This window comes from Allobosea sp. P4_C6 (genome assembly GCF_056402015.1).
Window position 1 is genome coordinate 109,722 of record NZ_JBFUIF010000010.1, and the last position, 46,256, is coordinate 155,977.

Below are 46,256 nucleotides of genomic sequence, written 5' to 3' on the forward strand. Positions count from 1 at the left end.
ATCGAGGCAGGGATCATCATGCGATGCAACAACATTACGATTGTGGCTTTACAGTAGCGAGCGTCGCGAGGCCGCGAGCTCACGCGTCGCGCCATAGTCGATCTTGCCGTTGCCGAGCACGGGGATGGCCTGCGTGACCAGGATCGCACGCGGCACCCATAGCTCCGGGAAGCCCTGCTCCTTCGCGGCTTCCTGCAGCGTCGCACGGTCCGCGTCGGGCTTCTCGGTGACGAGGATCAGCTGCTCGCCCTTGCGTGGGTCGGGCAGGCCGACGACGACATGGTTCTGGTCCGGCCAGAGCTTGGAGACCATGGTCTCGACAGCCGCCAGCGAGACCATCTCGCCGCCCAGCTTGGCGAAGCGCTTGGCCCGGCCCCGGATCGCGACGAAGCCGTCGTCGAGCACGACGATATCGCCGGTATCGTGCCAGCCCCCTTCGGGCGGGATGACGCGGCCGGGCTGTTCGGGGTCGAGATAACCGGCCATGATGTTCGGTCCGCGCACGGTGAGCCGCCCGCCTTCGTGGATGCCCTCCACCGGCTCCAGATTCGCTTCGATGCCGGGCAGCAGCTTGCCGACCGTGCCGTCGCGGATGGCGGCCGGCGTGTTGACGGCAATGACGGGCGAGCATTCGGTGCAGCCATAGCCTTCGAGGATGGTCGTGCCGTAGGGCTCCCACATCCGCCGCGTCTCGGCCTTGACCCGTTCGGCCCCGGCGACGACGTAACGCACGCTGCCGAGATCGTTCCGCTCTGCAGCGCGGGCATATCCTTGCAGGAACGTGTCGGTCGCGAGCAGGAAGGTCGCCTTCGTCTCGCCGATCAGCTTCGGCACCTGCTTGTAGTGCAGCGGGCTCGGATAGAGCACGACCTTCATGCCGTGCAGCAGCGGCACCATCAGTCCCGCCGTCAGCCCGAAGGAATGGAAGGCCGGCAGCGGGTTCATGAAGACGTCCCGCTCCGAGATCGCCCCGCTGGCATGGGCGAAGACCTGCCGCGCATTCGAGACGATATTGGCATGGCTCAGCACCACGCCTTTCGGCGTGCCCTCGGTGCCCGAGGTGAAGAGGATCACCGCCGCCTCGTCGGCTTGCGCTTCGTAGGAGCGATGGGCGAGCCCCGGCACCAGGCTCTGCAGCGCGCCGAGCGCCTTGTCGAAGCTGGTGATCTGCTTGCGGACATCTTCGAGATAGATGACGCGGCGCCCCTCGCCCAGCACCGCGATCTCGTCGTCGAGCTTGCCCTGGTCGACGAAGCGGCGCGAGGTGACGATGATCTTGAGCTGCGCCAGTTCCGCCGCCGCGCGCAGGTTGCGGACACCGGCGGTGAAGTTGAGCAGCGCCGGCACACGACCATAGGCGATGAGCGAGAACAGCGTCACCGCCATGCCCTGCATGTTCGGCAGCAGCACGCCGACATGTTCGCGCGGCGACGTGAACGCCGCCAGCTTGCGCCCCAGCACCAGCGCGCCGAGCACGAGCCGGCCATAGGTGATCGGCTGGCGTTCGGGGTCCTCCAGCGCGATGCGGCTCTTGCCGTGCCGGGCCGTGGCCTCGAGCAACGCGCGAAAGATCGTGATCCGCGCGGCCGCGGCGTCGAAGCTGGTGGCGGCCATGTCTGGCTCGTCTCCCGGTCGGCGTTTCCCCTGCCGGTCAAACTAATGAGATCGGCTCGGGTTTCAATGTCCGGGACAGGCATCATGCTCGGGCTTGACCCGAGCATCTCCAAAACCAGAGCTCTCTCGTCACGCCGGTGCTACCCGAACGCGCCGATCTCATGCTGGATCGCGCCGGAAATCTCGCGGATCAGCTCGAACTGCGCCAGCATCGGTGCGAAGACGTCGCGATGCAGCGCCTCGTAGGTGCCGCCCTCGCGCGGGCCCGGCGGCTCGCCGAAATCGAGCCCGATGGTCGGGTCTGGATCGCGTGGGAAGATGGCGGCCATCTGCGCGAGGCAGGCCGGCACGTCGAGGCGCAGCAACCTTTCGACGAAGTCATCCCGCGTCAGCCCCGCATGCGGGCGGAAATCCGGAATATGGGCGAAGGAGAGCCAGATGCGGTGGATCGCCGCCAGCCTGAGCGCATGCAGCGCGATGAGTCGCGCCGGCATCTGGGGGACATCGTCCGCCGCGGCGCGGAGCTTCAGCGCATCGGCCGAAAGCCGCCAGAACAGGCGGCGCAGGGCCGGCGCCAGTTCCAGCCGCGACAGCGCATCGGCAACCGCCAGCAATTCGTCACGCCGCCCTTCCTTCACCGTCCGGCGTGCCCGGTCGAACCAGCTGCCGGGGTCGAGCGAGTCGAGATAGGCGCGCAGCACGTCGAGGTCGCTATGCGCCATCGCATGGGCCGCGAGGCGGTAAGCCCGGTCGAAGCGGTCGGAGCGTTCGCGCATCGCGCGGAACAGGTCAGGCGAGCGCGAGGCGGCATGGCCGACGCCGTGCATGCTGTTGGCCATCCAGCCGAGCTGCTGGAGGATGGCGTTGTTGGGGATGGCGCGCAGCTCGCGCGGATGGCGGATTCGAGTCGGCCCGCCAGCATCGCTCTGCCGCGCGGCCGGGCGCGAACCGGTCTTGTCGAGGAGCGAGGGTCCGAAGGTGCCGATCAGTGCGGCATAGCCGGGGTCGTCGACCAGCGCGTTCATCTCCTCGCGCACGGTCTGGAAGAACTCGCTGGCGAAATCCGGCTCGTCATAGATCGGATCGTCGATGCTTTCGACAGGCGCGAAGACCGCCTCGGCGATACGCCCGACCGTTGCGCCCGCGAGCTGCGGCGTGCCGAACAGGAGATATCCGTCGCTGCCCTGGAAGCTCGTCTCGCGCACCGTCCTGATGCCGGCCTGCGCGAAGGCCTGCCGGGCGAAAGCGGGGTCGAGATAGGCCAGCCGGTCGGCCAGGCTGTCGGGATGGGCGCCCCGGCCGACCGACTCGCCATGCGTGTCGAAGATCACCAGTTCGACATCGTCGAGCTTGTAGCGGGCGAGCAGCTCGCAGATGCGGATGCGCAGCCTTTCGACCCAAAAGGTCGAGGCGACCTGCCCGATATAGCGCCCGGAATCGGAATAGCCGAACTGGATGCACAGCCGGCCATGGCGCTTGAGATAGTCCCGGAAATGCGGGCTGCGCAGCGCCTCGTCGATGATGCGCGGCCCCTGCTCCAGCGCGTCCGACGTCTCGAATAGCGGCGAGATCTCGACGAGATCGGCAATGCCGAAGCGGCTGGCGAGCCAGAGCGCGCAAAGCAGCGTGTAGCCGGTCTCGGTTTCCGCGATCAGGAAGCGCACCGGCTTCGAGCCATCGAGATGCTTCACGATCTGCGCGATCGTCATCATCATGCGCGCCGCCGAGGCGCGCTCGGCGGCGAGCGCGCCGAAATCGACCGCGACCGGCTCGACCTTGCCGAGCGCGGTATTGGCGGCGGCGAGAAAGGCCCGCCTCTGCGCCGGCTCGCCCGGCTCCTCCTCCAGCGGGATCACGGAGCGCAGCGCGTTGTGGAGCTGCGAGGCGTTGAGCCGGAAATGCGGCAGCGCGATCGAGACGCCATGGGCAAGGCACCCGGCCCGGATCAGCGCCAGAGCGAGCCTGGTCTCTTCGTCGGACGCCTCGGCCAGCGCAGCGTCGAGCGCTGCGATCAGGCCTGAGGCCTCCGGCAAAGCGGTCTCGCGCTCATGCACGAGCGCAAGCGCGAAGGCCTGCAAGTCCTGGAGCGAGGGCTGCGTCCCGATCGGCGGCGCCAGCGCGAGCTGCCTCTCGACGGCCGCGAGCGCTTCGCTGACCAGCCTGCGTACGGCTTCCGTGGCCGGAGCCTGCGGCAGTTTTTCGAGAATGCGCGCGAACTGCCCGCTCTTCGATTCCAATCGGTAGCGCAGCGTGTCCCACCAGCCGATATCGGTGCGCCCATCCGTGTCGCAGCCGACCCAGGAGGCCAGCGTCACCGGCTTCGGCGCGAGCTTCGTCCAGTCCTCGGGCCAGCGTGCACGCGCCACCGCGAAGAACGCGGCGTTCATGCGGTCGATCGCGTCGCGGGCCTGGCGCACCGCAAAACGCGCCTGCTCGAACTCGTCCTGCAGGGTGATGCGGCCATCGGGGCGGAAGCTGAGGCCGGGCTCGTCGACAACGGCGTCGCCCTGCGTCCCGCCGGAAGCGAGGTCGGCCAGCGCATGGCAGAGCCGGCGCGTCATGCCGAAGGTCGGATGCGCCGTGAACACCGCGGCGAAACGGGCCCGCTCCAGCTGCTGCCGGAAGTCCGCGAAGCTGGCGGCCTTGTCAGCCAGGCTCTCGGCCAATTCGGCGAAGATGGCCGCCTCGTCCTTGTCGAGCCCGACATAGCGCGAGACCCGCCCGGCGCGTTGCCGCAGCGCCTGCCGCCCGAGATGGCGCACCAGTTCGCCCGCCTCATCGACGCTCAACTCGCCCCGGTCCATCAGCCGGGTCAGCCAGAGCGTCACCCGCAGCACCGGATTGCCGAAGGGATCGTCGCGGGAATCGCTGCGTGCCTGCTCGATGCGGGTCAGCAGCTCCGCGGCAAGCGTCTCGATGCTGGAATCCGGCCGATTATCCGTCGCGATCGTCACGGCTATTTCCCCTCCCGCGCGTCCCGTGCTTGCAACCACGAATTCGCATGCGCGGCCATCTCGTGTTGCATTGCATCATCGGACGACGATCACCGCAAGCGGGAACAGAAGCCACCCTTCGGATATTTTTACCCGGATCATATTGCGCGATGAAAAAGACCCGGGTAATAGGGTGGCCGAGCAAGGAGCCCTCATGTCCAACAATCCCGCCAGTGCCTGCACCGCCTTTCGCGGCTCCAGCCGCCTCGCCAGCGGTTCGCTGCTCGATGTCGCGCTCGCCGTGAAGGCGGCGCTGGCAGCCGATCCCACCGCATCCATCCTCACCTTCGACGACACGACCGGAAAGGTCGTCGATCTCGACCTGCGCGGCAGCGATACCGAAATCGCTGCGCGCCTCGGTGGAAAGCTGCCGGAAGCCAGCTCTGAGACGCCGCGAGGCCGCGGCAGGCCCAAGCTCGGCGTCGTCGCCCGCGAAGTCACCTTGCTGCCGCGCCATTGGGACTGGCTCAGCCAGCAGCCAGGCGGTGCCTCGCAGGTCTTGCGACGCCTCGTCGATGATGCCCGCCGCAACGATGGTGGACGCAGCCAGGCGCGGGCAGCGCAGGCCGCGGCCTACGCCTTCATGTCGGCCATGGCGGGCGATCGCGAAGGTTTCGAGGAAGCCTCGCGCGCCCTCTTCGCCGGCGACGGCCAGCGCTTCGCCGAGCACAGCCGGACATGGCCGGAAGATATCCGCACCCATGCGGAAAAGCTGATGACAGGCGCGACCGGCCAGCCATTGGATTGAATGGATGAGGGCGCACGCCGGGGCGGGCTGCGCGCAGCGCCATTGCCGTGACCTGCGCCGAAAGGCATAGCGGCGCCACCGCGCTCGCCGCGCCCTCGCCTCTCAAGTCACGACAAGGCCTCCACGACATGACCTCCCGCGCGCAATGGCTCGGCATCCTCTGCGGATTGCTGACCTCAGTGATCTGGGGCGTCCAGGCGGTCGTATCGCGGCACGCCATGCTGATCGACCTGACGCCGGCCGACGTCACGATCCTGCGCTTCGCCTCGGCTGCCGCCGTGCTGCTGCCATGGGCGCTCCGCAACATGCGCCCCTTCCCGGTCGGCTCGCTCGGCTGGCCGCGGGCCTGGGTCATGGCGCTGCTGATCGGCCCTCTCTACAGCCTGATCCTCGTCGGCGGCGCCTATTTCGCGCCGGCCCTGCACTCGTCGATCATCTCGCCCGGCCTGATCCCGGTCTTCACCGCGCTTCTGGTCTTCCTCGTCACCGGCGAACGCGCCGGGCGGATGCGGATGGTCGGCCTGGGCATCATCGTACTGGGCATCGGCATCTTCTCGCGGGATGCGCTGGCAGTGACGCCTGCACGGCCCGATGCCTGGATCGGCGACCTGCTCTTCGTGCTGATCGCCCTCCTGTGGGCGATCTTCGGGCTTCTCGCCAGGCGCTGGGGCGTGAGCTCGCTCGAGGTCACCGCCGCCTCCTGCCTGCTTTCAGTGCCATTGCTCGTGATCGTCGCCCTTGTGCTGCCCGTCCACATGATGCGGGCACCCTTCGCCGAGCTGCTGCTGCAGGCGGTTTATCAGGGCGTACTGGTCGGCGTGGTCGCGCTTTATCTCTACGCCCGCACAGTGGCGATGCTCGGCGCGGCGAAGGCGACACTGTTCCTGCCGCTTGTCCCGATCGCGACCGCCACCTCCAGCGCGTTCCTCCTGGCGGAAAGCCCCTCGCCGACCGAGCTTGTCGGCATGGCGGTGGTGGTCACCGGGATGCTGGTCGCCTTCCGCTCGCCCTCGGTCGGTTGAGCCGCGGAAGCGCAGAAAGCGCCGTCAGTCGGCCGCCGCAGTAAAGCGGCCGGGAAGCTCAGCCCTGATGCCCCTTGGCGATGGGCTCGACATAGGTGAGAGCCATGTCCCAGGGGAAATAGATCCAGGTGTCCTGGCTGACCTCCGTGACGAAGGTGTCGACCGTCGGCACGCCGGCGGGCTTGGCATAGACCGTGGCGAAATGCGCGTTCGGCAGCATCTCGCGCACGACGCGCGCCGTCTTGCCGGTATCGGTCAGGTCGTCCACGACCAGCACGCCCTTGCCCTTGCCGTCGCCGATCGCCTTGATGTTCGGTGCGATGTCCTTGAGCACCTTGAGCTCGGTCTGGTTGCGATAGTCGTGATAGCTCGCGACGCAGACCGTCTCGATCATCCTGAGACCCAGCTCGCGGCAGATGATCGCCGCCGGCACCAGCCCGCCACGGGTGATGCAGACCATCGCTTCGAAGGGGCCCTTGTCGGCGAGGCGCCAGGCCAGCGCGCGGGCATCGCGATGGAACTGGTCCCAGGAAACCGGGAAAGCCTTGTTCGAGGACGGTTCGGCCATGGCATGCGCTCCGGGCTGATCGCGGCGCGAAGAACGCCGGTTTCCGACCGAAAAGCCTATCGGCGCGCGCCTGACAAGAGGCGCGCGCCGAACATCCCCAGGCGAAGCCCTTTATTGCGGCTCAGAATTCAGCCCAGCCATCCGCTCCGCCGCCGGAAGCCACTCTCCGGCCACGCGGGGGCGATCCGGCAGAAGGCACCGCGCGCAGCATCGGAGCTGCGGCATGAACAAGCTGTGCCACAGGCCTCGAATACTCGCCTCCGAGCCGGAAGGAGCCGGCCATCGTGCTCAGAGCCTCGGTCTCCTGCTGGAGGTCGCGGGCGACGCGGGCGCTCTGCTCGGCCAGCAGCGAGTTCTGCTGGGTGATCTCGTCCATATGCGCGACGGTTCGGGCCATCTCGTCGATGCCGTTGGCCTGCTCGGTCGTCGCCTGCGAGATCTCGCTGACGGTCGAGGCCACCTTCGACGCGGCGGTGACGATCTCGCGCAGCGTCGTGCCGGCATCCTTGACGAGCCCGACGCCAGCTTGAATCTGCTGCGTAGAATTCGCGATCAAGGCCTTGACACCATTGGCGGATTCACTGCAGCGCGCGGCCAGCGCCCGCACCTCCGTCGCGACCACTGCGAAGCCCCGCCCGGCATCGCCAGCCCGCGCCGCCTCGACCGCGGCGTTGAGCGCCAGCAGGTTGGTCTGGAAGGCGATCTCGTCGATCATCGAGATGAAATACTATATAAAAGCAATGATCCGTGTGACGATTAGGACATACCGTACAGCACCGGAGCCAAAAATAAGAAAAACTGCAACTTACTGAAATAATATTGGTATTCGTTATGATTCGGATTTGGATTTTTCAATCGCAATCATAGATTTCACGTCGGCTATCGCCGCTTCGAGTTTGTCTGCTTCGCGGGAGCGGACGACGATATTCGTGTCGGGCCCGGTATCCGACCAGAAGGGGTAGGAGCCGATCGAAACCGCTGGATGGGCCTTGGCGATCGCCGCCAGCGGACCGCCGATATCGCCCTCGCGCAGGCCGGCCTGAACCGTATCCGACAGGACCTTCGTCCCCGTCCGCAATGTCGGGGCGACGACATCCAGCATCGCCTGCATGATCGCCGGAACGCCGGCCATCACATAGACATTCCCGATATTGAAGCCGGGAGCCTTGGAGATCGCATTGGCGATCAGTTCGGCCCCGGCCGGAATGCGCGCCATCCGCATGCGCGCCTCGTTGAGATCGGCCGGCGAGAAACGCTCCGACAGCATCGCGACCGCGCGCGGGTCGTAATCGATGGAGACGCCGAAGGCGGCCGCGACCGCATCGGCCGTGATATCGTCATGGGTCGGCCCGATGCCGCCCGTCGTGAAGACATAGGTGAATCGGGCGCGCAGGGCATTCAGCGCCGCGACGATCTCATCGGTAACGTCCGGGACGACCCGAACCTCGCGCAGCTCGATGCCGATATTGGTGAGATACTCGGCGATATAGCCGATGTTCTTGTCCTTCGTTCGCCCCGACAGGATCTCGTCGCCTATCACCAGGATCGCAGCCGTGACGATGGCGGCTGACGGGCTGGCTTCACTGGTGGTCATCGCGGCGCTCCTGGCTCTCGATACAAGAGCTAGAGCATCGGCCCAAAAAGTGGAACGCGGTTTTCGGCGAAATGCCGATACGAAAACAAAGAGGTAAGACGTCGTCGCGCGGCGCCCGGGCAGCGCGGCGAACGCCCCGATGCGACGCGGTCGCGCTGCGTCAGGCGCGCTTGCGTTCGAAGACCAGATTGAGCCGCGTCTGGGCGACAAGCTTGTAGCCGCTGCGCGTCAAGAGCCCCGCGAGGTCGCTCTGCCAGCGCTGGCGGGAATCCTCGATGATGACGAAACCGGGCCAGAGCGACTCCGGCGCATCGCGCAGGAACGGTTCGAGAATGATGTCCTCGGCCCCTTCGACATCGAGCTTGATCGCATCGATGCGCTCGTAACCCTCGCCCTGGACCAGCGCCAGCAGCGTCATGGCCGGCACCCGCACCGCTATCCCCGCGCTCGAATTGAGGATGCGCACGCTCGACTCGCCGCGATTGGTCTGGTCGATGAACAGGGTCAGCTCGCCGGGCTTGTCCGCCAACGCGCAGGCCACCGCCTTGACCGTCCCGAACGGATTCTGGGCGATGTTGAAGGCGAGCCGAGCGAAGATCTCCGGCTGCGGCTCGACTGCGAGAATCCGCGCGCCGCGCCCCGCACGGGCGGCAACGAACAGGGAATAGGCGCCGATATTCGCGCCGACATCGATGAAGGTGAAACCGTCGCGCAGCCGCGCGGCCAGCATTTCGCGCTCGACCGCGTCGAAATATTGCGGCGTGAACAGCACGCGCTTCTCGCAGACATTGCCGTCCGGATAGAGGCGCATCTTGGCGCCGAGCGCCTCGATATCGACCGGCGCGCCGTTCAGCGAGCGCAGGCCGAGGCGGCGCAACGCATAGGCGATCTTGCGCCCGAAGAAAGAATCGGAGGCCGCACGCGTCCGCGCGATGATGCGGGCGAGATAGGCTTTCGGAGCGAAGGCGCCGTAGGGTCGCTCTTCCGCCTGGGATTGTTCGATGATCATGGCCATTGCGCCAGCCTGATACACCTCACAGCGCCGCTGCGCCAGCCATCTCCCCGCTTGCGGCCCAAAGCTATGCAGCGTCCGCGAACTGCCCGAAGATCGTTTCGAAGACGGGCGCGATCTCCCGGAAGACATCGATCAGCTCCGGATCGAACTGCCTGCCACGCTCGCCAAGGATGACCGCGACGGCCTCCTCGTGAGACATCGCCGCCTTGTAGACGCGTTCCGTGACCAGCGCGTCATAGACGTCCGCGATCGCCATCAACCGCCCCGTCAAGGGAATGGCTTTGCCGGCGAGCCCCCGCGGATAGTCGTCCCCGTCCCAACGCTCGTGATGCGTGAAGGCGATATCCTTGGCCACCTGCAGGAACGAGCTCGATGTGCCGAGATGCCGCTCGGCATTGACGATGGCCTGCCGCCCGAGTTCCGCGTGCGTCTGCATGACGGCCCGCTCGGCCTCGTCGAGCCGCCCCGGCTTGAGCAGGATGCGATCGGGAATGCCTACCTTCCCGATGTCGTGAAGCGGCGCGGATTTGAAGAGCAGATCGATGATCCCATCGTCCAGCTGATCCGCGTACAGCCCGCGCTCGCAGGCCGCCCTCGCCAGGGCCAGCAGGTAGTGCTGCGTACGCCGGACATGGTTCGCGGTCTCGTTGTCGCGCGTTTCCGCCAGCGAGGCCATGGCCAGGATGATGGCGTCCTTCGCCCGTTCCGCCTCCTCCAGCGCGACGGACAGCGAGTTCACCAGCGCGATGTTGGTCATGGCGACGGCGGCGCTGTTGGCGATCCGCCTCAGAGTCCGGATCACCTCCGGCGCCGGGCGATGACAATGCGCCCAATACGCGCCGATCGCAGCCACGGGATCCTCGTGCCGCACCGGCACCATCACGAGGCTGCGCACGAAGGTTGGCCGATAGGCAGCATGCGGAATGCGATCATCCGCGTAGATGTCCTCGATGACGACGACCTCACCGCGCTGCATGGCCCAGCCGGAGATGCAGGTCTCCATCGGAAAGCGCTGGCCTTTCCAGAGCGGCGTGATGGCGTCCTCGTCGGCGTAGTAGCAACGGCCGCTTTCACGCAGGACGAAGCTGATGCCGTCTGCTCCGGTCAGTCCGCGCGCGTTGCGGCGAACGACGCTCATGACCTCCGCGATGCCGCGCGCCATGGCGAGATCGAGAACCAGGGCATCGAGCGCGCTCGGCGCATCATCCCCGTAATAAGCGAACGACGATGTTCTGGCCGGCGCGTGCATGGTTCAAGAGGCAGTCGAGCGGATCGAAAACGACGAAAGCAGTACCATGGCAACGTAATGAAATTCTGAACGCAAGGGCATGTTTGGAGCGCACCTACGTCAGCTGCAGGTGACCTCGACACTGGCGCGGCAGCTCGGCCTCCTCCGATGACGCAAGCGGCTTGCACGCTCCGCCAAACGCAATAGATATGTCGGCAAGGAGTTTCCTGGGCGCGATGACATTCGAAGACACCATCGGCCGGTCGCGCTCACGCGAACCTGCCATCAAGATTCACGGCCCCGAGGCTTTCGCGGCCATGCACAAGGCCGGCCGGCTCACGGCCGAGGGCCTCGACATGCTCGGCTCCTACGTCAAGCCCGGCGTAACCACCCAGCGCCTCGACGATCTCGCCTTCCAGTTCGCCATGGACAACGGCGCCTACCCGGCGACGCTGTTCTATCGCGGCTATACCAAGTCGATCTGCACCTCGATCAACCATGTCGTCTGTCATGGCATCCCCGACGACAAGCCGCTGCGCGAGGGCGATGTCCTCAACATCGACTACACGCTGATCGTCGATGGCTGGCACGGCGATTCGAGCCGGATGTACGCCGTCGGCGAGATTTCGCGGAAGTCCGAGCGGCTGATCGAGATCACCTATGAAAGCCTGCTGCGCGGCATCAAGGCTGTTCGAGCCGGCGCGACCACCGGCGACATCGGCTTCGCCATCCAGCGCTATGCGGAAGGCGAGCGCTGCTCGGTGGTGCGCGATTTCTGCGGCCACGGCATCGGCCGTCTCTTCCACGATGCGCCGAACATCCTGCACTACGGCAGCCCCGGCGAGGGCATCGAGCTGAAGCCGGGCATGGTCTTCACCATCGAGCCGATGATCAACCTCGGCAAGCCCGGCGTGAAGGTGCTCTCCGACGGGTGGACAGCCGTGACGCGCGACCGTTCGCTCTCCGCCCAGTTCGAGCATCAGATCGGCGTCACGGAGACCGGCTGCGAGATCTTCACGCTCTCGCCTGGCGGCCTCGACAATCCGCTCACCGCGCGATGAGTGTCGGCACCGGCAAGGGGCCGCGCAAGGTGCCCTCGCCTGCCGCCTTTGCCGAAGCCGCCGATGCAAAAGCCGCGACGCCGCATTATCACGGCCATCGCGACCGCTTGCGCGCCCGTTTCCAGGAGACCGGCGCGGAAGCCCTGCCCGAGCTGCTCGAGCTGCTGCTCTTCCGCTCGATCCCGCAGCGGGACGTCAAGCCGCTCGCCAAGGAGCTGATCCAGCGCTTTGGTTCCTTCGCCGAGGTGCTGGGCGCCCCGATCACCCGCCTGACCGAGGTCAAGGGTGTCGGCGAGGGCGTGGCGCTCGATCTCAAGGTCGTCGCGGCCGCGTTGCAGCGCATGGCGAAGGGCGCCGTCTCGAAGCGGCCGGTCCTGTCCTCATGGTCGTCGGTGCTCGACTATTGCCGCATGGCGATGGCCTTCGCGGAGCGCGAGCAGTTCCGCATCCTGTTCCTCGACAAGAAGAACGCTCTCATCGCCGACGAGGTGCAGCAGACCGGCACGGTCGACCACACGCCGGTCTATCCGCGCGAGGTCATGCGCCGGGCGCTGGAACTCTCGGCCTCCGCCATCATCCTCGTCCATAATCACCCATCCGGCGACCCGACGCCCTCGGGTGCCGATATGCGGATGACCCGCGAGCTCGTCGACATCGCCAAGCCGCTCGGCATCGCCATTCACGACCACATCATCGTCGGGCGCGACGGCCATGCGAGCTTCCGCAGCCTCGGGCTGATCTGAGCCCTGTCGCCCGTCTCGTCGGAGGCCAGAGCATGTCGCAGCTCATCGTGAAGCGTGTTTACGACCCGCCCCTGCCGAGCGACGGCATGCGAATCCTGGTCGATCGCCTCTGGCCGCGCGGAATCGCGAAGGACAGGATCGAGATGTGGCTGAAGGATATCGCGCCCAGCGATGTTCTCCGGCATGAGTTCCACGGCCATCCCGACCGCTGGGACGAGTTTCGCGCCGCCTATGCCGCCGAACTCGGCAGCGCATCGGCGCAGGCAGCCCTCGCCACGCTGGAGGAGAAACTGGCGCAAGGGCCGGTGACGCTGCTCTATGCCGCCAAGGACGAGACCCGGAACAATGCCGAAGCCTTGCGGCTTTGGCTGGAAGAACGTCCCAGCGCAGCCAAAAACCGCTAGAAGGCGCCATTTCCCGAAAGCTCGAAGGCGGCAGCGCCTGGTATCGCTGACCGGGTCCTCTTTGCCGGTCCTGCCGAATACGCCGGAGCCCCACTCAATACTGCCTAGGAAAAAGGCAGACCCGACCAATTGGGCATCTTCCTCCCCCCTTCCCGAACGCCAGCGAATGCGCATAGGCTGGCCGAAAAGGGGAAGAGGGCCGCATGGTCGCATTCGATGAAATGACCGGCTCGGGCACGGAACTGAGACCGGCCTATGAAGCTCTCGACCGCTGGCTCAAGGAAGCGCCGCCGGAGACGCTGGCCCTGAGGCGCAGCCAGGCGGAGCTGTTCTTCCGCCGCATCGGCATCACCTTCGCGGTCTACGGCGACGAGGAATCGACGGAGCGGCTGATCCCTTTCGACATCATCCCGCGGGTCCTGACCAAGCCGGAATGGACCAAGCTCGAAGCGGGCCTGCGCCAGCGCGTGACCGCGCTCAACATGTTCCTGGCCGATGTCTACGGGCCGAAGGAATGCCTGAAGGCCGGCATCATCCCGCCCGATCTGGTCTATCGCAACGCCTGCTACCAGCTCGAAATGGTCGACTTCAAGGTGCCGCACGGCATCTACTGCCACATCGCCGGCATCGATGTGGTGCGCGTCGACGCCGACACCTTCTACGTGCTGGAGGACAATGCCCGCACCCCGTCCGGCGTCTCCTACATGATGGAGAACCGGGAGGTGATGCTCAGGCTCTTCCCCGAGCTCTTCTCCACGCATCGCGTCGCGCCGGTCGACAACTATCCCGACCAGCTGCTGGCGACGCTGCGCTCGGTTGCGCCACGCAGCGCGCCGTCCGACCCGACGATCTGCCTGCTCACGCCGGGCCAGTACAATTCGGCCTTCTACGAGCACTCTTTCCTGGCCGACAAGCTGGGCATCGAGCTTGTCGAAGGCTCGGACCTGCTGGTCAAGGACGACGTGGTCTATATGCGGACCACCCAGGGGCCGAAGCGCGTTGATGTGATCTACCGTCGCATCGACGACGACTTCATCGACCCGCTCGTCTTCCGCGGCGATTCCGTGCTCGGCGTCCCCGGCATCATCGGCGCCTACAAGGCAGGCAACGTCACGCTGGCCAATGCGGTGGGCACCGGCGTCGCCGACGACAAGGCGGTCTACAGCTACATGCCCGAGATCGTGAAGTTCTTCACCGGCGAGGAGCCGATCCTGAAGAACGTCCCGACCTTCCGCTGTCGCGAGCCCGAAGCGAACGCCTATGTGCTCGACAATCTCGAGAAGCTCGTCGTCAAGGAGGTCAACGGTTCCGGCGGCTACGGCATGCTGGTCGGCCCGCACGCCAACAAGGCGCAGATCGAGACCTTCCGCCGCAAGCTCAAGGCGAGCCCTGAGGGCTTCATCGCCCAGCCGACGCTGGCGCTCTCGACCTGCCCGACCTTCGTCGCCTCAGGCGTGGCGCCGCGCCATGTCGACCTGCGCCCCTATGTGCTGTCGGGCGCCAACGGCATTTCCTGCGTGCCGGGCGGGCTGACGCGCGTTGCGCTCAAGGAAGGCTCACTCGTCGTCAATTCGAGCCAGGGCGGCGGCACCAAGGACACCTGGGTTCTCGACGCATGACCGACGCTGCCAGCCAGACCATCATGACCCCGCAATCGCCTGCCACGCTGCGGAAAGGCACTCGCTGATCATGCTTTCGCGTACCGCCGACAGCCTCTACTGGGTTTCCCGCTATGTCGAGCGGGCCGAGTATCTCGCCCGCATCCTCGACGCCACGACGCGCCTGACCAACCTGCCCTCGACCTATGGCGGCGCTGGCACGGAATGGCACAGCGCGGTGTCCACCGCCGGCTGCGAGGACACCTTCGCCCAGGCTTATGGCGAGGCGAACGAGCGCAATGTCTGCGATTTCCTGACCTTCAACCCCGACAACCCCTCCTCCATCCGCAACTGCCTCGCCCAGGCGCGCTCAAATGCGCGCGCGGTCCGCACCGCCCTGACCTCGGAGATGTGGGACGCGCTGAACAGCGCCTGGCTGGAGCTGCAGCGTTTCGAGAAGAAGCGCATGGACCGCGAGGAGTTCGCCCGCTTTCTCGACTGGGTGAAGAACGTCTCGCTCGTCTTCGACGGCTCGGCCTACCGCACCATGCTGCGCGACGACGGCTACTGGTTCTCACGGCTCGGCGTCTATCTGGAGCGCGCCGACAACACCGCCCGCATCCTCGACGTGAAATACCATGTGCTGCTGCCGGCCAACGAGCAGGTCGGCGGTTCGCTCGACTACTTCCAATGGACCACGGTGCTGCGCGAGGTCTCGGCCCTGACCGCCTATCACTGGGTCTACCGCGAAGCGGTGAAGCCGATCCTGATCGCCGATCTGCTCATCCTCAACCGCCGCATGCCGCGCTCGCTCGCCGCCTGCTACGAGAACATCTCGCGCTATCTCGACCATCTCGGCGATGCCTATGGCCGGCAGGGCCAGGCCCAGCGCCAGGCGCGCAAGACGCTGGGCAGCCTCAGCAATACCCGCATCGACGATGTTTTCACGCACGGGCTGCATCAGTTCATCGAGGAGTTCATCACGGAGAACAATCGCCTCGGCAACACCATCTTCGAGCAGTATCTGCAATGAATCGCTTGCCTGCTCGCAGGCCGGCGGCCAAAGAGCGGTTGCCGTAACTCCGTCCGGACCAAACCATGCGGATCAGGATTTCCCACGCGATCAGCTACGACTATGCCGAGCCGGCGCGTCACATCACGCAGATCCTGCGGCTGACCCCGCGCGACCATGACGGCCAGCACGTCATGTCCTGGCGCATCGAGCCGAACGTCGACGGCCGTCTGCGCACCACGCAGGACGCGCACGGCAACATCGTTCACAGCTTCTACGCCGAAGGGCCGATCTCGTCCCTCGGCATCCGCATCGACGGGTTGATCGAAACCATCGATCTCGCCGGCGTCGTCCGTGGCGGCCACGAGCGGGTTCCCTGCGACGTCTACCTGCGCGACACGCTGCTGACCGGACAGGACGAAGCGCTCCGCAACTTCGCCGACGAGGCCGTGCAGGGCGCCGCCACGCCGCTTTCGCGCATGCACGCGCTGATGGCGGCGGTCGAGGAGCGAATAGCCTGCGTCGACGCCAGCGGCCGCACCGGCGTCGGTGCGATCGCCGCCTTCGCAGCCAAGGAGGCGATCGCGCAGGATATCGCCCATGTCTTCATGGCCTGCGCCCGGCATCTCGGCGTGCCCGCCCGCTACGTCTCGGGCTATGTGGCGCAATCCGACGACCTGCCGCATGGCAACGGTGCCCATGCCTGGGCCGAGGCTTACCTTGAAGACTACGGCTGGATCGGCTTCGACTGCGCCAACGGGCTGTGCCCGATCGACACCCATGTCCGCGTTGCCGTGGGGCTCGACTTCACAGACGCCGCGCCGGTCCGCGGCTCGCGCCAGGGCGGCGAAGGCGAAAACCTCAACGTGCTCGTCAGCGCCCAGGAAGCCGAAGGCCGCTTCGCCAACCAGTGATCGTGCCCTCCACGGGAGTGCCGAAGATGCAAGGACAAGTCCCGTGACCTATTGCGCCGGAATCCTCGTGCAGGATGGCCTCGTCATGATCGCCGACACCCGCACCAATGCCGGGCTCGACGACATCTCGACCTTCCGCAAGCTCCACGTCTTCTCCTGGCCGGGCGAGCGGAGTTTCGGCCTGATGACCGCCGGCAACCTCTCGATCACCCAGTCCGTGGTGAGCTTCCTCAATGAGGGCCTGCCCAATTCCGAGACCGGCGAGATCGACACCCTGCAGAACGCCAGCTCGATGTTCCGCGCCGCGCAGCTCGTCGGGCGCTGCATCCGCCATGTACGCGATATCGACGGCCCCGCGCTCGAGGAGGCGAGGGTCAAGTTCGACATATCCATGCTGTTTGGCGGCCAGATCAAGGGCCAGCCGATGCGGCTCTTCATGGTCTATGGCGCCGGCAACTTCATCGAATGCGGCGCGGACGCGCCCTTCCTCCAGATCGGCGAGCATAAATACGGCAAGCCGATCCTCGACCGCGCGGTGACCTTCAAGACGCATCTCTACGATGCCCTCAAGGTCGGCTTGATCTCGATGGATTCGACGATGCGCTCCAATCTCGGCGTCGGTCTGCCGATCGATCTCATGGTCATGCGGCGCGACGCGGACGATCTGGAGCTCAACCGCCGCATCGAAGCCGGAGAGCCTTATTTCCACGATCTGCGGGAGCGCTGGTCGGCCGCCCTGCGCGCGGCCCATATGGCGATCCCGCGCCCGCCCTACGCCCCTCCCGAGCCTTGACGCGCTCGAACGGCAACCGGATGTCAATAATTGCGGCGCTAAGTTGTCGGGCAAGACCCGCCTTGGATAACGCATGTTCCAACCGTTTGCCGCGAAGATGACGAACGCGGGCTCCTCCGCTCGTATGTTCGCGAGCACGGTGGTGACTCTCGGCTGTGCTTTCCTGCTCCTGATGGCCGCCGGCATCGGCGTCGTCATCGCGATCACGCGCGAGGCGAACCGGCTGGAGGCACAGCGCCAGGCGGAGCGGGTAGAGACCGCCTTCAACGCCCAGATTCGCCTCAATGAACTGAGGCTGGAAGGGCTGGTCACCACCGGCGAACTGCCGGAAGCGTTGGAACAGACCGACCCGAAACCGGCGCTGCAAGCCGCTTTCAGGCGCTTGCGCGGCCAGCTTGCCGATTTCGACGGCGCCTATATCGCCTCGGCGAATGGCGTCGTGCTCGCAGGTATCGATACCAACGCGCCGTCCGGCCGCTCGGGATCGGGCGGCCTGCGCCATCTCGATGCGTTTCTACGCGGCACGAAGGGGCAGCCGGTCGCCGCCATCGGCGAGACGCTTCTTCCGCAGTTCGGAGCGACGCGCTCGACGGTCATCAGGGATGGGGACGAAACCCTGATGCTGACGATCGTCGATCTCGCGCGCGTCGTGCCGTTCAGCGCCACGAGCGCGCGGGAATCGCTTTCGCTCATCGCCTATCGCCACATATCGGAAGGCCTGCTACCGGAGCTGGCCGAGCGCTATCGCGTTGCCGATATCCACCTGGCGACCGCGCAGCCGAGCGACAGGCTGACGGGACTGGCCTTGCGCGCCCCGGACGGCACCGTCAGCGGCTGGCTGACCTGGACGCCGGCCCGCCCCGGCGACGTCATGCTCCACCGGTTCCTCTGGGCTTTGATCGCGGTCGCCCTGCTGTTCTCGGCGATCTTCGTTTTCGTCGTCCAGCGCCTGCGCGCCGCCGCCGGGGAGATCGAATTGCGGGAGCGCCAGATTCAGCGCCTTGCAGGACAGGATGAGTTGTCACTCCTGCCGAACCGGCGCAGCTTCGACCTGACGCTCGATCAGACCCTCGCCGATCTCCAGCAGAACGGCACGGGGCTCGCGATGATGCTGATCGACCTCGATCGCTTCAAGGCCGTCAACGACACCTATGGCCACACCGCGGGCGACGAATTGATCCGGCAGGTTGCGACGCGGCTCTCGGGCGCGACGCAGGCCACGGACACGGTCGCGCGCATCGGCGGCGACGAGTTCGGCATCATCCAGACGAAAGGCGCCACGCCTGCCAGTTGCACCGCGCTCGCGGAGCGCATTCTGGCGCGGCTCACCGAACCCTTCGTCGTCATGGGAATCGAGGTCACGATCGGTTGCTCGATCGGCATCGCCATCGCCCCGCGTGACGGCGCCGATCGCGAAGCGTTGCTGAGACTGGCGGATATGGCACTCTACGAGGCCAAGAACGGCGGCCGCAATCGCTTCTCCTTCTTCGAGACGCAGATGAACCGGTCGCTGCAGCTCAAGCGCATGGTCGAGGACGACCTGCGCCGCGCCATCGAGAATGACGAGCTGACGCTGCACTACCAGCCGCAGGTCTCGGTCGACGGCTCCACGATCGTTGGCATCGAGGCGCTGGTGCGTTGGCCCCACCCGGTGCACGGCATGATCCCGCCTTCGGACTTCATCGCCATCGCGGAGGAGCGCGGTCTCATCATGCCGCTGAGCGAGTGGGTGCTGCGGCGGGCCTGCACGGAGGCCCGGCGCTGGACCGGGATTCGGCTGGCCGTCAACGTTTCGCCCATCCAGTTCCGCCACAAGGACTTCGTCGCCAACGTCATCCGCATCATCGAGGAAACCGATTTCGATCCGGCGCAGCTCGAGCTCGAATTGACCGAAGGCGTGCTGATCGAGGATGCCGATGCGGCGGAAACCGCGATGATGGACATCCGCGCTCACGGCGTCGGCCTGGCGCTCGACGATTTCGGCACGGGCTATTCGAGCTTGATCTATCTGCGGCGCTTCGCCTTCGACAAGATCAAGATCGACCGCTCCTTCCTCGAATACATGGAAGCGACCGGGGAATCCGCCATCCTCGTCCATTCGATGGCACATCTCGGCCGGGCGCTCGGCCTGCGCGTCTGCGCCGAAGGCGTCGAGACCGCCGAGCAGCATCGCTTCCTGCAGGCGATCGGCTGTCACGAATTGCAGGGCTTCCTGTTCTCGAAGGCCGTGCCGGCCGAGGAGATCGATCGGCTGCTGGATCTCGACAACCCTTTTGCTGAAATCCTCGTCGCCGCCTGAAATCCGTCTTCAGAGCATTTTCGAGCGAAGCGGACACCGGTTCGCGTGAAGAAAATGCGATAAGATCAAAACCTAGAACAGCAGTTCGTGGATGCCGCTGAAGATCGCGTAGGCGAAGCCGGCGCTGAGCAGCAGCCCCGCCGCCCCGAAGATCGCGCCGATGATCATCAGCAGGCCGTCGCGCTCGACGAGGCCGAGCCCGACGAGGCAGACGGCAAGGCCGAGCGGGATCTGCCCGATGAACGGCGCCGCGACGATCAGCCCCAGCGCCAATACCAGGATGACCAGCCCCAGCACGGGAATGGCGTAGGGGCTGCCGAGCATCGTCAAGCGCGGCTTGGAGAAGCGTTCGAGCCGGATCAAGGCCGGAAGCGCCCGCTCGACGGCACGGTTGAGCTCCGGCTTGCCGATGCTGCGGGCGAGTAGGGCCTTCGGTAGCCATGGCATTCGCCGGCCCATCAGCATCTGCAGCGCGACGAAAGCCAGGACCAGGCCGCAGACCAGCGGGATCGGCGGCGGCATCGGCAGGCAATTCGGCAGGCCGAGCAGAACGACGAGCAACGCATAGGCCCGGTCCTGAAGCGCGGCGATGATCGTGCCGACCGCGATCCGTTCCCCGGGCAGGCCGGCAAGCGCCGTCAGAAGTCCGGAGGTGCGCAGGGAAGATGACAAAGGGACAAAGGCCGTGCCGAAGCGGGAGCGCCCGCGTAGCACGGTCGGCCGCTGGCCAACAAGCACGCCCGGCGCAGGCGTTCAATGCCGGGCGGTCGGGGCCAGCCTCTTGCGCGGCCGTTCAATGCAGCGTCAGCACGCCGTTCAGGCTGCGGATCTCCGCCGGCCGGATCAGGCGCGAATGCGCGACGGTGACCGAATGAAGCGGTCCATCGAGCTCGCGCCGCCAGAATGCGAGGAAATCCTTGAGCACCGGAAAGCGCGGCGCCACGTCGTATTGCTGCCAGATGAAGGTCTGCAGGACGCTGCGGTGATCCGGCATGCGATACAGGATCGTCGCAGTCGTCAGCCCATAGCCTTCCAGCTGCTTGATGAAATCTTCCGAGACCATCGCCACCTCCTCTCCTGATACGGAATGAAAGCTTTGCCGGATGCGTCGAGCCTGCTCCCGCTTGGTTAACAAAGGCTTGCAAGTCTACTGCCAAACTGCTGCAATCCCAATGCATGACGCGGGCCAGCACCTGCGGCGTGGCGGGGGCGTGCGTGGCGTATGGGTGGGGCAAGGCCGGTTTGGCCGGGTTGGCGATCGTCTTCGCCGCCGCTGCGTTCGATTCGGCCAGAGCGGAAGAAGACGAGGACGAGTATTCGCCTATTTCCATGGTGATATTCGGCTCGATGGAAGCGGGCCCGACCAAGACCTTCGTATCGGTCGGCATGAAGCGTGCCATCGGGGGCGGAATTGCCGATAGTGGCTTCCGGCTCTTCCTGAAGGCCGGAGGATCGCAGGAACAGACGCGGCGGTCCTCTCCTCACGGCACCACCTACAAGGCCGAGTCGCAGGCGATGCTGGGCTATGAATGGCGCATCCGCGACAGCTTTCTCGCCGTGTATGCCGGCTCCGACACCGAACGCGAGCAGCGGATCGAAACCTTTGGTCCCTCGCTGGTTTCGACCCGCTACGGCGCCCGCCTCCAGGCCGATCTCTGGGCCGTGCCTGCCGATGGCATGATGCTGCAGGCCAATGCTTACGGCTCGTCACTCAACGGCCGGCTCTGGGCCCGCCTCGCGCCCGGCTGGCAGATGCCTGCCGGCTTTTATCTGGGTCCGGAAATCGAAGCCTATCGCGAGCGCGATTATCGCAAGCTGCGGCTCGGGCTTCATCTCACCGGCCTGCGTTTCCTCGGCCTCGAATGGCGCCTGTCCGGCGGCTGGCAGAATACGAGCGACCGGCCTTCGGAGGCCTACGGCACGCTGGGGCTGCATTGGCTGCGCTGAGGCATTTTCGAGCGAAGCGGACACTCATCGGCATCGAGAAAATGCGATGAAATATGCTGGGCTCAGCTCTGCAGCGCTCGCAAGGCCTCGGGCGTATCGACATCGATGGCGATCGCCGGGTCCTCGAACGCGACCTCGACCACCCGCTCGCCGGCCTCGTCGAGCAGCCGCCTCGCACCACGATCTCCCGTGAGAAGCGACACCGCCGGAAAGATTTCCCGCGCCAGCAACACCGGATTTCCGCGCTGGCCGAACAACGTCGGCACCACGGCGAGAGCTTCGGGTCGCATCGTATGGGCTGCGACGAGTTGCTCGATGACCTGGGGAGTCACATTCGGCATGTCGCCGAGCGAAACCACCGCGCCCTGGACCCCATTCGGCAAGGCAGCGATTCCAGACTTCAGCGAGCTTGCGAGACCTGAGGCGTAATCAGGATTGTACACGATCCGGACCGGCAGATCCGCCAGCGCGGCGGTAACGGCGTCCCGTTCATGGCCCGTGACGACGAAGACGGGTGAAAGGCCGGCCTCCAGCTGGGCTTCAGTGGCGTGGCGCAGGATCGGCTTGCCGCGCAGCGGCTGGAGCAGCTTGTTCCGGGCGCCCATGCGCGTCGACAGCCCGGCGGCAAGGACGATGCCCGCGACCGAGCCGCCTGCGCTGTGTCCGGGCGCACGAGGTTGCGGCCGCGAGACGATTTCCATCAGCAGCCCGCCGACGCCCATGCGCTGGACATCGGCCTTCTCCACCCGGATGCCGGCAAGGCTGCGCTGCAGCACCCAGTCGAAGCTGTTCTCCTTCGGCGAGCGGGCACAGCCCGGCGCCCCGATCACCGGCTTGCCACCGAGCCTGCCGAGCATCAGCAGGTTGCCGGGATCGACCGGCATGCCGAGATGCTCGACCTCGCCACCAGCTTCCACGAGCGCTTGCGGAATGACGTCGCGCCGGTCGGTGATGGCCGAGGCGCCGAATACGACGATGATGTCGGCCTCGCCCCCCGCCTGCTCGGCGATTGCCCTCGCCAACGGCTCCGGCTCATGCGGCACGCGCTTGTCGGCCGACAGGATGGCCTGCGCGGGCGCCAGCCGGTCCTGCATGATGCGCAGCGTCTTGTCGACGACGCTCGGCTTCAACCCCGGCAACAGGGTCGAGATCACCGCCACCCGGGATGGGCGATAGGGCGCGATCGCGATGGCCGGCCCCTCGCCGAGCGCCGCGAGCGCCTCGGCCACCCGCGCCTCGGCCACGGCGTAGGGAATGATCTTCACCGTCGCGACGAGTTCGCCCACGACCACCGCCTTGAGCGCCGGCAAGGTCGCGACCGTGATCGCCTCGTCCACCATGTTGAAGGCATCGATGGCCGCGACGTCGAGCCTCAGCACGCCGGCCGTGGCCGCGAACAGGTTGACCCGGCCGGTGAAGGGGGCTTCGGCGGCGATGGCCTCGCCGACCATATGCGAGGCCAGCCGCTCGGCCGCGGCATTCTCGCCGATGTCGCCGGTTTCGAGCCTGACGGCGACGATCTCGGTGATGCCGGCCTCCTGCAGCCGTGCAGCGAGGTCCGCGGTGATGGTCGCGCCTTTCTTCACCGTCGTTCCGCCCGCGCGGATGGTGTGCGCGGCGATGCAGCCGACGGCCTCGGCGCTGGCGACCGGTCCGAATTTCATCGCCTTCGCCTCTCAGGCCGGCTTGCGGCGTGGGCCGCGCAGGGTCGCGACGATCTCGGCGAGGATCGCAAGCGCGATCTCGGCCGGCGAGACCGCACCGATGTCGAGCCCGATCGGCGCATGGATGCGTTCGATGGCGGCGGCGTCGAAACCGGCCGCCGTCAGGCGCTCGACGCGCTTGGCATGCGTCTTCCGGCTTCCGAGTGCGCCGACATAGAAGCAGTCAGAGCGCAGTGCAGCCTCCAGGCCGGGATCGTCGATCTTGGGGTCGTGGGTCAGCGCGACGAAGGCGGTGTAGCCGTCGAGGCCAATCCGGCCGATGGCCTCCTCCGGCCACTCCGCCAGCAGCTCGGTCTGCGGAAAGCGCTCGGGTGTGGCGAAGGCGGTGCGCGGGTCGATGACGACGAGGTCGAGATCGAGCGTCTTCGCCATCGGCGCCATCGCCTGCGAAATATGGACCGCGCCCGTCACGACGACACGCGGATGCGGGGCCTGCACGGTCAGGAAATACGAGGCGCCATCCGCCTCCACCATGCCGCTCTTGCCCATCCGCAGCTGCCGTTCGAGCGGCTCTGCCAGCGGATCGCCAGCGATCGCCGCCTGCTTGACGAGACGCTGGGCGCCACTGGCGAGATCGGTGACGAGGATGGTCGCGCGGCGCGCCTGCCGCTCGGCATTGAGCGTCGCGAGGACGGAAAGATCCACGCGGCTCAGCCCCTGTCCGTCGCCAGCTTCAGGCCCAGCCCGATCATCAGCGAGCCGCCGATCCAGCGCCCGAAAGCGAAGCCGGCCTTGGTCTTCTTCATCGCGCCCACGACGAGGGAGGCGCCGAAGACGGTGACGAGGTCAGCCGAGGAAAAGGCGAAGTTCACGATCGTCCCGAGGATCAGGAACTGCACCCAGACCGGCAGCGAACCAGCGGGATCGACGAACTGCGGCAGCAGCGCGATGAAGAACAGCGCAACCTTCGGGTTCAGGACCTCGACGATCAGCGAATCGAGCAGCGCGCGCTTCACCGTCTTCGGCGGCGAAACCGGCTGGTCGGGCGCGCCGAGACGCGAGCGGATCATGCCGATGCCGATCCAGATCAGGTAGAGCGCGCCGGCAACCTTCACCGCCACATAGAGCTCCGGCACATGCTTGAACACGGCCGAAAGGCCGAAGGCCGCGGCGAAGACATGCAGATAGCAGCCGAGATGGATGCCGAGCATCGCCATCAGGCCGGCCTTGCGGCCGTGGCTGATCGTCTGGGCGGCGGTGTAGAGCAGCGCCGGCCCCGGAAAATAGGCAACGAGGATCGTCACCGTCGCGAAGGCGATCAATGTTTCCCAGGAGGCCATCTCAGTTCACCTTCTCGACATAGACCTTGATGCGCCCGCCGCAGGAGAGGCCGACCTTCCAGGCCGTCTCGTCGGCGACACCGAATTCCAGCGTCCGTGCCTTGCCGTCGGCGATCACTTCGGCGGCCTCGGCAACCACAGCGCCCTCGACGCAGCCGCCGGAGACCGAGCCGACGAAATTGCCTTCGCCGTCGATGACGAGATGCGAGCCGACCGGGCGCGGCGCCGAGCCCCAGGTCTCGACCACCGTCGCGATCGCGACTTGCCGGCCGGCGCGGCTCCAATCCTCGGCGGCACGCAGGATGTCGGTGTCGGTGCTGATCATGGCCCGTGCCTGTTGCGGATGACGCGGAAACAAATTCGATCTTATGCGCCAATGCCCCATCGCCGTCGAGCGAGCCGGGCACGGCCGTTATGTGAAGCTGACATATGTGCTAGCGCTCTGCCGAGTTCAAACGCCCTTCCCTCTCCAGACCCGAGGAACCCATGGCCGCAACCGGCCGCCGCGATGGCGTGGTCCTGCTGCACGGCATCCTGCGGCGCGCGGCTTCCATGAAGCTGCTCGAGCAGGCGCTCGCCGGCGAAGGATACCGCGTCCTCAATCTCGACTATCCCTCGCGCCGGCAGAGCCTGTCGGAGATCGTCGAAGGCCTATCCGGCGCCATCTCCGCCTTCGAGGCTGGGCTGGACGGAGAGCTTCATTTCGTCACCCACTCGATGGGTGGGCTGGTCGCACGCGCCTGTCTCAACCGCTTCCGCCCGGCGCGGCTCGGGCGCGTCGTCATGCTGGCGCCCCCGAACGAGGGCAGCGAGGTCGCGGACCTGCTGGCGCGGAACTGGTTCTATCGCAGCGCTTTCGGCCCGGCCGGCGAGCAATTGACGACACGGCGCAGCGAGGAGCTGTGCCAGTTGCTCGGGGCCGTCGATTACCCGCTGGGCGTCATCGCCGGAGACAGGTCGTTGTATGTGTTCGCCTCGCTGGTCCTGCCGGGGGCCAATGACGGGCGCGTCTCGGTCGAGCGGACCCGCGTCGCCGGCATGGCGGACCATATCGTTCTGCCTACGAGCCACCCCCTGATCATGCGTGATCCGGAGGCGATAGCCCAGACCATCCACTTCCTGCAGAACGGCCGCTTCAGGCGCTGAGCGCCGGCATCTGCGCCCGCTTCAGCCACAGGCGCGGATCGTTCTCGCGTCCCACCTCCTGCGAGAGCGCCGCGCAGAGATCCGTCATCGCCGCGAGGTTGTGGATCGGCCGGAACGAATCGACGTGCGGCAGCATCGCCCGGATGCCGCTGGCGCGCGCCGCGAAGGCCTCGTAACGCAGCAGCGGGTTGAGCCAGACCAGTTGCCGGCAGGACCGGTGCAGCCGGTCCATCTCGAAGGCGAGACTGTCGTCGAGATGCCGTTCCAGCCCGTCGGTGAAGAGCAGCACCACAGCCCCGCCCGCCAGCACCCGTCGCGACCAGACGCGATTGAACTCGTGCAGCGCCGTAGCGATGCGCGTGCCGCCCTCCCAGTCCGGCGCGGCCTTGCCGGCGAGCGCCAGCGCCTCGTCGGGATCTCGCGCCCGCAGCATCCGGCTGACATTGGTGAGCCGCGTACCGAACACGAAGGAGTGGACGCGTCGGCGCTTCTCGGTCAGTGCATGCAGGAAATGCAGGAAAATGCGCGAATATTCCGCCATCGAGCCGGAGATATCGACCAGCGCCACGATCGGCGGATGAACCTCCCGCCGCTCGCGAAAAGCGAGATCGATCGAACCGCCCCCGCCCCTGAGCGATTGGCGCAAGGTCTGGCGCAGATCGACATTCCGGCCGCGCGCCGTCGGCTTGAACCTGCGGGTGGTGATGCTGTCGTCCGGCAGCCGCAACTCGGCGATGAGCTGCTTGGCGCGCGCGATCTCGGCCGCGCTCATCTGGGCGAAGTCGCGAGACTTCAACATCTCGCGATCCGAGACGGTGAGCCGCGCCGTGAGTTCGGTCAGCTCGGCAGGCGGCTCGTCGTCGCGGGTCGGCGGCGCGAAGGCCTCCGCCACGCGCAGCGCCCCGGCCTCCGCCTTCTCGGGCTGTCTGTCCCCGGCAGGCGAGGTCGGCGTCATCTGCGCCATGATCTTTTCGATCAGGTTGCGCCTGCGCCAGAACAGCCGGAACGCCTGATCGTAGATCGCGCTATCCTCGTGCTTCTTCACGAAGATCGCATGCAGCGCCCAATAAACGTCGTCGCGCTCGCCGAGCGCGCCTTCTGCCAGCGCCTCCACGGCCTCCACGACGGCGCCCGGCCCGACCGGCAGCCCCGCCATGCGGAGCGCACGGGCGAAATAGGCGACGTTCTCCGAAAGCTTGCCGGTCATCGCTGCCCGCCTGACTTCAACTCCGCGTCTCGGTCATGAACACCTTCTGGACGATCTGCCAGCGGCTCTCGATCTTCAGGAGCGAGAGCAGGTCGGTGAAGTAGCGCGGCGGCATCTGGCACTTGACCTTGACCAGCGCGAGTGTCGGCCCGACCAGATCGATCGTGAGGATGTGGTCGTCGCGCTGCAGCCCGGCGGACTTCGGCGCGGGCCGGTTGCGAACGGCCTCGAGCCATTCTTCGCGCGGCACAATCTGGATCGTCCCGTCCTCGCGCGCCGTGGTGAGCGCGCTGGTCGGATGGAAGACATGGGAGAGCTTCTCGGTATCGCCCTCATAGAGCCCATCGAGATAGGTCCGCACCGTCGCTTCCACCGCCTTGATGTCCGCGTTCATGGCATCCTCCTCACGCTCTGCTTCGGCGATTTATACGAAAGACAAGCCCGTCAGCGGCCGACCTCGGCCTTGGCCTGATCCAGCAGCTCCTTCACCTTGGAACCCTGCATCGCCTGGATATCGTCCTGGTATTTGAGCAGCGCGCCCAGCGTATCGGAGACGATGGCCGGGTCGAGCGCGACCGCATCGAGCTCGACCAGCGCCGTCGCCCAGTCGAGCGTCTCTGCCACGCCCGGCGCCTTGAACAATTCCTCCTTGCGGATCGCCTGCACGAAACCGACGACCTGCTTCGAAAGCTTCACGGGCGCATCCGGCACCCGCGCCTTCAGGATGGCGAGCTCGCGGGTGGCATCGGGATAGCCGACCCAGTGATAGAGGCAGCGGCGCTTCAACGCGTCATGGATCTCGCGCGTGCGGTTCGAGGTCAGGATCACGATGGGTGGCTCGGCGGCCTTTACCGTGCCGAGCTCGGGGATCGTCACCTGCGCATCGGCCAGCACTTCCAGCAGGAAGGCCTCGAAAGCCTCGTCGGTGCGGTCGAGTTCGTCGATCAGCAGGATCGGCGCCCCGCCCTCCTGCGGTTCGAGCGCCTGCAACAGCGGGCGCTTCACCAGATATTTCTCCGAGAAGATGTCGCCTTCCAGCCGCTCGCGATCCTCCGCGACGCCGCCCGCCTCGGCGAGGCGGATCGCCATCATCTGCCCGGCATAGTTCCACTCGTAGACCGCGGAAGCGAGGTCGAGCCCCTCATAGCATTGCAGCCGGATCAGCCGCCGGCCCAGGCCCGCTGCCAGCACCTTGGCGATCTCGGTCTTGCCGGTGCCGGCCTCGCCCTCCAGCAGCAGCGGCCGCTTCATCCGGAGCGCCAGGAACAGCACGGTCGCGAGCGCGCGATCCGAGACGTAACCCTGCGACTGGAGCAGGGAGAGGGTCGCGTCGATGGAGGCCGGAATGCGGGAGGCGTTCAGCATGCTTGATCTCTATCGCGGCAGCCTTGGCGAAGGAAGGTATGGGACCGCAGGGCCATGCTGCTGACATGGCAGGGCGTTACCCATCCTAGCGTCTCCCGCACGGACAACGGAGCGCACCATCATGACCACCGAACAGATCGCCAAGGACTTCGTCGCCCTGCTCAAGGAGGGAAAGCACGACGAGGCCGCCAGCATCTTCAACGCCGACGACATCGTCAGCTACGAGAACATGCCTGGGCCGATGGCCGTCTGCCGCGGCAAGGAGGCCGTCAAGCAGAAGAGTGAATGGTGGGCCGCCAACCATGACGTGAACGACTTCGGCTGCGAGGGTCCCTATCTCAACGGCAACCAGTTCGCGGTGCTTTTCCATGTCGACGTCACGGTCAAGGAAACCGGCGAGCGGCAGAAGATGGACGAGGTCGGCCTCTATACCCTCAGGGACGGCAAGGTCGTCGAGGAACGGTTCTTTTATTGACGCGCCTCGCGTCATTCCCGGGCCAAGCGAGGCGCAGACCCGGGAATCTCGTGACGAGAAGGCGCTGATGGGCGCCCTCTCCGGCCTGAGATGCTCGGGTCAGGCCTAAGCATGACGCGCGATGGCCAACTCAGGCTTTTCCCGTCGCCTGTGCCACGGCCTCCTTGGCCATGACGCCGATCAGATGGGCGCGGTACTCGGGATCGGCATGCATGTCGCCATTGATCCCCTTCGCCGTATGCTTGAGACCGTCGAGCGATTTCGGCGCGAAGCGGGCCTTGAGCGCGACCTCGGCCTCCGGCCAGCGGAAGACGCCGCCCTCGCCCGCACCCGTCACCGCGACGCTGATATCGCTGCCGCGCTTGGCGACGAAGACACCGACCATCGCATAGCGCGAGGCCGGGTTGCGGAACTTGGCATAGCCCGCCTTCGAGACCAGCGGGAACGAGATCTTGGTGACGATCTCGCCCTCTTCCAGCGCCGTCTCATAGAGCCCGGTGAAGAATGCCTCGGCGGAAAGCTTGCGCTGGTTGGTGATGATCGTGGCGCCGAGCGCCAGCAGCGCGGCGGGATAGTCCGCGGCCGGGTCGTTGTTGGCGACCGAGCCGCCGATCGTGCCGCGATGGCGCACATGCGGATCACCGATATGCCCGGCGAGATAGGCCAGCGCCGGGATCGCTTCCCGCACCTCGGCCGAATCCGCGACCTCGGCATGGGTCGTCATCGCGCCGATGACGATGTTGCGGCCCTTGCGCGCGATGCCCTTGAGATCGGCACAGGCGCCAAGATCGACGAGAGCGGTCGGCGCTGCCAGCCGCTGCTTCATCGTCGGCAGCAGGGTGTGGCCGCCGGCCAGCAGCTTGGCGTCCTCCTTCTTGGCGAGCAGCGTCGCCGCCTGCCGGGCGCTGGTGGGCTTGTGATAGGTGAAAGCGTACATTTGCTTGTCCTTTCAGCTCACTCGGCCGCCAGGCGGCTGATCGACTTCTGCGCCGCGCGCCACACCGCCTGCGGCGTGGCGGGCATCGCGATGTCCTCATGGCCGAGCGCGTCGGTGATGGCGTTGATGACGGCGGGCGGCGAGGCGATGGCGCCGGCCTCCCCGCACCCCTTGATGCCGAGCGGGTTCGACGGGCACGGCGTCACGGTCATGCCGACATCGAAGGACGGCAGATCGTCGGCGCGCGGCATGCAGTAGTCCATGAAGCTCGCCGTCACGAGCTGGCCGTCGCTGTTGTATCGAGCGCCTTCCAGCAGCGCCTGGCCGATGCCCTGGGCGATGCCGCCATGCACCTGCCCCTCGACGATCATCGGGTTGATGACGTTGCCGAAATCGTCGACTGCGGCCCAGCGCTCGATGGTGGTGACGCCGGTATCCGGATCGATCTCAAGCTCGCAGATGTGGACGCCCGCCGGGAAGGTGAAATTGGTCGGGTCGTAGAACGCCCCCTCCTTCATTCCCGGCTCCAGCTCCTGCCCGTTGAACTTGTGCGCGACATAGGCCTGCAGCGCGCAGGAGCCGAAATCGAGCTTGCGGTCGGTGCCCTTCACCGAGAAATGCCCGTCCGCGAAATCGATATCGGCCTCGTCGGCCTCCAGCACATGGGCTGCGACCTTCTTGCCCTTGGCGATCACCTTGTCGAGCGCCTTGAAGATCGCCGACATGCCGACCGCGCCGGAGCGCGAGCCATAGGTGCCCATGCCCATCTGCACTTTGTCAGTGTCGCCATGGATGATCGAGACATTGTCGATCGGTATACCGAGCCGGTCCGAGACGAGCTGGGCGAAGGTCGTTTCATGGCCCTGGCCATGGCTGTGCGAGCCCGTCAGAACCTCGACCGTGCCAACCGGATTGACCCGGACCTCCGCCGATTCCCACAGGCCGACGCCCGCGCCGAGCGAGCCGACCGCCGCCGAAGGCGCGATGCCGCAGGCCTCGATATAGGACGAGAAGCCGATGCCGCGCAGCTTGCCCTTGCGGGCTGAGTCGCGCTTGCGCTTGCCGATCCCCTTGTAGTCGATGATCTCCAGCGCCTTCTTCAGCGAGGCCGGGTAGTTGCCGGCGTCGTACATCATGATGACCGGCGTCTGGTGCGGGAACGTCCTGATGTAGTTCTGCATCCGGAACTTGGCCGGGTCCTTGCCGAGCTGGCGCGCGGTGACCTCGATCAGGCGCTCGACCACGAAGGTCGCCTCGGGGCGCCCGGCGCCGCGATAGGCATCGACCGGCGCGGTGTTGGTGTAGACGGCGTCGACCTCGCAATAGATCGCCGGGATGTCGTACTGGCCCGACAGCAGCGGCGCGTAGAGATAGGTCGGCACCGAGGAGGAGAAGGTCGAGAGATAGGCGCCGAGATTGGCGGTGGTCTTGACCCTTAGGCCCAGGATCTTGCCCTCCGCGTCGGTAGCGAGTTCCGCATGAGTGACGTGGTCGCGGCCATGCGCGTCGGACAGGAAGGCCTCCGTCCGGTCCGCCGTCCACTTCACCGGTCGGCCGACCTTCTTCGCGGCCCAGACACAGACGGTCTCCTCGGCATAGATGAAGATCTTCGAGCCGAAGCCGCCGCCGACATCCGGCGCGATGACGCGCAGCTTGTTCTCCGGCGCGATGCCGATGAAGGCCGAGAGCACGAGCCGCGCCACATGCGGGTTCTGGCTGGTGGTGAACAGCGTGAAGACGCCGTCGCCCGCATCGTAGTCGCCGACGGCCGCGCGCGGCTCCATCGCATTCGGCACCAGCCGGTTGTTGACGAGATCGAGCCTGGTGACGTGCTTGGCAGCCTTGAAGGCCTTCTCTGTCGCGTCCTTGTCGCCGAGATGCCAGTTGAACACCGTGTTGTCGGGCGCCTCGTCATGGACGACGGTCTTGGCGCCCGCCGCCGTGGCGGTATCGACCACCGCCGGCAGTTCCTGATAGTCGACCGTGATCGCCTCGGCGGCGTCGCGCGCCTGCGCCAGCGTCTCGGCCACCACGACGGCGACATGGTCGCCGACATAGCGCACCTTGCCCTGGGCCAGCGCCGGGTGCGGCCCGGCGCGCATCGGCGAGCCATCCTTGTTGTGGATCATCCAGCCGCAGATCAGGCCACCGATCTTGTCGGCGGCGAGATCGGCCCCGGTGAAGATGCCGAGCACGCCTGGCATGCCGGCGGCGGCCTTGGCATCGATCGACCCGATCTTGGCATGCGCATGGGGCGAGCGCAGGAAATAGGCGTGCGCCTGGCCCGGACGATTGACGTCGTCGGTGTAGCGCCCTTGGCCGGTGATGAAACGATGATCTTCCTTGCGGCGGACTGCGGCGCCGATTCCGGTGACGGACATGGTGTTCCCTCCTCGCACGGCACCTCTGGCGGGCGCCTCACTGCATGGAACGCAAAGACAGACGCGAAACCCGAGCCCATGGGCGCGGGCAGATGCTTCACTCGGCTGCGCGGCGTGGGGCCTCACGGTCCTTCAGCGATCCACCGGCCATGGCTTCGGCCCCGGCGGCGATCGCCTTGACGATGTTGTGGTAGCCCGTGCAGCGGCAGATGTTGCCGTCGAGGTCTTCGCGGATCGTCTTCTCGTCGAGATGGTGGCCACGCCGGTTCACGATGTCGATCGCCGACATGATCATCCCCGGGGTGCAGAAGCCGCACTGCAGGCCGTGATGCTCGCGGAAGGCCTCCTGCATCGGATGCAGCGCACCGTCCTGCGCCAGCCCCTCGATCGTCATGACGGAAGCGCCGTCCACGGAGACGGCGAGCATCGTGCAGGATTTCACCGCCTTGCCGTCGAGATGCACGAGGCAAGCGCCGCACTGGCTGGTGTCGCAGCCGACATGGGTGCCGGTCAGTCGGAGATTCTCTCGCAGGAACTGCACCAGAAGGGTGCGCGGGTCGACATTGGCGGTGACGGCCTTGCCGTTCACCGTCAGCGAAACAGTGGTCATGAGCACATCTCCTGTGACCCGTCTCTGATGCCCGTCCATCCCCCCCTGGGCCTGGATCGGGCTGAGCCCTTCGGATTGCTTCGCCCCATCGGGCAGCTTTTCCTTGGAATAGCTCAAAAACGAGTGTGGACCCGCACTTTTTCCGGGTCAAGCCGGATGCGCTTTGGGAATGCCCTGCGTTTCCAGACGAATCCCGGCGGTTTTCCATCCGGAACGCAACTTGCCGGACTTTGGCGGGACTTTCGGAGCATTGGAGATTTTTTAAGGGTATTCGCGCAGTTTCGGCGCTCGTGCCCGCTTTTCCGGTTACGAACGAGGGTTGCAGCTTGCCCCTGATGATGGAACAGATTCAGCGTAGGCTGCACGCCATCGGCTATGGCGAGAAGCAGCGAGCGCGCCTCCGTCTCTACCGGCCGATCGTCGACGACGTGATCGACAAGCTGGTCGTCGCCGATTTCGAGCGCGCCTTCACCATCCACAGCGACCTGCACAAGAGCGTCGCGCCCGTGGCTGAGGTGCTCTATCCGGCCTCTGCGGCGCATTTCCGCCTGCTGTTCGAGGGCGATCTCGACGAAGCCTATATCGCCTCGATGGAGCAGCTCTGCCGGCTCGAGCGGCAGGCGAATGTCCGCGCCAGGGCACGCGCCTCGAGCGCATTCTCGCTCGTCCGCGAGCTGTGCCTGGAAAGCCGTCGGCGTTCCCTGTTCTCGCCCCGGCAATTCGCCGAGGATCTCTTCCTCATCGAGCGCATCCTGACCTACGACGTCAACACTGCGATGACCGTCAATCAGGAGCTTGAGGAAGACGACGCGCGCCGACGTTCGGCCGCACTCGACCAGGCGGCCGTCACGTTGCGCAGCCGCATCGGCAGCCTCGACGACACGATCAGCGACGCCGTCGAGCAGTTCGTCTCGACTGCCGCCGAGACCGGCCGCACAACGGCCTTCATCAAGGACACGGTCGGCAAGGTCGCCAGCGCTTCGGTGGTCGTGCGGGAAAAATCGATCCAGACCGCCGCAGCGACGGAGGAGATGTCGGCCAACATCGCCGATATCGGCCAGCGCGCGCGGCAAAGCCTGTCGATCACCCATCAGGCCGTCCTCGATGCCGGACAGATGAACGAGGCCATCGCCCGCCTGCGAGAGGTGACCGGCAATATCGGCAAGGTCGTCGGCATGATCGCCGACATCGCGGCGCAGACCAATCTCCTCGCCCTCAACGCCACGATCGAGGCGGCTCGCGCCGGCGAGTCGGGCCGCGGCTTCTCCGTCGTCGCCTCCGAGGTGAAATCGCTGGCGACGCAGACCGCGAGCGCAACGCAGGACATCGCCGGCCAGATCGCCGAGCTCACCGCGAGCGCCGAGGCCTGCAGCGCCCATGCGGCAGCGATCGCCGCCACCGTCGACGCCATCCGGCTGGATTCGGAGGCGATTTCGGAAGCCGTCACCCAACAGAGCAAGGTCACCGCGATGATCGCGCATGACGCTTCACTGGTCGCTGACAGCTCTGATGCCGCGATCGAGAGCGCCAACGCCGTCAACGACAGCCTGGACATGACGCAGGTCGCGCTGGAACGGGCCAATGCCGCCGCGGCGGATGTCGCCCTTCAGGTCGGCGCGGCCGAGACGGCCGTCGCCCAGGCGCTGGACGCGCTGCGCAAGGCTTCGTGAGGCGAAGGCGTCAGCCCTCGCTGACCGCCTTGGCGAAATTGGCGAAGAACTCGTCGGCCAGCTTCTTCGAGACCGAATCGATCAACCGCGAGCCGAGCTGCATCAACTTGCCGCCGACCTGTGCCTCAACCTCGTAACGCAGCAGCGTCTGGCCGCCCTCGGCATCGCTCAGATGCACCCGCGCCCCGCCCTTGGCGAAGCCGGCGATGCCGCCCTCGCCCTCGCCGGCGATACGGTAGCCGTTCGGCGGATCGAGCTCGCTCAGTTCGACCTTGCCCTTGAAGGTCGCCTTCACCGGCCCGAGCTTGATCTTCACCACCGCCGAGAGATGCGTGTCATCGTCCTTGCTGAGCTGGTCGCAGCCGGGGATGCAGGCCTTCAGCACCTCGGCATCGTTCAGCTTGGCCCAGACCACCTCTTTCGCCGCGGGCAACGTCGCCTCGCCGCTCATCGTCATCGCCATCATGCATCTCCCAGCTCTGCAGCCGCAGCTCGGACGATCACGGCCGGCGCGGTTCGAAGGCTATCCAGTTCCCTATCCATGGTCGCAAAGCGCCCGCCTGCACAAGAGGTGGGAGAACCGGCCAGCTGCTAACGGGGCACACACCAGTGCCTCGCCTAGGCCGGCGCACAGTCGACGCGCCTTGCCGACCACTTGGCGCGCCACGCAAAGCATGTTCGTGCCGAGCCGAAGTCCGGGCGCTGCCGAGAAATCAAACCGACCGGAACTGCCGGTCGCGATAGATCAGGCCGGCACCCTGCCCGGCCCCGGCGATGCCCACGACCTCGCCGATCAGAATGCGGTGGCTGGCGATGTCGTAAGTGGAGACCAGCCGGCAGTCGAAGGCGGAAACCGCGTCGAGCAGGACCGGCGAGCCGGTTGCCAGCGTATCCCAGCGTGCCGTCATGAACCGAGCCTCGCCGTCGATGCCGCGCCGGCTCGCGAAAATCTCGGCGAGCTCGACCAGATCGGCCGGCAAGGTGTTGATGCAGAAGGCGCCGCTCGCCTCGATAGCGGCCAGCGTCCGGCTCGTCCGGGCGATGCAGGCGAGCACCGTCGGTGGCGAATCCGACACCGAAGCGATGGCCGTCGCCGTCAGCCCCGTCCGGCCATCCGGCCCCTGGGTGGTGACGACATGCACCGCGCTGACGACCTGCGCCATCGCATCGCGGAAGGCAGTTGCATCCGGACGCTCCAGAGCAGGCGGCAAGGGGTGAACGGTCTTCGTCATGGACTCGGTCGGCTCGATGTTCCGGATCAGACGGATAGGCTGACGATGTAGAGGCTCGGGGCCCCGAACACCAGACGCAGCGGCGTCGGAATGAGGGGGCGCTTCGTCCATAGATATATCAGGACCGGCAAGAAGCTCGCCCCTATCGACCGAGCATCGCCAGAAGACCTTTGCGAAGATGCGCCATCAGGGCGTCGCTTGCCGCCATGGCCGCGGTGGAATCCGCGCCGGCAATCGCTTGGGCGAGCCCGCCATGGAGCAGCGCGGCAGGCACGAGGTCGTCCTGTCGTTCGAAATGATACCAGGCGCGCCGGATCAGCGCCTGCAGGGGCTCGACGGCGCGAGTGGCGTAGGGGCTCCGCGCCGCCTGGCCGACCAGTGTGTCGAGTTCCTTGTCCAGCCGCATATAGCCCGCGGCATCGCCCCTCTGGGCCGCCTGCCGCATGGCCTTCGCCGCCTCCACGATCGCGATCCGTTCGTCCGGACCGGCGCGCTTTGCCGCCTCGCCTACGACAAGACGCTCCAGAACCTCGCGCGCATCGAGCGCGGCGATGATGTCGATGGCGCTGATATCGGCGACGAGGACGCCCTTGCGCGGCAGGATCTCGACCATGCCATGCTGCGCCAGCCGGATCAGTGCCTCGCGAACCGGCGTGCGGCCGAGGCCGACGAGATCGATCAGCTGGGCCTCGGTCAGCCCGGCGCCGGGGCGCAGCGAAAGCGTCACGATCGCCTCCTCCAGCCGCCGGTAGGCGATATCGGAGAGGCTTTCTCCTGCCTTGGCGCCATGCCCCGCGCCGCGCTTCGCCTCGTCAGCCGCCTTTCGCTTCATCACGTCCCCATTCGCCGCCGCGGCAGCTTGACCGTTGTCGCGAGCTTGATATATCAAAAGAGATATATCAAGCTCGGTGGGCATTGGCGGCAAACCGCCTTGGGACAAATAGGCCGGCTCCTTCAGGCGGCATCCGATAGGCGATGCGGGCGGAACGCCGGCCGACGCTCTGGTGAGGAGACTTCTGGATGGCCTTCGCCTGCTCGATTCCCGCCATGCCGACCGTCCAGCAGGACGACGAAACCGTCAGGATCACGCGTTGGGATTTCGAGCCGGGCGCGGTGACCGGCTGGCATGAGCATGGCTGGCCCTATTTCGTGGTGATGCTGGTCGCCGGCACGCTGCGCATCCACAACGGCACCGAGGTCACGGACGTCCCGTTGGCGCAAGGCCAGTCCTATATGCGCCCGGCCGGCATCCGCCACGATGTCATGAACGGCTCCGATCATCCCATCGCCTTCGTCGAGATCGAGGTGAAGCAGCCTTCCGCCCTGAAGGAGCTCGCTCKCTCATGAAGGTCGCGATCGTCGGAGCGGGCATCGTCGGCGTCGCCGCCGCCCACGCGCTCCTCGACGAGGGGCACGAGGTGCTGATCGTCGAGCGCGAAGAGCCGGCCTTCGGTCCCTCGCGCGGCAACGCCGGCTGGATCGCCCATACCGACATCCTGCCGATCGCCAGCCCCAAGGTGCTGCGGCAGGTGCCGAGATTCCTCGCCGATCCGCTCGGTCCGCTCAGCATCCGCCCGGCCTATCTGCCGAAGCTGCTGCCCTGGCTCGCGCGTTTCGTGCTGGCCTCGCGGCCGCAGGCCTATGAGCGCTCGATTATCGGGCTCGCCGCGCTGCAGAAGCTCGCCTTGCCGGCCTGGCTCGCCCGCACTGAACGCACGAAACTCTCCCACCACATCCATCGCAAGGGCGGGCTATACGTCTTCGACGATGCCGGAGCGCTGGCCGCGGCGCGCAAGGTCGCGCAGCGACAGGCCGCCTTCGGGATCAAGGTCGAGATGATCGGCGCAGACGAACTGCGCCAGCTCGAACCTGCCCTCAAGCGCGCCTTTGTCGGCGCCGCCTTTCACCCCGACGCCGCTCATATCAGCGACCCGCATCAGCTCACCCTTGCCCTGTTCGAAGCGGCGCTGGAACGTGGCGCCGTCTTCGAGAAGGCGGAGGTCGGCAACGTCTCGCTGGGTGAGCGCCCTGCCCTGATCGGCCCGGATGGCTGGCAGCGCGTCGTCGATCGCGTCGTCGTCGCGGCCGGCGCCTGGGCGAAGCCATTGGCAGCCGCGCTCGGCGATGCCGTCCCGCTCGACACAGAGCGCGGCTACAATGTCAGCTTCCCGGGCGTCGCCGGCCTGCTGTCGCGCCCGGTCGGCTTCGAAGGCCACGGCTTCGTCGCAACGCCGCTCGACTCAGGCTTCCGCATCGGCGGCGCCGTCGAGTTCGGCGGGCTCAAGGCGCCGCCCAACCATGCCCGCACACGCCGCCTCTACGGCAAGGCGGCCGGTCTGATCGACGGGCTGCCGCCCTTCGACAGCGGCAAGCTCTGGATGGGCTTCAGGCCGTCCCTTCCCGATTCGCTGCCGGTCATCGGCCCGGCGCGCCGGAATCCGCGCGTCATCTATGCCTTCGGCCACGGCCATTACGGCATGACGCAATCTCACGCGACGGCAGATCTCGTCGCCGCCCTCATCGCCGGAAGGCAGCCACCGATCGACCTCTCTCCCTTCAGCGCCACGCGGTTCTGACATGACGACGCCCGGCCCGATCATTCACATCAATGGCTGGCCGGGAACGGGGAAGCTGACGATCGTACGCGAACTGGCCAGCCTGCTTGGCGCTCGCCCGCCACGCCGATTGTCGAATGAGCATGGGAAGGTCCCTGGCAGCCCAACCGGCATCTCGAAAACCTATCTCGCGAGCTTGTCTGGCCTCTGGCGCACAGCGGCAGGCCGCGCAACACGCAATCATCATGCGCCAAAACCACGCTACGGCGCAGAGTATTCTGCACAATTTCGAGGCGTTTCGTTCGTAATTGCTTTTGACAGAAATTTGGCGCGGAGCGATTGTCGCTGGCGCAAGCCATTGGTAGCTCTGCATGGAAATCGCATCCCGCATGCGTCAGCGTCATGCTGATGACGAGAACGGGAGCTGGTTCGAGGGGTCGGCGTCGTCAATGGAAGTCTTTCTGCAGCAGCTCATCAACGGGCTGACACTGGGATCGATCTACGGTCTCATCGCCATCGGCTACACGATGGTCTTCGGCATCATCGGCATGGTGAACTTCGCCCACGGCGACATCTTCATGCTCTCGGCCTTCATCGCGCTGATCTTCTTCATGCTGATCACCGCGGTCGTCGGCACCGGGGCGGGCATGGTCATGCTGGCGCTCGTCCTCGTCCTGGCACTGGCGATGTTCTTCACCTCGCTGTGGAACTGGGCGATCGAACGCGTCGCCTATCGGCCGCTGCGCGGCTCCTTCCGCCTCGCCCCGCTGATCTCGGCGATCGGCATGTCGATCTTCCTGATGAACTTCGTGCAGGTCGTGCAGGGCCCGCGCAACAAGTCGATCCCGCCGCTGCTCAACAAGTCGATCACCCTGATCGATAGCGCGACCTACTCGGTGCAGATCTCCTACAAGCAGATCGTCATCATCGTGACGACGGCGGTGCTGCTCGCCGCCTTCTGGTACATCGTCCAGAAGACGCCGCTCGGCCGCGCCCAGCGCGCCTGCGAGCAGGATCGCAAGATGGCCGCCCTCCTGGGCATCGACGTCGACCGCACCATCTCGATCACCTTCGTCATGGGCGCCGCCCTCGCCGCGGTCGCGGGCGTGATGTACCTCGTGCTCTACGGCGTGGTGAACTTCGCCGACGGCTTCACGCCGGGCGTCAAGGCCTTCACCGCGGCGGTGCTCGGCGGCATCGGCTCGCTGCCCGGCGCCGTGATCGGCGGGCTGCTGATCGGGCTGATCGAGGTCATGTGGTCGGCCTATTTCACCATCGACTACAAGGACGTCGCCGCCTTCGCCATCCTGGCCATCGTGCTGGTCTTCATGCCCTCCGGCATCCTGGGCCGTCCCGAAGTCGAGAAGGTCTGACGCCATGGCGAAGCAACAGACCACGGCCACGGCCGCGCCCGGACGCGATTTCAAAGCGGCCCTCAAGGAGGCCGGCTTCGCCGCCTTCGTCACGCTCGGCCTGTGCATCCCGATCGTCGCATGGGGCACGCGCCAGAACATGGACAACGTGCTGGTGCTCGATCCGCGCTGGGAGGCTGTCGCCTGGGCGGTCGGCATCGTCTTCGTCGGACGCCTGCTGGTGGCGCTGCGCCAGCAGGGACGCAAGGAAGGCAAGGCCACCGTCCGCATCCTGCCGCACGGCACCATCGCCTTCTTCCAGCGCCATTCGCGCGCCTTCTCGCTCTTCGGCCTCGGCTTCCTCGTCACCTTCCCGGCCATCGCGGTCGGGCTCGCCGGCTGGGGCGGCGCGCTGAAGTGGATCGACAATTTCGGCGTCCAGATCCTGATCTACGTCATGCTCGGCTGGGGGCTGAACATCGTCGTCGGCCTCGCCGGCCTGCTCGATCTCGGCTATGTCGCCTTCTACGCCGTCGGCGCCTATTCCTACGCGCTGCTCGCCAAGAATTTCGGCCTGTCCTTCTGGATCCTGCTGCCGATGGCCGGCATTCTCGCCGCCTTCTGGGGCATGCTGCTCGGCTTCCCGGTGCTGCGTCTGCGGGGCGACTACTTGGCCATCGTGACGCTGGCCTTCGGCGAGATCATCCGCCTCGTCCTGGTCAACTGGACCGAGTTCTCGAACGGCTATGCAGGCATCTCCGGCATTCCGCGCCCGACCTTCTTCGGCATCCCCTTCACTGCGGCGGATAACGGGTTCGCAGCGACGTTCGGGCTCGAATTCTCGCCACTCTACCGAACGATCTTCCTCTACTACGTCATCCTCTGTCTCGCCCTGCTGACCGCCTTCGTCACGCTGCGCCTGCGCCGCCTGCCGGTCGGGCGCGCCTGGGAGGCCCTGCGCGAGGACGAGATCGCCTGTCGCTCGCTCGGCATCAACACCACCAACACCAAGCTCACCGCCTTCTCGATCGGCGCAATGTTCGGCGGCTTCGCCGGGGCGTTCTTCTCGGCCCGGCAAGGCTTCATCTCGCCTGAATCCTTCGTCTTCATGGAATCGGCGGTCATTCTCGCCATCGTCGTCCTCGGCGGCATGGGCTCGCTCTGGGGCTGCGCCATCGCGGCGATCGCGATGGTCGGCGGCACCGAGCTGCTGCGCGAGCTCGAATGGATGAAGCAGATCTTCGGCAACGACTTCGACCCGACGAAGTACCGCATGCTGATCTTCGGCTTCGCCATGGTCGTGATCATGATCTGGAAGCCGCGGGGCCTGATCTCGACGCGCGAGCCCACCGCCTTCCTTGCCGAGAAGAAGGCGATCTCGGCCGATCTCGTCCAGGAGGGGCACGGCTGATGGCCTCCACCGCTTCCCACGGACGGGCCCTGCTCGAGGTCGAGCAGGTCACCATGCGCTTCGGCGGCCTCACCGCCGTCAACGCCCTCTCCTTCGCCGCCCGCAAGGGCGACATCACGGCGCTGATCGGCCCCAACGGCGCCGGCAAGACCACCGTCTTCAACTGCATCACCGGCTTCTACAAGCCGACGCAGGGCATGATCTCGCTCAACCATGACGACGGCTCGAGCTACCTGCTCGAGCGCATGCCGGACTTCCGCATCTCCTGGAGGGCCAAGGTCGCCCGCACCTTCCAGAACATCCGCCTCTTCGGCGGCATGACCGTGCTGGAGAACCTGCTCGTCGCCCAGCACAACCCGCTGATGGCCGCCTCGGGCTTCACCTTCCTCGGCGTGCTCGGCATCGGCGGCTACAAGGCCCGCGAGAACGAGGCGATCGAGAAGGCCAAGTTCTGGCTCAACAAGATCAACCTCACCCATCGCGCCGACGACCCCGCCGCCGACCTGCCCTATGGCGACCAGCGCCGGCTCGAGATCGCGCGCGCCATGTGCACCGATCCCGTCCTGCTCTGCCTCGACGAGCCGGCCGCCGGCCTCAACCCGCGCGAGAGCCTCGAACTCAACAACCTGCTGCTCTCGATCCGCAAGGACCTCGGGACGGCGCTGCTGCTGATCGAGCACGACATGTCGGTGGTGATGGAGATCTCCGACCACGTCGTGGTGCTCGACTACGGCACCAAGATCGCCGACGGCACACCCGCCGAAGTACAGGCAGACCCGAAGGTCATCGCCGCCTATCTCGGCGTCGACGACGAAGAGGTCGAAGTGGTGGAAGCGGAGGTCGGCATCTCGTGACTGTGGCCCAGCCTCTCCTCGCCGTCCGCGGCGTCAAGACCTATTACGGCAAGATCATCGCGCTGAAGGGCGTCGACATCGACGTCAACGCCGGCGAGATCGTTACCATGATCGGCGCCAACGGTGCCGGCAAATCCACCCTGATGATGACGATCTTCGGCAGCCCGCAGGCGCGCGAAGGCTCGATCACCTATGAGGGCCGCGACATCACCAGGATGCCGAGCCACGAGATCGCGCGTCTGGGAATAGCGCAGTCCCCCGAGGGACGGCGCATCTTCCCGCGCATGACGGTGTTCGAGAATTTGCAGATGGGCGCCGCCGTCCGCAACTTCGCGCATTTCGACGAGGATCTCGAGAAGATCTGCGTGCTCTTCCCGCGCATCAAGGAGCGGCTGCAGCAGCGCGGCGGCACGCTCTCGGGCGGCGAGCAGCAGATGGTCGCGATCGCGCGCGCGCTGATGGCGCGCCCGAAGCTGCTCCTGCTCGACGAGCCTTCGCTCGGCCTCGCCCCGCTGATCGTGAAGCAGATCTTCGAGGCGATCCGCGAGCTCAACAAGACGCAGGGGCTGACCGTCTTCCTCGTCGAGCAGAACGCCTTCCACGCGCTGAAGCTCGCCCATCGCGGCTACGTCATGGTCAACGGCGTCATCACCATGAGCGGCTCGGGCAAGGAACTCCTCGCCAACCCGCAGGTGCGCGCCGCCTATCTTGAAGGCGGCCGGCATTGAGCCCCGGCGGCCGGACGATGCGCCGGCCGCTGCAACTTTTTGATGAGAGACGGCTGCACGCCACCCATGCCATCGCTGTGGTGATGTCAGCCGCTTCCAAAGCCGAATGAAGCCGGGAGCAAGAGATGCAGGGCATCCTCTACGAAGAACCGACGGTCTGGCTCTTCCTGCTGGTCACGGTGATCATGGGCGGCTGGCTCGCCTGGATGTCGGGGCGCGCCATCGCGCTGACCTGGCGGCCGAACTGGCAGCTCGTCGTCTACATGCTGATCCTCGGCCTGTTCGTGCGCTTCATCCATTTCGCGCTGTTCCAGGCTACGCTGCTGACGCTGCATTACTACATCGTCGACACCATCGTGCTGCTGATCTTCGGTTTTGCCGGCTGGCGCTACAACCGGGCGAAGCAGATGACGCGGCAATATCACTGGCTCTTCGAGCGCACCGGCCCCTTCGGCTGGAAACCGCGCGCCGGGGCCGAAATTCGACCAGAATTGCTCTGAAGAGCTCACGAGCTTGTCGCGTGACACACCATCGAAAAAGCGCAAGACTGCGGCTTCCGGTGGCGAAAACGCGCCGAGACGGGCGGACCGTCCAGCCCGTTGATCAATCATAGAGGGGAGTTGCATCTCATGAAGAAACTGCTGTTGGGCGGTATTGCGCTTGGCGCGGTCCTCGCCATGTCCGGCGTGGCCAATGCGCAGATCAAGCTCGGCGTCGGCGGCCCGATCACCGGCCCCAATGCCGCGTTCGGCGCGCAGCTCAAGAACGGCGCCGAGCAGGCGGTCGAGGACATCAACGCCGCTGGCGGCGTCCTCGGCCAGAAGATCACGATCTCGGTCGGCGACGACGTCTCCGATCCGAAGCAGGGCGTCTCGGTCGCCAACAAGTTCGTCGGCGACGGCGTGAAATGGGTCCTCGGCCACTTCAACTCCGGCGTCACCATGCCGGCTTCGGAAGTCTATGCCGAGAACGGCATCCTGATGATCTCGCCTTCGGCCACCAACCCGAAGATCACCGAGCGCGGTCTGTGGAACACCTTCCGCACCTGCGGCCGTGACGATCAGCAGGGCAGCGTCGCTTCGGCCTATCTGCTGAAGAACTTCAAGGACAAGAAGATCGCCGTCGTCCACGACAAGACGACCTATGGCCAGGGCCTCGCCGACGAGACCAAGAAGGGTCTCAACGCCGGCGGCGTCAAGGAAGTGCTCTATGAAGGCGTCAACGCCGGTGAGAAGGACTTCTCGGCGCTCGTCTCCAAGATCAAGGCAGCCGGTGCCGACTACCTCTACTGGGGCGGCCTGCACACCGAAGGTGGCCTGATCGTGCGCCAGATGCGCGACCAGGGCCTGAAGACCGTGCTCGTCTCGGGCGACGGCATCACCACCGACGAGTTCGCCACGATCGGCGGCCCCGGCGTCGAAGGCACGCTGATGACCTTCCCGCCGGACCCGCAGAAGCGTCCCGAGGCGGCCGCCGTCGTCAAGAAGTTCGAAAGCAAGAACTTCAAGCCGGAAGCCTACACCCTCTACAGCTACGCCGCCGTCCAGATCATGGCGGAAGGCGCCAAGCGCGCGAACTCCGTCGATCCGAAGAAGATCGCCGAAGCGCTGCATGGCGGCCAGCCGGTCAAGACCGTGATCGGCGACATCGGCTTCGACAAGAAGGGCGACATCACCCGCCCCGACTACACCGTCTACACCTGGAAGAAGGGTGCCGACGGCAAGATCACCTATGTCGAGAACTGATCTCGACGGCTGATCCAGCCTGATATGAAAGAGCCCGCTCCGGACCGTCCGGGGCGGGTTTTTCTTAGATCGGCGACGGTGGCGCGGCGCCTGCGATGAATGTCGGCGAGGGGCGAAAGGTTGACGTGGCACACACAAGTGGAGATGTAGGTGCTGATGCCGTTCGCATCAGGCCCATGGTCGTCGGCGATGAGCGGTCGGTGCACGACATCCACAGCGCGTGCCTGACTCAAACGTTGTCGACGCTCTATTCCCCTGAACAGATCGCGGCTTGGATGCAGGGCCGGACGCCCGAGGGATATCTGAAGGCCGCGACATCCGGCGAGATCTTTTTCGTCGCAGAGACGGTCTCGGGCATAATCGGGTTTGCTTCATGGGAAGATGACGAGCTTCTGGCCCTCTTCGTACATCCTGATTTCCAGGGGCGCGGTGTCGGTTCGCAGTTGTTTGAAGCCTGCATATCGGACGCCATAGCCTCGGGCTCCAGCATCACTCGCGTGAAGGCGGCAAACGGCGCGGTGGCATTCTATGCCAATAGGGGATTTGTATCCGTCGCTCGGGGGAGCGTCGTAAAACACGGCGTCACGATCGAGGACACGCGTATGGTCATCGATCCAGTTCGGTTGGCGTCGCCTCGACGGGAACCGAACTGGAGAGGCTGATACGTCCGCGACGGGGTGGAAAGCGGACGCAGTGCCCGCGGCCTAATGCTCCGGAACTGGTCGTAGCAACTCGGGCTGGAAGAAACGGCTTGCAATTGCCGCTAAGATTATCGGCGCGAAACCGACCACGGCAGCATAAACCAGCAGGCCGGCATTGCCGATCAACCCAGCCTTGAAAAGCCCGTACCCGCCGAAAAGAAAGGCATGGGTAATGGCTCCAGCGGCGTAAGCAACACCTACAACCTTGCCGCTGTACGGCCCGCGGATCGCGGAGGCGTAAATGACCCAGACCGACAGCGGAACAAACAAAACTGCCGCCGTCCAGAGGCCGGTGTTGTAAGCGCCCTCCATGATGCCGCCCGCGGTGTGCACAAGTCCGTTTGCGAAGAGCAGCCCCCAGAAACTAAGGCCAATGAGTACGTTTCGTCGGAAAAGATACGCCGCTAATGGCGCACCAAACCACATCAAAGCGATGTTCACGACGGGGTAGAAACGCCAGCGGGATCGGGCATTCTGGATAGGGCGGAAAGCCAATCTTCTGGCAGATCATTTCCTGAATGGAGTAGTCGAGGCCCAGCACAGGCAGGCTGTATTCCTCGAACTGATGCAGCCAGTACAGCGGCACTGCGAGCCAAACCAGCCACGCTGGATCCCACCAGCGGGACACCTTGGGATTGCTGCGGAACGTGTCGGTGGTCAGCAGGATGGCGAGCATTACAATCGCCCCACCCAATCCAATGAAGGGCCAAACGGTGTAAAACCACATGCGCATCGTCCCCCGGCACCTGTGTCAAGATCGTATTCAAGGGCCGGTCGGATTACCATTGTGTTTGAGACGTTCCGGGGGCGCCCTCAGAAGCGGTGAAGTACGTCATCCGGCGCTGGTACGATATCGGCTTGGCGATGGTCGTGCCCGTCGCAGTCTGGGCGGTCGAAGGTGACCTACTTCCGGTCCAGCGGATACTGCTGCTGAACTTCGCGGTGTTGCTGTTGCACCAATTCGAAGAGATGCGCTGGCTGGGTGGCTCGCCAGGGTTCTGAACGAGGTGTTCAATGGATATGGCTTCATGGCCGACAAAAACACGCGATACCCGTTCGACCCGCAGGAGATGGCAAGGTGGAACCGGGCAAAGCGTCTCACTCGGGCTGGTATCGTCCCCTTGCCCGGCGCAGACGCCTAACAGGCGGAGCTGAACGTCTCCAATGGGTGGCGGGCTCAACTGATCGCCGCAACACACTCGGCGAACCTCTCGGCTGGGGTTTGATAGAGCAAGGTCTTTCTGGGCCGTTCGTTGAGCTGACGGGCGATGGCGCTGAGCTGGGCCTGGCTTTGCAGGGACAGGTCGGTTCCGTGGGGAAGATACTGGCG

Annotated in this window: 49 protein-coding genes and 1 pseudogene (1 of these 50 only partly in view); 24 read left to right on the plus strand and 26 right to left on the minus strand. The window is 65.9% G+C overall.

Going from position 1 to position 46,256, the window contains the following annotated elements:
* The 3 genes from AC1DVA_RS10055 to AC1DVA_RS10065 form a co-directional block, all read right to left on the minus strand.
* Positions 1-20, minus strand: partial view of a DUF1190 domain-containing protein gene (locus AC1DVA_RS10055; RefSeq protein ID WP_265053903.1) — the beginning only. It extends 637 nt beyond the left edge of the window; only the first 20 of its 657 coding nucleotides appear in the window; its start codon is at positions 18-20; its stop codon lies beyond the left edge, outside the window.
* 28 nt (positions 21-48) lie between these two features.
* Positions 49-1,614 carry an AMP-binding protein gene (locus AC1DVA_RS10060; protein WP_476805805.1) on the minus strand — a complete coding sequence of 522 codons (1,566 nt, stop codon included), beginning with the start codon at positions 1,612-1,614 and terminating at the stop codon, positions 49-51.
* A 140-nt stretch (positions 1,615-1,754) separates the two neighbouring features.
* Positions 1,755-4,568, minus strand: coding sequence for a phosphoenolpyruvate carboxylase (locus AC1DVA_RS10065; protein WP_476805806.1), 2,814 nt, complete (start codon positions 4,566-4,568; stop codon positions 1,755-1,757).
* A 193-nt stretch (positions 4,569-4,761) separates the two neighbouring features.
* On the opposite strand from AC1DVA_RS10065, the gene AC1DVA_RS10070 reads away from it, so the two are divergent.
* Positions 4,762-5,355 (plus strand): DUF2239 family protein, encoded by a 594-nt coding sequence (locus AC1DVA_RS10070; protein WP_476805807.1) that lies wholly within the window; start codon positions 4,762-4,764, stop codon positions 5,353-5,355.
* A 128-nt stretch (positions 5,356-5,483) separates the two neighbouring features.
* The gene (locus AC1DVA_RS10075) at positions 5,484-6,377 is read left to right on the plus strand and encodes a DMT family transporter (RefSeq protein ID WP_476805808.1); all 894 of its coding nucleotides are present in this window, start codon (positions 5,484-5,486) and stop codon (positions 6,375-6,377) included.
* Between the two features lie 58 nt (positions 6,378-6,435).
* Here the strand turns inward: AC1DVA_RS10075 and gpt are convergent, their stop codons facing one another.
* From gpt to AC1DVA_RS10100, 5 genes are all read right to left on the minus strand, one after another.
* Complete coding sequence (gpt, locus tag AC1DVA_RS10080; protein ID WP_265053908.1) at positions 6,436-6,945, minus strand: xanthine phosphoribosyltransferase; 510 nt, start codon at positions 6,943-6,945, stop codon at positions 6,436-6,438.
* A 121-nt stretch (positions 6,946-7,066) separates the two neighbouring features.
* Positions 7,067-7,660 (minus strand): methyl-accepting chemotaxis protein, encoded by a 594-nt coding sequence (locus AC1DVA_RS10085; protein ID WP_476805809.1) that lies wholly within the window; start codon positions 7,658-7,660, stop codon positions 7,067-7,069.
* Positions 7,661-7,774: 114 nt separating this feature from the next.
* A complete protein-coding gene (locus AC1DVA_RS10090; protein ID WP_476805810.1) occupies positions 7,775-8,539 on the minus strand; it encodes a competence/damage-inducible protein A in 765 nt (254 codons plus the stop codon).
* 160 nt (positions 8,540-8,699) lie between these two features.
* Positions 8,700-9,548, minus strand: a complete 849-nt coding sequence (locus AC1DVA_RS10095; protein ID WP_265053911.1) for an FkbM family methyltransferase — start codon at positions 9,546-9,548, stop codon at positions 8,700-8,702.
* A gap of 70 nt (positions 9,549-9,618) precedes the next feature.
* Positions 9,619-10,803, minus strand: a complete 1,185-nt coding sequence (locus AC1DVA_RS10100) for a GAF and HD-GYP domain-containing protein (RefSeq protein ID WP_476805811.1) — start codon at positions 10,801-10,803, stop codon at positions 9,619-9,621.
* A 215-nt stretch (positions 10,804-11,018) separates the two neighbouring features.
* Here AC1DVA_RS10100 and map point away from each other — a divergent pair, with 215 nt between their 5' ends.
* The 8 genes from map (at position 11,019) to AC1DVA_RS10140 (ending at position 19,606) form a co-directional block, all read left to right on the plus strand.
* Entirely contained in the window at positions 11,019-11,843 is an 825-nt protein-coding gene (gene map, locus AC1DVA_RS10105; protein WP_476805812.1) for a type I methionyl aminopeptidase, read from the plus strand.
* The gene (radC, locus tag AC1DVA_RS10110) at positions 11,840-12,586 is read left to right on the plus strand and encodes a RadC family protein (protein WP_476805813.1); all 747 of its coding nucleotides are present in this window, start codon (positions 11,840-11,842) and stop codon (positions 12,584-12,586) included. Before map ends, radC begins: the two co-directional genes overlap by 4 nt.
* A gap of 32 nt (positions 12,587-12,618) precedes the next feature.
* A complete protein-coding gene (locus AC1DVA_RS10115; RefSeq protein WP_265053915.1) occupies positions 12,619-12,990 on the plus strand; it encodes a DUF488 domain-containing protein in 372 nt (123 codons plus the stop codon).
* 203 nt (positions 12,991-13,193) lie between these two features.
* The gene (locus AC1DVA_RS10120) at positions 13,194-14,609 is read left to right on the plus strand and encodes a circularly permuted type 2 ATP-grasp protein (RefSeq protein ID WP_265053916.1); all 1,416 of its coding nucleotides are present in this window, start codon (positions 13,194-13,196) and stop codon (positions 14,607-14,609) included.
* 70 nt (positions 14,610-14,679) lie between these two features.
* Positions 14,680-15,621, plus strand: a complete 942-nt coding sequence (locus AC1DVA_RS10125; protein WP_476805814.1) for an alpha-E domain-containing protein — start codon at positions 14,680-14,682, stop codon at positions 15,619-15,621.
* A gap of 65 nt (positions 15,622-15,686) precedes the next feature.
* The gene (locus AC1DVA_RS10130; RefSeq protein ID WP_476805815.1) at positions 15,687-16,514 is read left to right on the plus strand and encodes a transglutaminase family protein; all 828 of its coding nucleotides are present in this window, start codon (positions 15,687-15,689) and stop codon (positions 16,512-16,514) included.
* A 43-nt stretch (positions 16,515-16,557) separates the two neighbouring features.
* The gene (locus AC1DVA_RS10135; protein ID WP_265053919.1) at positions 16,558-17,307 is read left to right on the plus strand and encodes a proteasome-type protease; all 750 of its coding nucleotides are present in this window, start codon (positions 16,558-16,560) and stop codon (positions 17,305-17,307) included.
* A gap of 73 nt (positions 17,308-17,380) precedes the next feature.
* Complete coding sequence (locus AC1DVA_RS10140) at positions 17,381-19,606, plus strand: putative bifunctional diguanylate cyclase/phosphodiesterase (protein ID WP_476805816.1); 2,226 nt, start codon at positions 17,381-17,383, stop codon at positions 19,604-19,606.
* A gap of 72 nt (positions 19,607-19,678) precedes the next feature.
* On the opposite strand, the gene AC1DVA_RS10145 is transcribed toward AC1DVA_RS10140, so the two are convergent.
* Together AC1DVA_RS10145 and AC1DVA_RS10150 are read right to left on the minus strand one after the other, a co-directional pair.
* Entirely contained in the window at positions 19,679-20,278 is a 600-nt protein-coding gene (locus AC1DVA_RS10145) for an exopolysaccharide biosynthesis protein (protein ID WP_265053921.1), read from the minus strand.
* Between the two features lie 121 nt (positions 20,279-20,399).
* A complete protein-coding gene (locus AC1DVA_RS10150; RefSeq protein ID WP_265053922.1) occupies positions 20,400-20,669 on the minus strand; it encodes an usg protein in 270 nt (89 codons plus the stop codon).
* A 152-nt stretch (positions 20,670-20,821) separates the two neighbouring features.
* Here AC1DVA_RS10150 and bcsS point away from each other — a divergent pair, with 152 nt between their 5' ends.
* The gene (gene bcsS, locus AC1DVA_RS10155; protein WP_476805817.1) at positions 20,822-21,553 is read left to right on the plus strand and encodes a cellulose biosynthesis protein BcsS; all 732 of its coding nucleotides are present in this window, start codon (positions 20,822-20,824) and stop codon (positions 21,551-21,553) included.
* Between the two features lie 62 nt (positions 21,554-21,615).
* Here the strand turns inward: bcsS and AC1DVA_RS10160 are convergent, their stop codons facing one another.
* Genes AC1DVA_RS10160 through AC1DVA_RS10175 form a run of 4 tightly spaced genes read right to left on the minus strand, consistent with a single transcriptional unit; the run spans position 21,616 to position 24,882 of the window.
* The gene (locus AC1DVA_RS10160; RefSeq protein ID WP_476805818.1) at positions 21,616-23,217 is read right to left on the minus strand and encodes an NTP transferase domain-containing protein; all 1,602 of its coding nucleotides are present in this window, start codon (positions 23,215-23,217) and stop codon (positions 21,616-21,618) included.
* 12 nt (positions 23,218-23,229) lie between these two features.
* Positions 23,230-23,922 (minus strand): XdhC family protein, encoded by a 693-nt coding sequence (locus tag AC1DVA_RS10165; RefSeq protein WP_476805819.1) that lies wholly within the window; start codon positions 23,920-23,922, stop codon positions 23,230-23,232.
* Positions 23,923-23,927: 5 nt separating this feature from the next.
* Positions 23,928-24,557, minus strand: a complete 630-nt coding sequence (locus AC1DVA_RS10170) for a LysE family translocator (RefSeq protein WP_476805820.1) — start codon at positions 24,555-24,557, stop codon at positions 23,928-23,930.
* Between the two features lies 1 nt (position 24,558).
* Positions 24,559-24,882 (minus strand): XdhC family protein, encoded by a 324-nt coding sequence (locus AC1DVA_RS10175; RefSeq protein WP_476805821.1) that lies wholly within the window; start codon positions 24,880-24,882, stop codon positions 24,559-24,561.
* Between the two features lie 161 nt (positions 24,883-25,043).
* On the opposite strand from AC1DVA_RS10175, the gene AC1DVA_RS10180 reads away from it, so the two are divergent.
* A complete protein-coding gene (locus tag AC1DVA_RS10180) occupies positions 25,044-25,703 on the plus strand; it encodes an alpha/beta fold hydrolase (RefSeq protein WP_476805822.1) in 660 nt (219 codons plus the stop codon).
* Here the strand turns inward: AC1DVA_RS10180 and AC1DVA_RS10185 are convergent.
* From AC1DVA_RS10185 to AC1DVA_RS10195, 3 genes are read right to left on the minus strand one after another with little or no spacing between them, the layout of a single operon-like run.
* On the minus strand, positions 25,693-26,910 hold the full coding sequence (locus AC1DVA_RS10185) for a vWA domain-containing protein (RefSeq protein ID WP_476805823.1): 1,218 nt from the start codon (positions 26,908-26,910) through the stop codon (positions 25,693-25,695). The genes AC1DVA_RS10180 and AC1DVA_RS10185 overlap by 11 nt on opposite strands.
* 16 nt (positions 26,911-26,926) lie before the next feature.
* On the minus strand, positions 26,927-27,304 hold the full coding sequence (locus AC1DVA_RS10190) for a nuclear transport factor 2 family protein (protein WP_265053930.1): 378 nt from the start codon (positions 27,302-27,304) through the stop codon (positions 26,927-26,929).
* A gap of 50 nt (positions 27,305-27,354) precedes the next feature.
* Positions 27,355-28,275 (minus strand): AAA family ATPase, encoded by a 921-nt coding sequence (locus AC1DVA_RS10195; protein ID WP_476805824.1) that lies wholly within the window; start codon positions 28,273-28,275, stop codon positions 27,355-27,357.
* Between the two features lie 121 nt (positions 28,276-28,396).
* Here AC1DVA_RS10195 and AC1DVA_RS10200 point away from each other — a divergent pair, with 121 nt between their 5' ends.
* The gene (locus AC1DVA_RS10200; protein ID WP_265053932.1) at positions 28,397-28,750 is read left to right on the plus strand and encodes a nuclear transport factor 2 family protein; all 354 of its coding nucleotides are present in this window, start codon (positions 28,397-28,399) and stop codon (positions 28,748-28,750) included.
* A gap of 130 nt (positions 28,751-28,880) precedes the next feature.
* Here the strand turns inward: AC1DVA_RS10200 and AC1DVA_RS10205 are convergent, their stop codons facing one another.
* From AC1DVA_RS10205 to AC1DVA_RS10215, 3 genes are all read right to left on the minus strand, one after another.
* The gene (locus tag AC1DVA_RS10205) at positions 28,881-29,687 is read right to left on the minus strand and encodes an FAD binding domain-containing protein (protein ID WP_265053933.1); all 807 of its coding nucleotides are present in this window, start codon (positions 29,685-29,687) and stop codon (positions 28,881-28,883) included.
* Between the two features lie 17 nt (positions 29,688-29,704).
* The gene (locus AC1DVA_RS10210; protein WP_265053934.1) at positions 29,705-32,068 is read right to left on the minus strand and encodes a xanthine dehydrogenase family protein molybdopterin-binding subunit; all 2,364 of its coding nucleotides are present in this window, start codon (positions 32,066-32,068) and stop codon (positions 29,705-29,707) included.
* Between the two features lie 97 nt (positions 32,069-32,165).
* Positions 32,166-32,678 (minus strand): (2Fe-2S)-binding protein, encoded by a 513-nt coding sequence (locus tag AC1DVA_RS10215; RefSeq protein ID WP_265053935.1) that lies wholly within the window; start codon positions 32,676-32,678, stop codon positions 32,166-32,168.
* A 335-nt stretch (positions 32,679-33,013) separates the two neighbouring features.
* On the opposite strand from AC1DVA_RS10215, the gene AC1DVA_RS10220 reads away from it, so the two are divergent.
* Positions 33,014-34,348: a methyl-accepting chemotaxis protein gene (locus AC1DVA_RS10220; RefSeq protein ID WP_320109558.1), complete on the plus strand. Its 1,335-nt coding sequence runs from the start codon at positions 33,014-33,016 to the stop codon at positions 34,346-34,348.
* A 10-nt stretch (positions 34,349-34,358) separates the two neighbouring features.
* On the opposite strand, the gene AC1DVA_RS10225 is transcribed toward AC1DVA_RS10220, so the two are convergent.
* From AC1DVA_RS10225 to AC1DVA_RS10235, 3 genes are all read right to left on the minus strand, one after another.
* Positions 34,359-34,811, minus strand: a complete 453-nt coding sequence (locus tag AC1DVA_RS10225; RefSeq protein ID WP_265053936.1) for an SRPBCC family protein — start codon at positions 34,809-34,811, stop codon at positions 34,359-34,361.
* A 250-nt stretch (positions 34,812-35,061) separates the two neighbouring features.
* Entirely contained in the window at positions 35,062-35,580 is a 519-nt protein-coding gene (locus AC1DVA_RS10230; protein WP_265053937.1) for a flavin reductase family protein, read from the minus strand.
* A 142-nt stretch (positions 35,581-35,722) separates the two neighbouring features.
* Positions 35,723-36,412 (minus strand): GntR family transcriptional regulator, encoded by a 690-nt coding sequence (locus tag AC1DVA_RS10235; protein ID WP_476805833.1) that lies wholly within the window; start codon positions 36,410-36,412, stop codon positions 35,723-35,725.
* A 188-nt stretch (positions 36,413-36,600) separates the two neighbouring features.
* Between AC1DVA_RS10235 and AC1DVA_RS10240 the strand changes: the two genes are divergently transcribed.
* The 9 genes from AC1DVA_RS10240 (at position 36,601) to AC1DVA_RS10280 (ending at position 44,887) form a co-directional block, all read left to right on the plus strand.
* Entirely contained in the window at positions 36,601-36,927 is a 327-nt protein-coding gene (locus tag AC1DVA_RS10240; RefSeq protein WP_476805825.1) for a cupin domain-containing protein, read from the plus strand.
* On the plus strand, positions 36,924-38,156 hold the full coding sequence (locus AC1DVA_RS10245) for an NAD(P)/FAD-dependent oxidoreductase (RefSeq protein ID WP_476805826.1): 1,233 nt from the start codon (positions 36,924-36,926) through the stop codon (positions 38,154-38,156). The genes AC1DVA_RS10240 and AC1DVA_RS10245 overlap by 4 nt, the downstream gene beginning before the upstream one ends.
* A gap of 428 nt (positions 38,157-38,584) precedes the next feature.
* A complete protein-coding gene (locus tag AC1DVA_RS10250; RefSeq protein WP_265053940.1) occupies positions 38,585-39,508 on the plus strand; it encodes an ABC transporter permease subunit in 924 nt (307 codons plus the stop codon).
* 4 nt (positions 39,509-39,512) lie between these two features.
* Complete coding sequence (gene livM / locus AC1DVA_RS10255) at positions 39,513-40,898, plus strand: high-affinity branched-chain amino acid ABC transporter permease LivM (RefSeq protein WP_476805827.1); 1,386 nt, start codon at positions 39,513-39,515, stop codon at positions 40,896-40,898.
* Entirely contained in the window at positions 40,898-41,752 is an 855-nt protein-coding gene (locus tag AC1DVA_RS10260; protein ID WP_265053942.1) for an ABC transporter ATP-binding protein, read from the plus strand. Before livM ends, AC1DVA_RS10260 begins: the two co-directional genes overlap by 1 nt.
* Complete coding sequence (locus tag AC1DVA_RS10265; RefSeq protein WP_265053943.1) at positions 41,749-42,480, plus strand: ABC transporter ATP-binding protein; 732 nt, start codon at positions 41,749-41,751, stop codon at positions 42,478-42,480. Before AC1DVA_RS10260 ends, AC1DVA_RS10265 begins: the two co-directional genes overlap by 4 nt.
* A 125-nt stretch (positions 42,481-42,605) precedes the next feature.
* The gene (locus tag AC1DVA_RS10270) at positions 42,606-42,980 is read left to right on the plus strand and encodes a DUF6867 family protein (protein ID WP_265053944.1); all 375 of its coding nucleotides are present in this window, start codon (positions 42,606-42,608) and stop codon (positions 42,978-42,980) included.
* Positions 42,981-43,109: 129 nt separating this feature from the next.
* Positions 43,110-44,225, plus strand: coding sequence for a branched-chain amino acid ABC transporter substrate-binding protein (locus AC1DVA_RS10275; protein ID WP_265053945.1), 1,116 nt, complete (start codon positions 43,110-43,112; stop codon positions 44,223-44,225).
* 176 nt (positions 44,226-44,401) lie between these two features.
* On the plus strand, positions 44,402-44,887 hold the full coding sequence (locus tag AC1DVA_RS10280; RefSeq protein ID WP_476805828.1) for a GNAT family N-acetyltransferase: 486 nt from the start codon (positions 44,402-44,404) through the stop codon (positions 44,885-44,887).
* Positions 44,888-44,929: 42 nt separating this feature from the next.
* On the opposite strand, the gene AC1DVA_RS10285 is transcribed toward AC1DVA_RS10280, so the two are convergent.
* Complete coding sequence (locus AC1DVA_RS10285; protein ID WP_476805834.1) at positions 44,930-45,352, minus strand: HXXEE domain-containing protein; 423 nt, start codon at positions 45,350-45,352, stop codon at positions 44,930-44,932.
* Positions 45,291-45,653, minus strand: coding sequence for a hypothetical protein (locus AC1DVA_RS10290; protein ID WP_476805829.1), 363 nt, complete (start codon positions 45,651-45,653; stop codon positions 45,291-45,293). Before AC1DVA_RS10290 ends, AC1DVA_RS10285 begins: the two co-directional genes overlap by 62 nt.
* 95 nt (positions 45,654-45,748) lie before the next feature.
* Here AC1DVA_RS10290 and AC1DVA_RS10295 point away from each other — a divergent pair, with 95 nt between their 5' ends.
* Positions 45,749-45,928 (plus strand): hypothetical protein, encoded by a 180-nt coding sequence (locus AC1DVA_RS10295; protein ID WP_265053948.1) that lies wholly within the window; start codon positions 45,749-45,751, stop codon positions 45,926-45,928.
* Between the two features lie 175 nt (positions 45,929-46,103).
* Here AC1DVA_RS10295 and AC1DVA_RS10300 read toward each other — a convergent pair.
* Positions 46,104-46,256, minus strand: a pseudogene (locus tag AC1DVA_RS10300) (IS30 family transposase); the annotation flags it as partial.

Bases quoted from the DNA above. Each gene is read 5' to 3' on its own strand.
- AC1DVA_RS10060 (WP_476805805.1), bottom strand. From the start codon at position 1,614: ATGGCCGCCACCAGCTTCGACGCCGCGGCCGCGCGGATCACGATCTTT.
- AC1DVA_RS10070 (WP_476805807.1), top strand. From the start codon at position 4,762: ATGTCCAACAATCCCGCCAGTGCCTGCACCGCCTTTCGCGGCTCCAGC.
- AC1DVA_RS10075 (WP_476805808.1), top strand. From the start codon at position 5,484: ATGACCTCCCGCGCGCAATGGCTCGGCATCCTCTGCGGATTGCTGACC.
- gpt (WP_265053908.1), bottom strand. From the start codon at position 6,945: ATGGCCGAACCGTCCTCGAACAAGGCTTTCCCGGTTTCCTGGGACCAG.
- AC1DVA_RS10085 (WP_476805809.1), bottom strand. From the start codon at position 7,660: ATGATCGACGAGATCGCCTTCCAGACCAACCTGCTGGCGCTCAACGCC.
- AC1DVA_RS10090 (WP_476805810.1), bottom strand. From the start codon at position 8,539: ATGACCACCAGTGAAGCCAGCCCGTCAGCCGCCATCGTCACGGCTGCG.
- AC1DVA_RS10095 (WP_265053911.1), bottom strand. From the start codon at position 9,548: ATGATCATCGAACAATCCCAGGCGGAAGAGCGACCCTACGGCGCCTTC.
- AC1DVA_RS10100 (WP_476805811.1), bottom strand. From the start codon at position 10,803: ATGCACGCGCCGGCCAGAACATCGTCGTTCGCTTATTACGGGGATGAT.
- map (WP_476805812.1), top strand. From the start codon at position 11,019: ATGACATTCGAAGACACCATCGGCCGGTCGCGCTCACGCGAACCTGCC.
- radC (WP_476805813.1), top strand. From the start codon at position 11,840: ATGAGTGTCGGCACCGGCAAGGGGCCGCGCAAGGTGCCCTCGCCTGCC.
- AC1DVA_RS10115 (WP_265053915.1), top strand. From the start codon at position 12,619: ATGTCGCAGCTCATCGTGAAGCGTGTTTACGACCCGCCCCTGCCGAGC.
- AC1DVA_RS10120 (WP_265053916.1), top strand. From the start codon at position 13,194: ATGGTCGCATTCGATGAAATGACCGGCTCGGGCACGGAACTGAGACCG.
- AC1DVA_RS10125 (WP_476805814.1), top strand. From the start codon at position 14,680: ATGCTTTCGCGTACCGCCGACAGCCTCTACTGGGTTTCCCGCTATGTC.
- AC1DVA_RS10130 (WP_476805815.1), top strand. From the start codon at position 15,687: ATGCGGATCAGGATTTCCCACGCGATCAGCTACGACTATGCCGAGCCG.
- AC1DVA_RS10140 (WP_476805816.1), top strand. From the start codon at position 17,381: ATGTTCCAACCGTTTGCCGCGAAGATGACGAACGCGGGCTCCTCCGCT.
- AC1DVA_RS10150 (WP_265053922.1), bottom strand. From the start codon at position 20,669: ATGGTCTCGGAAGATTTCATCAAGCAGCTGGAAGGCTATGGGCTGACG.
- AC1DVA_RS10160 (WP_476805818.1), bottom strand. From the start codon at position 23,217: ATGAAATTCGGACCGGTCGCCAGCGCCGAGGCCGTCGGCTGCATCGCC.
- AC1DVA_RS10170 (WP_476805820.1), bottom strand. From the start codon at position 24,557: ATGGCCTCCTGGGAAACATTGATCGCCTTCGCGACGGTGACGATCCTC.
- AC1DVA_RS10175 (WP_476805821.1), bottom strand. From the start codon at position 24,882: ATGATCAGCACCGACACCGACATCCTGCGTGCCGCCGAGGATTGGAGC.
- AC1DVA_RS10180 (WP_476805822.1), top strand. From the start codon at position 25,044: ATGGCCGCAACCGGCCGCCGCGATGGCGTGGTCCTGCTGCACGGCATC.
- AC1DVA_RS10185 (WP_476805823.1), bottom strand. From the start codon at position 26,910: ATGACCGGCAAGCTTTCGGAGAACGTCGCCTATTTCGCCCGTGCGCTC.
- AC1DVA_RS10190 (WP_265053930.1), bottom strand. From the start codon at position 27,304: ATGAACGCGGACATCAAGGCGGTGGAAGCGACGGTGCGGACCTATCTC.
- AC1DVA_RS10195 (WP_476805824.1), bottom strand. From the start codon at position 28,275: ATGCTGAACGCCTCCCGCATTCCGGCCTCCATCGACGCGACCCTCTCC.
- AC1DVA_RS10200 (WP_265053932.1), top strand. From the start codon at position 28,397: ATGACCACCGAACAGATCGCCAAGGACTTCGTCGCCCTGCTCAAGGAG.
- AC1DVA_RS10205 (WP_265053933.1), bottom strand. From the start codon at position 29,687: ATGTACGCTTTCACCTATCACAAGCCCACCAGCGCCCGGCAGGCGGCG.
- AC1DVA_RS10210 (WP_265053934.1), bottom strand. From the start codon at position 32,068: ATGTCCGTCACCGGAATCGGCGCCGCAGTCCGCCGCAAGGAAGATCAT.
- AC1DVA_RS10215 (WP_265053935.1), bottom strand. From the start codon at position 32,678: ATGACCACTGTTTCGCTGACGGTGAACGGCAAGGCCGTCACCGCCAAT.
- AC1DVA_RS10220 (WP_320109558.1), top strand. From the start codon at position 33,014: ATGATGGAACAGATTCAGCGTAGGCTGCACGCCATCGGCTATGGCGAG.
- AC1DVA_RS10225 (WP_265053936.1), bottom strand. From the start codon at position 34,811: ATGGCGATGACGATGAGCGGCGAGGCGACGTTGCCCGCGGCGAAAGAG.
- AC1DVA_RS10230 (WP_265053937.1), bottom strand. From the start codon at position 35,580: ATGACGAAGACCGTTCACCCCTTGCCGCCTGCTCTGGAGCGTCCGGAT.
- AC1DVA_RS10235 (WP_476805833.1), bottom strand. From the start codon at position 36,412: ATGAAGCGAAAGGCGGCTGACGAGGCGAAGCGCGGCGCGGGGCATGGC.
- AC1DVA_RS10245 (WP_476805826.1), top strand. From the start codon at position 36,924: ATGAAGGTCGCGATCGTCGGAGCGGGCATCGTCGGCGTCGCCGCCGCC.
- AC1DVA_RS10250 (WP_265053940.1), top strand. From the start codon at position 38,585: ATGGAAGTCTTTCTGCAGCAGCTCATCAACGGGCTGACACTGGGATCG.
- livM (WP_476805827.1), top strand. From the start codon at position 39,513: ATGGCGAAGCAACAGACCACGGCCACGGCCGCGCCCGGACGCGATTTC.
- AC1DVA_RS10260 (WP_265053942.1), top strand. From the start codon at position 40,898: ATGGCCTCCACCGCTTCCCACGGACGGGCCCTGCTCGAGGTCGAGCAG.
- AC1DVA_RS10270 (WP_265053944.1), top strand. From the start codon at position 42,606: ATGCAGGGCATCCTCTACGAAGAACCGACGGTCTGGCTCTTCCTGCTG.
- AC1DVA_RS10275 (WP_265053945.1), top strand. From the start codon at position 43,110: ATGAAGAAACTGCTGTTGGGCGGTATTGCGCTTGGCGCGGTCCTCGCC.
- AC1DVA_RS10280 (WP_476805828.1), top strand. From the start codon at position 44,402: ATGGTCGTCGGCGATGAGCGGTCGGTGCACGACATCCACAGCGCGTGC.
- AC1DVA_RS10285 (WP_476805834.1), bottom strand. From the start codon at position 45,352: ATGTGGTTTGGTGCGCCATTAGCGGCGTATCTTTTCCGACGAAACGTA.
- AC1DVA_RS10290 (WP_476805829.1), bottom strand. From the start codon at position 45,653: ATGTGGTTTTACACCGTTTGGCCCTTCATTGGATTGGGTGGGGCGATT.